This window comes from Halorubrum hochsteinianum, from assembly GCF_023702125.1.
In the GTDB taxonomy this organism is placed as follows: domain Archaea; phylum Halobacteriota; class Halobacteria; order Halobacteriales; family Haloferacaceae; genus Halorubrum; species Halorubrum hochsteinianum.
The window spans coordinates 2779317-2833979 of sequence record NZ_CP098415.1; the positions used below are offsets into that span (position 1 = coordinate 2779317).

Here is a 54663-nt window from a genome sequence, read left to right on the forward strand (position 1 = left end):
TACACGCTGACGACGCTCGGCGAGGCGACGGACCACGACGACGAGGTCGGCGGGATGGGCACGTCCCTGATCGTCGGCACCCACGAGACGGAGGTCTGGGAGAACGACTACGACCGGTTCCTCGTCACGCCCCGCGGCGGGCGAGACGTCGACGACTTCTGACAATGAGTGACACAACCTGCGGAGCGACGGACGGATCGAACTCGAACAGCGACGACAGCGAGACCGAGGCCGCGACCGACGGCGGTGCGGCGGCTGAGGCGGCGAGTGGCTCGTCGTCCGGGTGCGGCGCGAGCGACGAGTCGAGCGGTTCGTCGTGCGGTGCCTCGAAGTCCGCGGCGACGGACGAGAAGGTCGGATCGACCGCCGACGACTTCGACGCCGAGCCGGGGCGGCTGGTCGCCGTCGGACTCGGTCCCGGGCAGCCCGAGGGGATGACTCAGCGGGCCCGAGCGACGCTCTTGGAGGCGGACCACATCGTCGGGTACACGACGTACATCGACCTGATCCCGGAGGAGGTCACCGAGGCCGCCGACGAGCTGTACGACACGCCGATGTGCGGCGAGGTCTCGCGGACCGAGGAGGCGGTCGACCGGGCGCTCGCCGGCAACGACGTCGCCATCGTCGGCTCCGGCGACCCGAACGTGTACGCGCTCGGCGGGCTCGCCTTGGAGATCGTCGAGTCGAAGGGGGCGACGGCGTCGGCGCTCGACTTCGAGGTCGTCCCGGGCGTCCCGGCCGCGCAGTCGTGCGCGGCCCGCGTCGGCGCGCCGCTCGTCAACGACTCGGTGTCGGTCTCGCTCTCGGACCACCTCACGCCGATGGCGGAGATCGAGTCGCGGCTCCGCGCGGTCGCGGCGGAGGGGTTCACGGTCGCGATATACAACCCGTGGAGCCGGAAGCGACGCGAGAACTTCGAGACGGCCTGCGAGATCCTCCTCGAACACCGGCCTGCCGACACGCCCGTCGGAGTCGTCCACGGGGCCGGCCGCGACGACGAGACCGTCGAGATCGTCGAGCTCGGCGAGCTGAAGTCGCTCGGCGAGACCGACCTCGTCGACATGACGACCACGCTGCTCGTCGGCAACGAGGAGACGTACGTCTGGGACGGCCGGATGATCACCCCGCGCGGCTACGAGAGCAAGTATGACTACTGAGGAGGTCGCCGACGCGACGACCGCGGCCGACACCGATGGGGAGTCGACCGCGTACCGCGTCTCAGTCGACCTGAACGCCTGCGACGGCGTGTTCGCCTGCCTCGTCCGCGACGACCGGTTCGTCGAGGCCGACGGGGGGCTCGTCGGCTTCGACCCCGCGGACGCCGCGGCCCCGATCGAGCGCGACGCCGACGAGGTCGCCGCGACGTTCCGCGACGGGCGCATCGACGAGGCGCGGGCGGGCGCGGCGGCCTGTCCGCTGGACGCGATCTCCGTCGAGGAACGCGAGGGGGAGCCATGAGCACGGTCGAGACGACGCCCGACGACATGCTCGCTCGTCACCCGGAGACGGCCTACTTCTGGGGCCACGTCGCCGGCGGCGGCCGCGTGACCGAGCAGGGGGTCGAGATCGTGGTCTCCGACGGGAACGCCGCGCGGCGGCTGTCCGCGATCGCCGGCGGCGGGACCGTCGACCACCAGATCGCGGAACGGGAGTTCGCTCACGACACGGCGGTCACCCGTCAGTCCGACGAGTACACCGTCCAGGTCATCGATCCGACGCTGGCCGCGAACGCCGCCGCGGCGCTCGGACTGCCGGTGGGATCGGACCCCGGCGGGTACCGGTTCGACGCCCTCCGCGACCACCGCCGAGAGCTCCTTCGCGGGCTGTTGGAGGCGTGCGGCGTCGTCTGCTTCCGCGAGTCGAGCGCCGCGGTCGGCGTCTCCTTCGTTCACGACGACGCCCGGCTGCTGGAGCGGATCCGGACGGCACTCGACGCCGAAGGGTTCGATGCCGGAGAGCCGCGGCCGGCCTCGTCGGGCGGGCACTGGTTCGGCGTCGCCGACGGCGACACGGCCGCGTTCGCCGAGTGGGTGTACGAGGGGGCCGGCGACAGCGGGCTGTTCGCGACGAGCCGCCGGCGAAAGACGCTCCGGAGCGTCGAGCGGGCCGCGGGCCTCGACGTCGGGAGCCTCATCGAACCGACCGACGCGGACGGGGGCGAGCCGTGAGCCGAGCGGCGGACGCGGTCGGAATCGGCAGCGAGGAGACCGCGCTGCTCGTCGGCCACGGCTCTCGGCGGGACAAGTCGAACGAGGCGGTGCGCGAACTCGCGGCCGGTCTGGAGGACCGCCTCGGGGTCTCGACCGACGCCGCGTTCCTCGAACTCGCGGAGCCGTCGATCCCCGACGCGATCGGGGCGCTCGCGCACAGTTCGTCGCGGATAACGATGGTGCCGCTGTCGCTTTTCGCGGCCGGGCACGTCAAGAACGACCTCCCGCTCGCCGTGAAGCGAGCGCGGAGCGAACACCCGGGCGTCACCTTCCACGCGGGCGCGCACCTCGGCATCCACCCGGCGATACTCGACCTGCTCGACGACCGGGCTCGGGACGTGGAGGCCGAGTTGGGGGTCGACCGCGAGGACGACGACGTCGTCGTCGTGGTCTGCGCGCGCGGCTCCTCGGACCCGGACTCGAACGCCGACGTACACAAACTCGCCAGACTCCTGTACGAGGGCCGCTCGTTCGACCGGGTCGAGGCCGGGTTCATCGGCGTCACGGAACCGCTCTTGGACGAGGTGCTCCACGACGTCGCCAAGACGCGACCGGACGCGATCGTCGTGCTGCCGTACATGCTCGGCGACGGCGTCCTGACCGGCCGGATCCGCGACGGTGCCGCGGAGTTCGACGCCGAGTACCCGTACGTGGACGCCGCGGCCGGGGACCCGCTCGGAACGGACAGCCGCCTGCTGGACGTCCTCTCCGACCGGTGGCAGGAGGCGCGGACCGACTCGGTCGACATGTCGTGTGACACGTGTAAGTACAAGGTCGAGCTCGACGGGTACGAGGAGGACGAGGGCGGCGCGCGCGCGATGCTCCGCGCGCTGACCCACCAGCAGGCGCACGAGGACCGCGACGACGTCGCCGACGAACCGCACGCCCACGACGCGCCCGAGACCCACCTCGCCGTCTGTACGAACCAGACGTGCGCGGCGGGCGGCTCGCCCGCCGTCTTGGAGTCCCTTCGACAGGCCGCACGAGACGCGGACGCCGACGTTCACGTCACGCGGTCGTCGTGTTTCGACCAGTGCGGCGACGGTCCGATCGTCGCGCAGTACCCCGACGGCGTCTGGTACGGGGCCTGTGACGACGAAGACGCCGACCGGATCGTCTCCGCCGTCGAGCGGGACCGAATCGTCAGCGACCTCGTTCACCAAACGCTGTGAGACAACCCTACCACGATACACAATGAGCTGTGACGAAATCGAAGCCCTACGACTCGGCCTGATGAACGCGCTCGGAACCAGCGACGACGCCGTCCGACGCCACGCGGAGCAGGAGCTCGGCGACGCGCTGGACGGCGACACGCCGATCGCCGCCCTCGCGGCGGCGGAGTCTCTGACCGAACTCCGACGCCACTTGGACGCCGCGCTCGTCGACTTGGAGGAGGAAGTCGCCGCCCTCGACGCGGACGACCCGGAGTACGGGTACGCCCGCGGGCGTCTCGTCGCGGTCCGCGACGCCGAGCGGTCGCTGGCTCGGCTCGCCGACGCCGGCGAGTCGCTGCTCGACGACCTCGGCGACGCGCACCACACGCTACACGAGGTGTTCCCCGTCGAGGAGTGATCGGAGGACGCACCGCTGCGCGTTAGACGGACGCGGGGTCCGTCGCACGCGCGGTGAAGTCCCCACGCGCTGCGTGCGACCACCGACTTCGGGCGATGCCGACCGAGCTCGCGCTTTTCGGGTTATCCCGTGTACGACTCGATGAGGGAGCGAAGCTCGTCTTCGCTCTGAAGACCGACGATCTCCTCGACCTGTTCGCCGCCGGCGAACAGGACGAGCGTCGGGACGCCCCGGACGCCGTAGGCGGTAGCGAGCTGCTGATTAGCGTCGACGTCGACCTTGGCGACGGCCGCGTCGGTATCCGCGGCCAAGTTCTCGACGACCGGTTCGAGCATCTGGCAGGGGCCACACCAGTCGGCGTAGAAGTCGGTGAGGACGACATCGCTCTCGGCGACGACCTCGTCGAGTTCCGCTTCGCCGTCGACGTAGAGCGGCTCGTTCGCAGGCACGCTGCCGGCGTCGGCTGTAGTGTCAGTTGCCATCAGCCGTCTCTAGGTTCCGGCAACGGATAATAGTTTTGTGTATAAAACACAATATCACGCAATCCAATCTCGGACGCAGTATCCGAGTGCGCGACTGCGCGAGCAGTCGGGAGACCGCCGCTGTCCCGATCCGTCCGACTGAAGAAGAGAGGTTAGCTCTCCGCGGGGGGGGCCGGAGTGTCGGACTGCTCGTACTTGGTTTCGAACTCCTGGATGAGCTGGCCCATCTTCGCGTACCAGTCGTTGAGCATCCGCTGCATGTCGTCGGTGATCTTCGACGGGTCCGTCGGCGAGTACACGTGGTAGTAGCCGCCCTGGTCGTAGTTGATCTGCTCCTTCTCGATGAAGCCCGTCTGGAGCAGGCGCTGGACGGCCCGATACGCGGTCGAGCGCTCTCGATCCACGCGCTCCGCGAGTTCGTCGACGGTCAGCGGTTCCTCCGCCCCGACGAGCGCCCGGAAGCACTCCCTGTCGAGCTCCTTGAGCCCGTGGAAACACTCCAGTAACCCCTCACACTCCATGTCTTGACGGAGCTGTTCGGCCATCGAATCTGGCATTGTAATCGATCGAAGGTAGGTCCGCGGCGGTTAAAAGACTTTTGTACAGATTGTACAATTTTGTGGCGGGCCGAGTGCGTGCGGAAGAACGGTACGAGGGCGGGTGTTCGGCCCGAGAAACGGTCTCGTAGCGTAAATCGGCGCGGCTCGGGCGTCGGACCGGCGGTACGGCGATCAGTCTACGGCCGCGGTCGCCTGACGACGGGTCTTACGGAGCGACGCGACGGTCGTGTAGAGGATCGCGAAGGCGACGACGACCGCGGCCCCGATGACGAGCACCAGCCCGAGCAGTTCGAGCGTCGAGTTCCCGAGGAAGGAACCGACCTCGCCGATACCCACCGCGACGGAACCGATCAACAGCATTCCCCCGAAGTAGACCTTGATTCCGTCGGCGTCGACGACGGCGGTCGCGGCGGAACCGACGCGAGCACCGAGCGCGCTCCCGAACAGCAGCGGAGCGACGATGCCGAGGTTCACGCCGCCGCCCTGTCCGTAGAGGTAGCTCCCGAGGCCGCCGGAGAAGACGATCTCGAAGAGGTCGGTACCGACGGCGACGGGCACCGGGACGCCGATCGCGTAGATCATCGCCGGCATCCGGATGAACCCGCCACCGACGCCCAGGAAGCCGGACAGCAGGCCGGTCGCGAAGGCGACGGTCGTGATGACCCACGCGGAGACGCGGACGTCGCCGCGGAGCGTCACCATCGGCGGAATCCGGACCGTCCGCTGGATCGTCTTCGCAACTTCGGGAATCTCGTACTCGCTGAGGTCCTTATCGGCTGCCTCGTGGTCGATGTCGCCACCGCCGTCGCCCCTCAGGGCGTCGCGGGTGACCATCGCGCCGACGCCGCCGAGTAGAACGACGTAGGCGACGCTGATGACGCCACCAGCGAGCCCCAGAGACTCGAGGTAGTAGACGCTGGCGCGCCCGACCTCGATACCGATTGTCGTCCCGGTTATCATGATGACGCCGAGCTTGTAGTCGACCTGCCCGAGGTCGTGGTGTTTCAGGGTCGCGATGACGGCCGTCCCGAAGACGAACGCCATCCCGCTGCCGACCGCGACGGGAGCCGGGTAATCCAGCATCAGCAGGGCGGGGGTGACGAGGAACGACCCGCCCATGCCGAAGAACCCGAACAGGACGCCGACGACGAGGCCGAACCCGACGAACAGTGCCAGCATCTCGGGGCTCGTCCCCGCGATCCCGAGCCCGTCGGGAAGACTACTGAGCACTCGCTTCACCTCCGATCAGGAGTCTCATGAGATAGGGACCGAAGACCCGTTCGAGACCTCCGTACCCCACGTACAGCGCGATCGCTTCCAGTAGGATCGCGCCGATGAGCAGGGCCGTCTCCGGGTCCCACGCAGGGATCTCTAGTCCTGCCATCGGTTCTCTCTCCCGCTGTCGAACTCGGTAATTCGCTGTTGGCACATTTCTGCTCGATCTCCACTACCTCCCTCGTGCCTATAACGGTTTTGGGATTATTATACAATACTATATCCCAGTAACCTCGGGCGGAGTACCGATAACTTAGGAGAAACGTATGGTGCTCCACCACCGCCGGAACCGACCGGAGTCCGAGCGCGAGCGGCACCGCCGCGTTCCCCCAAACCGTGTTATCCGTGCTCAGCGAAGGTGTCGGCATGAGAGCGCTCTGCGCGACCGACCTTTCGGCCGCCAGTAAGGCCGCGATCGAGAACGAGGCCTGTCTCCGGTGTCTGCGCCGTGTCGGCGTCGACACGATTCATCTCGTGACAGTCGTTCCGGCGAACGTCCACTCCGGGATGCCCGGCGTGAACTTCGAGGAGCGACGTCGACGGGGACTAGACCGGTATCGAGCGGTGATCGAGAACGCCGGGTTCGACGTCGAGGCCCACGTCGTCCGCGGAACCCCGTATCGACGCATCAACGGCATCGCTGAGACCGTTCACGCCGATCTGTCCGTCGTTAGCTCGCGGGGGCAGAGCCCGTTAGAGAACCGGATCATCGGCTCGACCGCCCGCAACCTCGCCCGGACGACCGTCGTTCCGCTGTTGGTCAACCGCGTCGAGCGGGCGACGGCCGAGCCCGAGGTCCTCCGGGAACGCCTCTTCCGGCGCGTTCTCTTCGCGACGGACTTCTCGGAGAACGCGGACCGGGCGTTCGACGCGTTCTCGTACCTCCGTCACGCCACCGAGGAGGCGACGCTCGTTCACGTTCGGTCGCCGAAAGACACTGACGTCGACGCCGGTGCCAGTCCGCGGGAGCGGTTGGCCGAGCACGCGAACACGCTGGAGAACTGGGGTATCGAGACGCAGCTCGAGGTCCGGCACGGCGACCCCGCCGACGAGGTCCTCGCCGTCGAAGCGGAGGTGACGCCGTCGACGGTCCTCGTCGGATCGAAGGGGCGAAGCCGTGTTCGACGGCTCCTGTTGGGCAGCGTCTCCGAGGAGATCGTCGCACGGGCGACGGGAAACGTCCTCTTGGTTCCGCCGCCCCGGGCGGTCTGAGAACGTTCGACGGGTGTTCGACGCTCTCCCGGAGACGAGCGTTGTCGTCATCCGAAAGCCACCACACAAGCCGGCTGGTGGGCCACGAAACGAACCCCGCCCCGGGCCGGTCGTTCGTCCGTGGGTACTGTTCCGGGATCGGATGCCGCGGGCGCAGGGGGTTCGTTGGTACCGAAATCGGGGATCCCTCCCGCATCTAACCGGACTCTCCCGCACCTGACGCGGACATCAGGCCGGCGGTCACGTGGAACCCGGCCGCCGTATCGTGGTTGTCGCTCGCGTCCGGAGGCGTCGCGTTCGGTACCGGATTACAACAGGACGGCACCCGCGGCGTATGCGAGCGCGAACGAGAGGACGAACGACCCGGTCCACGCGCCGAGTGTCACGCCGATCTTTCGCGCGTCGACGGCGTCTCGACCGCCGATCGCCGCCCCGCTCCCGATGATCGCGCTGACGACGATCTCGTTGAACGAGACGGGAACGCCGAGCAGGACGGCAAGCTGTGCGATCAGGAACGACGGGACGAGCGCCGAGATGGCGCGCCGCGGCCCCAGCGACGAGTAGTCCTGCGCGAGCGACTTGATCATCCGGGGAGCCCCCATCCAAGACCCCGCGAGCATCCCGAGGCCGCCGCCGACCAGCACCGCGACCGTCGACACCGTCTCGATCTCCCCGAGAAGCGGGATCAGCGGTCCGACCGCGAGGCCGACCTGGCTGCCGCCCGCGGAGAACGCGACGAGCGAACCGAGCGCCAGCAGCACGCGCTGGAGGCCCCCGCGTCGGTCGCGGCCGACGTCCCACCGGACCACGGCGGCGACCGCCGCGGCCGCACCGACGGTAACGAACACGGCCGACGCGGTCCCGTCGGCGGCCAGAACTCGCTGTCCGGTTTCTCGGACGGTCCCCGCCGCGCCCCTCCCACCGAGGAAACTGAACTCGATGTTCACGAGGACGGCCGCGACGAGGCCGACGAGAACGGGCACACTGAACCGTTCGGGAACGTCCGGCCGGGGGAGGACGCTCGCGCTGGCGTACGCGATTCCCCCGCCGACGAACGGCGTCAGCACCCAGACGGCCGCGATCTGCCGGTACTTCGACCAGACCGGCGTCCCGCCGAGCGCGAGGCCGACGCCGATGACAGCACCGGTCACGGTGAACGCGGTCGCGATCGGATACCCCGTCACGATGCCGACCGCCATCAGCCCCGCGCCCAACACCAGCACGAGGATGACGCCGGCGACGGGCATGCTCATTCCGCCGACGAGTCCGCTTCCGACGGCCTCCGAGACGTTTCCGCCCTGTGTAACGGCACCGGCGAATCCGAAGATTCCGACCAAGAGGGCGGCTCGCATCGTCCCGATGGCGTTAGCGCCGACGGCGGGCGCGAACGGAGTCGCACCGCTCGACCCGGCACCGATGACCCACGCCATGAACAGGCTGGCAAGCGCTGCCCCGATGAAGAGGGCGATGAGAGCGGGGTCCATTGAGAGGGGGAGAAGTCAGTCCCCGCTCGCCGGGACGGTGTCGCGTGCCCGACTGTGGCTGCGCCAGTAGCCCTGCGCGTACGCGCCGAGGAACATCCCGGCGAGCGCCCAGAGGATAGTGATGTTGCCGACGCCGAGGCTCGCGTACGCCGCCCCCGGACAGATGCCGGAGAGCCCCCAGCCGACGCCGAAGACGGCACCGCCGACGAGGACGTTCCGGTCGAACGGCTTCAGCCGCCGCTCGTAGGGGGTGCCGGTGAGCGGCGCGGCGTCCCGAATCCGGGGGAGCAGCGCGAACGCCACGCCGGAGACGATCGCGGCACCGAACATCACGAACGGCAGGCCGAGGTCGTCGAACTGGAGGAAGTTCAACACGACCTCCGGGCGAGCCATGTGGCTGAACCCGAGCCCGAACCCGAATATCAGCCCGCCGACGAATATCAGCGGCTTGAACAGCGGATGTCGGTCCGCCACTACGGGCTCACCCCCAGCGCGGCGACAACCTGTGCCGTCCCGATCGCCACCGTTAGGAACGTCAGCACGCCGACGAGCGAGGTCTTCGACGCCGAGCCGACCCCGCAGACGCCGTGACCGGACGTACAGCCCTTGCCGATCCGGGTGCCGATCCCGACGAGGATCCCGCCGGAGAACAGCCGCCACGGCTGGACGTCGGTGGTCCAGAGCGTCACGCCGGCGACCTCGTACAGCCGCCCGGTCGTCCCGGGCTCGTACAGCGAGGTCGTCACCGCGCCGGACTGGACCGTCGCCGCGAACGCGAGCGCCCCCAAGACGATGCCGGCCGTGAACACGAGCCGCCAGTCCCGCGAGCCGACGTACCGCTGAAACCGGGACTGGCCGGAGACGTACGACAGCGTCGACTCGAGGAACGTGCTCGCCCCGGCGGGGATACCGGTCCCGACGTAGATGACGACGGTGCCGAGGCCGACGAGTAGCCCACCGACGGCATATCGGCTGATCCCGTTGGGGAACAGCTCGGCGACAGCCTGAAGCAGTACTGGGTCAGCGACCATTTGCGTCGTCAGTCACCCGCGAGCGACTCCTGGCTCGCCGCGCAGTTGTTGGGGCCGAGTTCGAGGGTGAACGCCTCCTCGTCGTCGACGGCGTTCTGCCCGAGGTTCGTCGCGATGATCTCCTCGTAGTTGGCCGGCCGCGGCGGCATGTCCGAGAGGATCAGGTCGACGAAGTCGTCCTCGGCCATCGTGAGCGCGTCCATCTCCTCGACCAGCGCTCCGATGGGCGCGGTGTAGGTGCCGTCGGCGGCGGGCTCCGCGGCGTCGCTGAAGTGCGCGCCGCCGACCAGGGTGTCGTCGGGGAGCGTGAGGATGCGCTCCCGGAGGGACTCGTAGAGCATGCGCGCGGCGTCCGGCGCGCCGTCGTCGCCCTCCTCCAAGTCGGGGCGGGCGACGCTCTCGACGAACAGCCCGTCGCCGGTCGCGAGCAGGCCGTCGTCGACGAGGTACGAGGTCATCCCGGTCGTGTGGCCGGGCGTGTGGACGGCCTCGATGGTGGCGTTTCCGACCCGGAAGGCGTCGCCGTCCGCGGCCGTGGTCAGCTCGTCGGCGTAGGTGACGCCGCGGTCGACGGCGGCCTCGGGGATGACGCCCTCGACGCCTTCCGCGTCGAGGTCGCGAACGCCCGAGACGTGGTCGGCGTGGACGTGGGTGTCCAGCGCGTACCGAAGGTCGACACCGAGGTCGTCGGCGTCCGCGAGGTAGCGGTCGGTGAACGCCCGCAGCGGGTCGATGATCGCGGCCTCGCCGTCGTCGTAGAGGAGGTAGCCGAGACAGCCCGAGGAGGGGCGCTGGTACTGGAGGAGCGTGCCCGCGCCGTCGTAGTCGGTGACTTCGACGGTCTCGTAGATGCTCGCCCAGCCGTTCATGCCGTCCTCGAGGTGGTCGACCTCGTACCCGCGTTCCGCGAGCGTGCCCGCGACGTACTCGCTGGCTCCGCCCTTCGCACACAGGACGGTCACCTCGCGGTCGTCGGGAATCCGGGCGAGGACGTCCCCGTCGATGTCGTCCTCGAGGAACTCGAAGTACGGCACGTTGATCGACGTGACGTTCTCGCCGTCGATGCGCCACTCCTCGTAGTCCGACGACATGCGTGCGTCGAGGAGGGTGACATCCTCGACGGCGTCGATACGGTCCTTCAGCGTTTCCGGCTCGACCGACGCGACTTCGACGTCAGGAGTCGGGAAGTCATCAGCGTCCATGTTGTACAACCACTTCTACCGGCCGGATGTACAAAAGGATTCCCATAGTATTCCCCCAAACAAACAATACTACTAGATAGAGAATGTACCAGAGACGCCATTTCATGCCGTTTTAATGGTATCAAGAGCGTTGTACGAGGTCTCTATTCCACATAGGAGTTTGTAGTAAGCACAAGAACCGACAATCTTTTACTCGGTTGGTGGGTATTGTGCGACAGCTCCAATACAGACGGAGCAGACAACCAATGAGTGCTGAATACGACATCGCGGAGACGCTCGACGTGAAGGGTGCATCGTGTCCCATGCCTGTGGTGAAGACGAAAGGCGCGGTCGACGACCTCGCCGCCGGTGAGATCCTCGAGGTGCTGGCGACGGACTCCGGCAGCATGAGCGACATCGACGGCTGGGCGGCCGGTACTGCGGGCGTCGAGCTCGTCGAGCAGGAGGAAGGCGACGACGTGTACAGACACTACGTGCGCAAGACGGAGTGACGATGAGCACGGACACGCCCGACGCGCCGACCGACGACGCTCCCTCGCGTGCGGAGCTGGCCGCCCGCGTCGACGAGCTGGAGGACGCGCTCGCGGAGGCCACCGGTGACGACGGCAAGAAGATGAGCATCATCGCGACGAAGGGGACGCTGGACATGGCGTATCCCCCGCTCATCCTCGCCAGCACCGCCGCCGCGTTCGGCTACGAGGTGACCGTCTTCCACACGTTCTGGGGGCTCGACATCCTCCACGAGGAGCGCTCGAAGAACCTCAAGCTCAGCTCCGTCGGCAACCCCAACATGCCCGTGCCGAACGCCGTCGCGGCGCTCCCGGGCATGGACCGCGTGACGACGAAGATGATGGAAAAGAAGATCGCGGACAACGACACCGCCTCTATCGAGGAGCTGCTGGAGACGAGCCTCGACATGGGCGTGGAGTTCCAGGCCTGTCAGATGACCATCGACCTGATGGACTACGACGAGGACGACTTCTACGACGGCGTCACCACGGGCGTCGGCGCGGCGACGGCCCTCCAAGACATGGCCGACGCCGACATCCAGCTCCTGGTCTGACCTCCGTTGAACGGACTCGAGAATCAGATTTTCCCGGGTCGTCGAGGCCGTCGCAGAGGCGGGGGAGGTCGAGCCGGTCACGCTCGATCCGCGCTGGTCGAGGTCGTCGACCCGAATACGGTAGAAACGTCGGTCTAGGGTTCGACGGCGTCTGACCCCGAGACTCGAATCGGGTGTCGCGGTCGCGACGTCCTCGTCGACGACAACAGTCCCGTGTCGTCCGACTGAAGCAGACGAAACGTCCCTCCGGTAGCGGTACCTCAGACGGACCCTCCAGCAGCGGCTTTCGGTTTCAACGAGTAGGCCGGAGAGACTGTCGTAGGGGGAGAGGAACGGTGATTGCGTCAGTTCCACTCCGAGTCGAGTGCGTCCAGCAGCCGCTCGGTCTCTGCGCGAGTGTTAACGGCGTGGACCGATGCGCGGACGGCGTTCGGCGTCGGCAGGGCCCGAACGACGATCCCCTCCGACGCAAGTCGGTCGACCGTCTCTCCGGGGTCGTCCACGTCGATGGTCACGAGTCCGGACTCGGGGGCCGCTGGGCTGAGAAGCCGGTCGTCGGGAATTCCGTCGGTCAGCCGGCCGGCCAATTCCCGGATCCGGGCAGCGATGCGGTCGACTCCGACTTCGTCTACCGCCTCGATTGCTTCCGCTAGGGCGACGTGCGGGGCCGGGTTGGCCGAGCCGACCTCGAATCGTCGGGCACCGGCCGCAAACTCGTAGGGATCCGCGGTCGGCGTCTCGACGCTTCGGTACCCGACCGTCGCGGGTCGCAGGGAGTCGGCAGCCGTCCGGTCGACGTAGAGGAAGCCGCCGCCCCACAGCCCCAGCAGCCACTTGTGCCCGGCCGCCGCGACGGCGTCCGCCCCCCACTCGCCGACATCGAGGGGAAGCTGTCCCGGCACCTGTACGGCGTCGACGAGCGCGAACGCGCCGGCCTCGTGAGCGATGTCCACGAGGTCGGCGACGGGCAACCGGGTGCCGTGCGTCCAGGTCACGGCGCTGAAACAGGCCAGGCGCGCGTCGGCGACCGCCTCGGCGAAGGCGTCTCGGTCGACGCGGCCGTCCTCCGTCTCGACGACGCGAACCTCGACGCCCTCCCGTTGGAGGCGTTGCCACGGGAGCGTTCCGGCCGGGTGTTCGAGATCGGTCCGCACGACCGTGTCGCCGGGCTCCCAGTCGACGGCGGTCGCGACGGCGTTGACGCCCGCGGTCGTGCTCTCCGTGAGCGCGATCTCGTCGGCGTCCGCACCGACGAAGGCGGCGACGCGCTCCCGCACGCGGTCATAGGTGTCGAACGCCACCTCGTACGGGTCGTTTCGCGTGCTCGCTTCGTACTCGTGTGAGCGGACGAACTCGTCAGCAGCCTCAACGACGTACCGCGGGCTCGGCCCGTGGGCACCGAAATTCAGGTAGACGTCCTCGTGTAGGGCGGGCGTGTCGGCGCGAAGTTCTCTCGGGGTCATCTCGTTGTCGGTGAGTTAGTCTCGATACCGGGCGATTAGTTCGCGAAGGGCCCGTTCGTTCTGGCCGCCTCGGAGCTGTTTCACTGGTTGCCCGTCGACGAACAGGACGAACGTGGGCGCGCTCTGGGCACCGAACTCGATGGCGGTCTCGAGATTGGATTCGATGTCGATCGTCAGGACCGTCGCGTCGGCGTCTTCGGCGAGCGTTTCGAGGACCGGCTTCATCCGTGTACAGGTGCCGCACCACTCCGTGTAGAACTCGGCGAGTACGACGCCGCTGTCTTCGACGACTGTTTCGAGATCGGCGTCGTCCAGCGAAATCACGCGGCCTATCTCCGCTGTTCGTGTTGCCATTACAGAATCTTACGCTTCTGGTAGTTATTAGTCTTGGGATCTCTACACAATATAGAAGAGGAGTGAGTTGACTCCCGTGGGTATCGAGTGGGAGGGCGTGAAACGGACATCGGCCGCTAACGCGACTCCGCGCCGGAGTGCTCGCGGCCGATGGCGCTCGCGAGCGCCAACAGGTAGCCCAGTCCGTACTGGACGTCTGAATCCCGTAATCCGCGGAGCAGACCGACGGGACCGACCTGCTCGGGGGTGTTCCGCTCCGCCTCCCCGACGCTCTCTAGGAGCGTCTCAATGCCGTCGCGAGTGTCGTCGTCCGCGGCCGTCTGCGCGACTTCGCCGACGGCGGCACCGGTGCCGGCCAGCGACGCGACCATCTCGTCGTCGAGCGCCGCCGTTGCCAGCGATCCGACCCCCGCGAGTTCGGCAAGTTCGTCGAGTGCGCCGCTCCGCTGGAGCGTGACCAGCGTGTCGAGGGCCTCGCGCAGTTCGTCGCCGTTCTCCCCGACCGCTTCGGCCAGCGCCACGGTCTCGTCGGTCGCCAGTCCGTCGGCGGACTCGGCGAGCGTCGACCCCGTTGCCGAGAGCTCGCGGACCATCTCGTCGTCGAGCGCGCTCTCGCCCAGCGAGATCACGTCCAGTAGCTCGTTGACTGCGTCGAGGTGTTCAACGAACTCGGCGACGGCTTCGGGGTTCTCTTCGATCGCTACCTCCAGCTCGGACTGGTCGGGATTCTGCTGTTCGGACATGATCAGAGCAGACCTCGTGCGGTCAGCCAGTACGACTCGTTGTACGCCAGCTTCGACCAGTGGAGTTTCTCCGAGGGCGGTGCCGGCGACGGCGGCTTCTCGTAGTCGAACTCCACGAACGACGCCGCGTCCATCCCCGTCTCGATGAAGCACAGCGTCTTCCCGTCGTAGGTCGCCGTCGCCGGGCGGCCGCGGATCTTACTGGCGAGCCGTTGGCCCACAACGCCCGCCTGATAGTGCGCGACGCTGCCCGCGTTCGGGACGCCGGTGTCGGCGGTGTCGCCGAGCGCGTAGACGTTCTCGGCGGCCTCGGCCTCCAGCGTGTGCCTGTCGACGTCGACCCAGCCGTCGTCGCCGAGTCCCGCCTCTTCGATGAGGTCGACGCCGGCGTGGGGCGGGATCGTCACGAGGAGATCGTACTCGAGTTCGGTCCCCTCCATCGACGTGATAGTCTCCGTCTCGGGGTCGATCGCCTCGGCGTTGAAGAACGTCTCCGTCCGGATGTCCCGCTCCTCCATGAGGGGGCGGGCCCACTCGGCGATGTGGGGGTTGCCGTGGACACGCTGGATCGGATACGTGTACGTGATATCGACGTCTTCCCGGAGGCCGCGCTCGCGGAGCCAGTCGTCGGCCATGAAGACGAATTCAAGCGGGGCGGCCGGACACATGTGGGGCGTCCCGATGACGCTCAACACGAGGTCGCCGTCGGTGAACGCCAGCAGCTCGTCGCGCAGGTCGGTCGCGCCCGACTCGCTGTAGTAGTCGTGACCGGCCTCCGCGAGGCCCGGAATTCGGTCGGGCTCCAGCGTCGACCCGGTCGCCAGCACGAGGTGGTCGTAGCTGACTGGCGGCGAGTTCCCGCGGAACCGGAGCCGCCGGGCCTCGGTGTCGATGTCGGAGACGCGGTCGATCCGGAGGTCGATCGCGTCGTCGACGAGGTCGTCGAGCGCGCGACGGCCGTCGTCGGGTTCGCGCTGGCCGAACGGCACGTACAGCCAGACCGGCTTATAGACGTGGTCGGGGTCGTCGTTGACTAGCGTGACGCGGACGTCGCCGGCGTCGAGTTCGGGTTCGAGTCGGTCGGCGAGGTCGTTCGCGAGGACGGTCCCCCCGGTCCCGCCGCCGACGATAACGACGTGCTCGGTCATGCTTTCTCCACGTAGAACGCGTTGTGGTCGTCGATCTCTTCGACCGCGAGCAGTTCGTTACCGGCCTCCTCGGCCCACTCGGGAACGTCGGTGAGCGACTGGTCGGTGTCGCTCAGCAGTCGGATCACGTCCCCCGACTCGGCGCTTCGAATCCTTCCGATGAGGTCCATGAGCGGGCCGGGACACGCTGCGCCTCTGGCGTCGACGGTGTCGTCGGGCTCGATATCAGTCATAGGGGGCTCACGGGAGGCAGTTGGAACGGCCCGGTATTAGTATTGTGCCAAGATTCCAAGATTAAGGAATTCTACAGGGGCCGAGTGGCCGGCCGAGGAACGGTCTCGAAATCGGAGAGGAGGAGCGGTCACCGATCGAATACGAGCCCGTAATGGTACGGCGGCAACTCGACCAGCCGGTCGAGCGTGAACGGTGCGGCCGAAAGTACAACGTCTTCGGTTTCGCCCGGCGGCGACCGAAGGGCCGTCGGGGGCCCCCGAGGTTCGGTTCCGACAGTCGTCGTTTCACGCGGGCGGTCGTGCCAGTTGACGATGATCAGGCTGCCGCCGGGTTCGATCGCCCGGAACGCCTGTTCGACGAATCCCGACTGGTCCTCAACGCCGTGGAAGGTGTTCGCCACAACGAGCGTACTGACTGGGTCGGGGAGGACATCGGTCAGATTCCGGGCGTCACCGTGAACCGGTACGACGTTGTCGATGCCCTGCCGGTCGGCAAGACCGTCGAGTTCATCGAGTAATGACGCATCCAAGTCGACAGCGTACACGGACTCGGATTCCGCAATCCGAGCGGCCGGAAGCGCAAAGTAGCCGCTTCCACAGCCGACTTCAGCGACTGACTCGCCCGACTCGACACCGAGTTTCCGGAGCGTCGCGCCGGGCGTCGGCCAGAGTCTGCTCCACCAGTCCCAGTCAGGTTGACCGGTGTTCTGAAAGCGTGCCATTCCGACTAGGATCCCGACGTGTCCACTCCCAACAGGCGATACAGGAGACAGACTCGGACGAGCGCAGTCCCGACGAGAACGAGACCCAGCAGCGTCAGAACCGCGCCGACCGTCGTCCCGAGGCCGAGGAGGCCACCGAGTGTCGCCAGTCCGACCGCCGCCGAACCCAGCCCGAGACCGATCCGAATTCGTCTGTCTGCCGCACCGATATTGTTTTTCATACCCACAATTATACTATACTACTACGTAAGTCTTTCCCGACGACTTCTCCCGTCGCACAGGCAGTCCGGCACGACCGCCCGCTTGGAGGCGTTACTGCTCAAGCTGGGACTGCCACCGCGTTGGTAGCTGAGCGTAGACGACGGCGTTGTCGACGAGTACGTCCACCGGAACGTACTCATCCGGGGCGTGGACAGTGTCGGTTCCGAGTGCGAACTCGACGGTCGGGATCCCCGCGTTCCGGAACTTCTTGGCGTCGCCACCGCCCGTAGCGCTCCGTCTGAAGACGCGATTTCCCGTGACTTCTTCCGCGGTCGACGCGACGGCTTCGACGAGCGGGCTGGTGGGAACCTCGGCCGTCCCAACGCTCCAAGAGATGTCGGCGACTGTGATACCGTCACAGTCGGCAACGCACTCGCGAATTTCAGCGAGCACATCGGGCGTATGGACGCCTGCGGTCAGTCGCACGTCAACTTCGGCGTGCGCGGACTGCGGGACGGTGTTTATCGCGTCCCCGCCCTCGAGGACACCGAGATTGATCGAGGGGTACCGGAACAGCTCTCGAGCGGTGGCCTCACCCATCGAGGGGGCGTAGTACTCGACCGACTCCTCGACGATCGGTGCCACGTCAGCGTCGATTTCGAGCCGCCGGGTGCCGAACCGTTCGCGCACCGTCTTGACGGCGTCGTAGAGCCGGTCGATGGCGTTGACGCCGAGTACCGGCCGGGAGCCGTGGGCCCCCTCACCGCCCGCTTCGAGCGTCAGCCAGATGCTGCCCCGGTCCGCGATCGTGACGGAGTGACGGCCCTCCTCGCAGGTCGGCTCGCCTATCACGCACGCGTCAGCGTCGAGCTTTCCAGCGTCCAGTACCGCCGGCAGGCCGGCGTCACCACCGACCTCCTCGTCGCTCACGAACGCGAATCGGAGGTCGACGGGCGGCTCCGTGTCGGTGGCTACGAAGGCCTGAACCGCGAACAGCATCGACGCAACGGCACCCTTCATGTCGGTTGCGCCGCGGCCGTAGACGCGCTCGTCGACGCGCTCGCCGAGCGGAGCGCGGGACCACGCCTCGGCGTCGAAAGGCACCGTGTCGAGGTGGCCGTTATACAGCAGCGTGTGATCAGAGCCACCCGGGAGCCGAACGAGCAGATTCGGCTTCGTTGGGTCGGCCGCGAACCGCTCCACTTCGACCGGGAGCGGGTCGAGGAACTGTTCGATTTCGGCGACGATGTCACGCGTGTCGCCGGGCGGATTCGACGTGTCAACCGCGAGGAGATCGAGGGCGAAATCGACCAGATCCTCACGGTGCGCTCGCGCGTACTCGGCCGGCGTCGCGTCGCTCATCGGTCCGCTGACTCCCTCCTTGCGGGGCGGAAAGCGGAACGAGACACGAGCGAACGCTCACGGTCTCCCCGCCCCGCGAGGTCGACCGTGAACCCCTCCTCTGCCGGCTGTGGCAGCTGGACGGCCGTGTGATCCCCCACGAGAATACGCTCGGGCGGTCGAGACGCCCCGTCGCGCCCCGGGTCTTCACCTGCTGGTGTGGCCACCATGGACGAAGATAGGATAGCAGGGCGATTAAAGTTGTTCCCACATCCCACAATACTCTATCGGAAGCGGCTGGACTAGAAGGTAACATCCATACAAACACGTCTTACGAAAGACCTCTAAGAAATGTCTGTGTTAAAACTCCAATATAGCACATGAGTGGGGCTCCCGATTGACTTGATACGGATCGGCCCGGACGACGTCGGCGAAGGGCGACCCTCAGAATGGGCCACGAGGACGCAGCCGAACGCGTCCGAGCGTGTTCGCGGACGCCGGCGGCGTCACGGTCGGGTTCTCGGTCCCCAGGCTGCTCAGCAAAACTGTCGGCGCTGGTCGCGATCCACCGGTTCAGCGACGTGCGATCGCGCGCACCCCTGACGCATTGTTTATACACGACGTACCGGTGTCTCGCGAATGCGATCCGTTCGAAGAACGAACGGGCGCTACAGGATTTGAACCTCGGTCGGAGCGAAGCACCTCCCAGCTTCAAATCCTCCGGCCCAGTTTCGACTCCTCACTTCGTTCGTCGTCAGAAACATGGGCGCTACAGGATTTGAACCCGTGGCAACTTGGTCCGAAGCCAAGCACTCTGTCCAAACTGAGCTAAGCGCCCGTGCCTCAGGTTACTTCCGAGACCGTGTTAAGTCCCGCGATTCGAAATCGGGGCCGCGTACTCGGCCGGGGAACGCTCCCGTCTCACCGGGCGGTAAATTAGCGGATGTGACACGTCGGGGCCCGCCGGCGGCGTTCGGTCTCGCTCTCGCGACCGGATCCGACGGTTCAACCGTTTCGGGGACGCACGCAGGCGCGATGCGGGCTTACGCGTGGCGATCAAAAAGAATATTATTCGGAGCGGGCATGTTTCGGTAGTAGATGTGTCCTGGTCGCACGGCCTCACAGCCGAACGAGCGGCTCGCGCCGACGTCGTCGCCCCCGAGGTGCGTCCATGTATGAGCTGACGCCGCATTTCGACGCCGAGGTCGAACCCGGGACCAACATCCTGTTGACCGGTCCGCCGCTGAGCGGGAAGCGGTCCATCATGATGGACGTCCTCGCCGCGGGCACCGACCGCGACGAGGGGGCCATCGTGGTCACCACGAAGGACGGTGCCGACCGGGTGCTCCGCGACTACGAGAAGCGGACGCCCTACGAGGGCAAGCCCGTCGCGGTCGTCGACTGCGTCACGCGCCAGCAGGGCGGCGAGATCGTCGAGTCCGACCGTATCAAGTACGCCTCCTCGCCGGTCGACATGACCGGCATCGGGATCAAGCTCTCGGAGTTCCTCCAGGCGTTCGGCGACCGGGGCATCGAGCAGAACCGCGTGATGGTCCACTCGCTGTCGACGCTTTTGATGTACTCGGACCTCCAGACCGTGTTCCGGTTCCTCCACGTGTTCACGGGACGCGTCCAGAGCGTCGACGGACTGGGCCTGTACAGCATCGACTCGACGGCCCACGACGACCAGGCGATGAACACGCTCAAACAGCTGTTCGACGGGATCATCACGGTCACCGAGGACGGCGAACCGGAGATCCGGCTCGCCTGACCGGCCAGTGGCCGTCGAGGGTCTCACCGCCGAGCGTCTCGCCGCTGAGGTTCTCGTCGCCGAGGTTCTCGTCGCCGGGGATGCGTTTAATCGGGTCGCGCTCGAAGCGCCGCGTATGCTCATCACCGACGACGAGGGGCTCGACCGACTGCTCGACGCGGAGACGATCGCCGTCGTCGGCTGTTCGACGACGCCCGGGAAGGCCGCTCACGACGTGCCCGAATACCTCCAAGACCGCGGCTACCGCGTGATCCCGGTGAACCCCTACGCGGACGAAGTACTCGGCGAGCCGGCGTACGACTCCCTCGGCGAGATCGAGGAGGCGATCGATCTCGTCGACGTGTTCCGTCCGAGCGAGGAGGTGCCGGAGATACTCGACGCCGTCCGCGAGCGACACGGGTCACGCGGTGACGCGGGCGCGGCGTGGCTCCAGCTCGGGATCAGTCACGACGAGGCGGCCGCGGACGCGGCGGCCGACGGGATCGACGTGGTCCAAGACCGGTGTATCAAGGTCGAACACGGGCGACTGCGGGGGTAACCGGGCTCAGACGACGCCGCGCCGACGATCGCCCCGCTACCCCTCCCACTCCTCGAAGCTCCGGTAGACGCCCTTCGAGAGGTAGCGCTCGGAGGAGTCGCAGAAGATAGTGACGACGGCGTCGTGCGGGGCGTCGATCTCGCCGTCGCGGATGTCGCGGGCGACGCGCTTCGCGGCGAGGGAGTTCGCGGCCGCCGAGGAGGCGACGAGCTGCCCCTCCTCGGCCGCGAGCCGTCCCATCTCCTCGTGGACCTCGCGGTCGTCGATCGCCTGGACCTCGTCGACGAGGGCGGGCTCGAACAGCTCGTTCGTGTCGATGTCGTGGGTGCCGATCCCCTCGGTCTTGTACTCCTCGTGGTCGACGTCCTCGCCGAAGAACTCGCGGTACGCCGAGCCGGCCGGCTCGACCGCGGTGACGTGCGTGTCCGCGTCCGCCTCCCGGAAGTACCGGGCCATACCCATCAGCGTCCCGGCGGTACCGCAGCCGGCGACGACCGCGCCCACCTCGCCGTCGAGCGCCTCGTCGATCTCGGGGGCGGTCGTCTCGTAGTGCGCCTCGGCGTTGAGCGGGTTCGAGAACTGCTGGGGGACGACGGCGTCGTCGAGCTCCTCCGCGATCTCGTGGGCGCGCTCGATCGCGAGCTCCATCCCCTCCTTGCTCGGGGTGTTCACGACCTCCGCGCCGAGCGCGCGCATGAGCTGCTGTTTCTCCACCGAGAAGCGCTCGGGAACGACGAAGATCGCGTTCAGGCCGAGTTGGCCCGCCGCGACCGCGATCCCGATGCCGGTGTTACCGGCGGTCGGCTCGATCACGGTGCCGCCCTCGCCGACGTCGCCGCGTTCCAGCATCCGTTCGAGCATGTACTTGCCGATGCGGTCCTTGATGCTCGCGCCGGGGTTGAACGTCTCCAGCTTGGCGTACACCGGCACCTCGTCGGGCGAGTCGTGGACGCGGACGAGCGGCGTCTCGCCGACGGTCTCCAACACCGACGAGAGGGGCTCGGCGTGCGTGGTCATAGTCCGGCAAAGGTTGCCGCGGGATTTGTGTGTTGCCATCGCTCCGTCCGGATCCGCGGCTCCGGGGCGGCGGCGTGGCTTGCCGGGAGCCGGTCGGCGAGCGTGTGACGGGGCGGCCGCAGCGCGGCTACGACGGACGCACCACGGGGCGGCCGCAGCCCGGCTACGACGGACGCACCACGGGGCGGCCGCAGACGGGGGCGCGACGGCGGCCGCCGGGGCCGCCCGCGTGTGCGAACGCGCGCCGCGGATCGAACACACTTATGACGGTCGTCCGGCTCCGACACTGTATGAGCGAGACCGATGCGGAGGCCGAGGTGACGGTCGTCCTGCCGGACGGATCAGAGCTGACCGTTCCGGCGGGGTCGACAGTCGAGGACGTCGCCTTCGAGATCGGCCCCGGGCTCGGTCGCGACACCGTCGCGGGGAAGATCGACGGCGAGCTCGTCGAGAAGTACGCCGCGGTCCACGACGGCGCGCGGATCGAGATCGTCACCGACCAGTCCGACGAGTACCTCACGGTGTTGCGCCACTCCGCGGCCCACGTGTTCGCGCAGGCGCTTCAGCGGCTCCGCCCCGAGGCGACGCTGACGATCGGCCCCGCGACCGACGAGGGGTTCTACTACGACGTGACCGACGTCGACCTCGACGAGGACGATCTGGCCGCCATCGAGGACGAGATGGACGAGATCATCGCGGCCGACTACGACATCGAGCGCGAGGTCCGGTCGCGCGAGGCGGCGAAGGAGACCTACGCCGACAACGAGTACAAACGGCAGATCTTAGACGAGGAGGCCGACGGCGAGGAGGTCACGTTCTACGTCCAGGACGGCTGGGAGGACCTCTGTCAGGGCCCGCACGTGGAGTCGACCGGCGAGGTCGGCGCGGCGACGCTGCTCGAGGTATCGGCCGCCTACTGGCGCGGCGACGAGGAGAACGACTCGCTGACGCGGGTGTACGGGACCGCCTTCGCGAGCGAGTCCGACCTGGAGGAGTACCTCGAACTGCGCGAGCAGGCCCAGGAGCGCGACCACCGGAAGATCGGACAGGAGATGAACCTCTTCTCGATCCCGACGGTGACCGGGCCGGGGCTCCCGCTGTACCACCCGCCGGGCAAGACCGTGCTCCGGGAGCTCTCCGACTTCGCGAACGAGCTCAACCGCGACCACGGCTACGAGGAGGTCGAGACGCCCCACGTGTTCCGGACGGAGCTGTGGAAGCAGTCGGGCCACTACGAGAACTACAAGGACGACATGTTCCTCCTCGACGTGAACGACGAGGAGTACGGCCTGAAGCCGATGAACTGCCCGGGCCACGCGACCATCTTCGACCAGCAGTCGTGGTCGTACCGCGACCTCCCGCAGCGCTACTTCGAGAACGGGAAGGTGTACCGGAAAGAGCAGCGCGGCGAGCTGTCGGGACTGTCGCGCGTCTGGTCGTTCACCATCGACGACGGTCACCTGTTCGTCCGGCCGGACCAGATCCGTCAGGAGATCGAGTCGGTGATCGAGATGATCTTCGAGGTCGTCGAGACGCTCGATCTGGAGGTCGAGGTCGCGCTGGCGACCCGGCCCGACAAGTCGGTCGGCGGCGACGAGATCTGGGAGTCCGCCGAGGAGCAGCTCCGCGACGTGCTGGAGTCCGGCGGCTACGACTACGACGTCGAGCCCGGCGACGGTGCCTTCTACGGCCCGAAGATCGACTTCGGCTTCGAGGACGCGCTCGGTCGCGTCTGGGACGGGCCGACGGTCCAGCTCGACTTCAACATGCCCGAGCGGTTCGACCTCACCTACACGGGCGAGGACAACGAGGACCACCAGCCCGTGATGATCCACCGGGCGCTGTACGGCAGCTACGAGCGCTTCTTCATGGTCCTGATCGAGCACTTCGACGGGAACTTCCCGCTGTGGCTCGCGCCCGAGCAGGTCCGGATCCTCCCCGTCTCCGACGAGACGCTCGGCTACGCGCACCGCGTGAAGAACGCCCTCGAAGACGAGGGGTTCCGCGTCGAGGTGGAGGACCGCGACTGGACGGTCGGCCGCAAGATCCGCGCGGGCCACGACGACCGGCTCCCCTACATGGTCATCGTCGGCGACGACGAGCAGGAGGCGGGGACCGTCTCCGTCCGCGACCGCTTCGAGAACCAGCGCGGCGACGTCGACCTCGACGACTTCGTCGACCACCTCGTCGAGGAGCGCGCGGAGAAGCGGACGGAGCCGGACTTCGTCGACGCCGAGTGACTCCGGCCTCCGGGCTCGTCGGGTGAAGGGTAGGATCGCTCCGCGGCGGGGCGATCACTCGTCGGCGAACTCGACGCCCTCGAACTCGAATCGCGCCCCGCCGTCCCGTCCGTCCGTCACCGACACCGTCCAATCGTGGGCGGCCGCGATCTCCGCGACGATGCTCAGCCCGAAGCCGGTGCCCTCGTCGCTCGTCGTGAACCCGGTCTCGAACACCTCCTCGCGCTGCGCCTCGGGGATCCCGGGGCCGTCGTCCGCCACGGCGAAGCCGACCGCGTCCGGGAGCGATTCGACCCGCACCGTCACGTCCGACCCGCCGTGGTCGATCGAGTTGCGGAACAGGTTTTCGAGGAGCTGTCGCAGCCGCGACTCGTCGGCGCGGATCCCGGTCCGGTCGAGTTCGATCGAGAGCTCGGCGTCGGCCGTCTCGGCGGTCGACCACGCGTTCCGAGCGGTCTCGGCGAGGTCGACGTCGACGAACTCCTCGACCTGAACGCCGTCCCGGGCCAGGGTGAGGAGGTCGTCGATCAGGGTCTTCATCCGCGTCAGCGACCGCTCGATCGGCGCGATCCGCTCGCTGTCGGACTCCGCGGCGAGCAGGTCGAGATGCCCCATCGCCGTGTTCAGCGGGTTCCGGAGGTCGTGGCTCACGACGCTCGCGAACTCGTCGAGCCGGTCTCGCTCGCGTTCGAGCCGCGCCGCCGCGCGCTGTCGCTCCAGTTCGTAGCTCACCCACCGCGTCAGCAGTTCGACGAACGTCCGCTGCGTGTCGGTGAACGGCTTGCCGCGGGGCGTCGTGGCGGCGAAACAGAGCGTGCCGTACCGCTCGCCGTCCACCTCGACTCTCCCGCCGATGTACGTCTCCAGTCCGAACGTCTCGTAGGCCGGGTCGCCGGCCCATCCCTCCTCGGACGCGTTGACGACGGTCAACAGGTCGTCTCGCTCGATCGTTCGCTTACAGTACGCCTCGTCGAGCGGACAGGACTTTCCGGGCTGTAGCAGGGGGTGTTCGGCGTGGGACACCTCGACGTGTTGGGTCCCGTCCTCGATCCGCGTGAGGAACCCGTTCGGCACGTCGAGGTACTCGCAGCCGAGCGTCAGTATCGCCTCGACCTTCTCTTCGAAGGAGCGCTCGTGGTCCGACGAGACCGCGTAGAGCCGCTGGATCGCGCGGAGGCTCTCCCGCTGTCGCCGCTCCAGTTCGCGCTGCTCGGTGACGTCGCGCAGGTACACGGAGAGGCCGCTCTCGGAGGGAAAGACGCGCGCCTCGAACCAGGTGTCCAGCGGCTCGTAGTACGAGTCGAACGAGACCGGCTCCTGCGTCTCCATGGCGCGGTGGTACTGGTCGTAGAACTCCGTCTCGGTGGAGCCGGGTATCGAGTCCCAGATGTTACGCCCCTCGACCGACTCCCCCGGACCGACAGCGCCGTCGCTCATCGCGGACCGCAGGATCCGGCGGCCCTGCTCGTTCGAGTAGGCGACCGTCCAGTCCGCGTCGAGGGCGAAGAACCCGTCCGCCATCCGGTCGAGGACGGCTTGGAGGTCCTGATCTGACGCCGATGCGCGCGGGTGGCCGGACATGCGTGCCAGTACGTGACGATCCGGTTTAGTTGGCCCGGATCGGCGTTTAGCCGGCTCGGACCGACGTTCGGTCGACCGGATCGGCGCTCGGGACTCCGGTGACGCGGGCGGTTCCGTCGGGTTTTTTGACGGCGGTCGCCGGAATTGGACGCATGTCAAATCGGCACGCCGAGCCCGACGCCGCGGAGCGACCCCCCGACGTCGGGGAGCTGACGCCGCCGGATCGCACACTGATGGGCCCCGGTCCGAGCGACGTACACCCGCGCGTCCTCAAGGCGATGAGCACCCCGCTCGTCGGCCACCTCGACCCCTCGTTCGTCGAGATCATGGACGAGGTTCAGGAGCTGTTGCGGTACACGTTCCGGACGGACAACCGGTGGACGATCCCCGTCTCGGGGACCGGTTCGGCGTCGATGGAGGCCGCGATCGGCAACCTCGTCGAGCCGGGCGACACGATGTTGGTCCCGACGAACGGCTACTTCGGCGGGCGGATGAAGTCGATGGCCGAGCGCGCGGGCGGCGACGTGGTCGAGGTGGACGCGCCGTGGGGCGAACCGCTCGACCCGGTCGACGTGGAGCGCGCCTTCGACGAGCACCAGCCGGACGTGTTCGGCTTCGTCCACGCGGAGACCTCCACGGGCGTCCGCCAGCCGGACGTCCCCGAACTGACCGACATCGCGCACGCCCACGACGCGTTCGTGATCGCCGACTGCGTCACGTCGCTGGGCGGCGTCGAACTGCGCGTCGACGACTGGGGGGTCGACGTCGCCTACTCCGGGCCGCAGAAGTGCCTCTCGTGTCCGCCGGGCGCGAGTCCGCTCACGCTCAACGACCGCGCGATGAACAAGATCCTCGACCGCGACGAGCGGCCCCGGTCGTGGTACCTCGACCTCTCACTTTTGGAGGGGTACTGGGGCGACGACCGCTCGTACCACCACACCGCGCCGATCACGAACGTCTACGCGCTGCGCGAGGCGCTCCGCCTCGTCGCCGAGGAGGGGATCGAGGAGCGCTGGGCGCGCCACCGCGAGGTCGCCGGCGAGCTGAGGGCCGGCCTCCAAGAGCTGGGCCTCGAAATGAACGCGGCCGACGAGTACTGGCTCCCGAGCCTGAACGCTGTCCGCGTCCCCGACGGGATCGACGACGGGGCCGTCATCGAGCACCTCCTCGCGGAGTACGACTTAGAGATCGCGTCCGGACTGGGCGATCTGGAAGGCGATATCTGGCGGATCGGCTGTATGGGCCACTCCGCCCGCCCCAAGAACGTCGAGTACGTCCTCGCTGCGCTGGAGGACGCGCTGGCGGCTCAGGGATACGAGGCGTAGCCGCTGTCGACGACCGCGCGGAGATCACTTCTCGACGACGGCAGCCCCCCGGTTCCGGCCGACGAGGTACGACCCGTACAGCAGCACGCCGACCCCGACGAGGAACCCGCCACCCGCCTCGCCGAAGAGTTCGAGTATCGCGAGTCCGATGATCGATGTCTGTACCCCGAGGAGTCCGTCGTCGGAGGGCATGGTCGGACGTGTGTGCTGTGCGACGTAAATCGATCGCTCACCACGCCGTCAGCGCCGCGCGACCGTGGTCGTGGACGAGGATCGCGAGGAACGCGAGCACGCCGGTGACCGCGAACGCGCCGCCGACGTAGAAGACCGACGCCATGCTCACCTCGACCATCAGCCAGCCGGCGATCAGGGGACCGGCGACGGAGCCGGGTCGCCAGACCAGTTCGCGGATGCCGAAACTGGAGGCGACGCCGCCGTCGTCGGTCCCCTCGTCGGCGAACAGCGCCATGCTCGCCGGCTCGCGGAAGGAGTCGGCGACGCCGAGCAGCCCGGAGAAGGCGACGAGCGGGAGGTACGCCGGCGGCAGGTCGCCGAGGAACGGAAGCGTGACCCCGGCTCCGATCGCGGTCCCGATCGCCTCCGAGAGGGGGATCCCCATCGCGACCAGTCCGTACGCGCCCCCGCCGGCGAAGACGAACAGCGACCGCCCGTAGGCGTCGGAGAGCCGCCCGGTGAACAGCTGTCCGACCATGTTCGTCGCCTTCTCGGCGGTGACGGTGACGCCGATGGCGATCCCGGTGATACCGAGTCCGCCCGTGGCCATCTCCGTGCTGGCGTAGATCGGGACCCACGTCCGCACCATCGTCACGGCGAAGGCGTACTGGGCGCGGAAGCTGGTCATCGTGAGGATCCGTCGGTTCACGGCGAGATCGGAGAACGGGAACCCCTCGATCCGGGTGTCGTCGTCGTCGAGGAACAGCCACGTGACGACCCACGCGGCGACCATCAGCAGCGCGATGAGCGTGAAGATGGGATCGAAGCCGACCGCGTCGTATATGCCTCCGGCCGACAGCGACCCGAGGATCGAGGCCGCGAAGGAGGCGGCGTTCGCCTTCCCGATCTTGTCGGCGCGCGTCCCCACGTCGGCGATCTGGCCGACCAGCGACAGCGTCATCAGCCCCGCGCCGGTGACCACCAAGCCCTGTAGCGCGCGGACGAGGATGAACGAGCCGGAGGAGTCGACGAGCGGGAACAGCGCGTACACCCCGGCCCCGACCGCGAGGACGCCCAGCAGGACGGTCCGCTTGTCGAACCGGTCGCCGGCCCACGCCAGCGGGACCACGGCGACGGTCTGCGCGAGGGTGAACCCCGTGGTGTACATCCCGATGACGAACCCGGCCGAGACCGTGACGCCGAGCACGGTCGTCGCCTGCGGGTCGAGCGTGTTGATGTACGTCCCGAGCAGCGTGATCAGCGTGATGAAGCCGAACCCCTCGGCGAAGCGCGTGAGGTAGAGGGCCCAGAACTGCGTGCGGCGGTCGGCGTTGCTCACACGCGGATGCGGTCGGACGATTCAAAAGGGGTTACGGTTCGAGCGGCGACCCATGCCGCCCGAGTCCATTTCGGTCCGCCCGATCCAGACCGATCCGTGGGAGACGACGCCTGTGACCGGGAGTTCCGTCCGGCGTGCGACCCCGCGGTCGCGCGCACCGACGAGGAGTGCCCCGAGTGCGGCGCGCCGATAGAGCCCGGAGCGACGCAGCGGAAGCGGTGACGGCCCGGCCCCGGGGCGCTCGTCGGGCAGCGAGTCCGCGGCTCACTCCGTGAGCGGGAGCACGACCCCGAACACGAACGGCGCGAGCAGCATCACGAGGACGCCGAACAGCTCGGCGTCGACGAACAGCGCCTGCTCCCACTCGGGGATCGGTCCGCCCGTCGATCGGAGGTAGAGGTCGCCGAGCAGTCCGAACGCGAAAAGCACCGCCCCGACCGCGAACGTCCGTTTCGTCGCGCGCGAGTAGTCGATGTCGCCGTAGCGTCCCGTCATACCGGACGGCTTGGTCGTCGCGGACACAAATACCTCTCGGACGTGACAAGCGGGTCGGACGGGCGACCGCTCGGCGGTCGGCGGACTCTCTCTCGATTCCCGCCCTGCCGGAACCCCTCCGTTTTCAGGCGTGAGCCGCGACCGTCAGAACGTGACCGCGAACGCGACGTTCGACTTCGACCTGCTGGCGCGCCTGACCGACGCTCCCGGCCCCGTCGGCCACGAGGACCGCGTGCGCGACATCGTGCGCGACGAACTCCCTGCCGTCGACGCCGTGCGGACGGACGCGATGGGGAACGTCGTCGCGACCGTCGATGGGAGCGCGGACCCCGACTACGAGGTGCTCGTCGCCGCGCACATGGACGAGATCGGGCTGATCGTGAGCGGCGTCGACGACGACGGCTTCCTGTCCGTGGAGCCGCTCGGGGGCTGGAACCCGGACGCGCTCCGCGGACACCCGGTCACCGTCCACGCCCGCGAGGGCGACTACGACGGGGTGGTGGGAATCAACGCCGCGCACACGGCCGCCGAGGAGGCCCCCGAGGACTGGACGCTCGACGATGCCCACGTGTTCACCGGGCTCGACCCCGAGGAGGCCACCGAGGCGTTCGGCGTCGGCGACGTCGTGACCTTCGACAGCGACCTCCGCGAGCTGGGCGAGTGCGTCTCCGGCTCCGCGCTGGACGACCGGGCGGGCGTCTACGTGCTCTTGGAGGCCGCGCGGCTCGCCGACCCGGACGTGACCGTCCACTACGCCGCGACGGTACAGGAGGAGGTCGGACTGCGGGGGGCAGCCGCCCTCGGCGTCGACGTCGATCCGGACCTCGTCGTCGCGCTCGACGGGACGCTCGAACAGTCGTACCCGGGCGTCGACCCGTCGAACGCGATCTCGACGCTCGGGGACGGCGTCGGGATCAAGCGGAAGGACGCGAGCGTCATCGCGACGCCCGCGGTCGTGGACCGCCTCGAATCGGTCGCGGAAAACCGCGACGTTCCGTTCCAGCGCGAGGTGTCGTGGAACATCGGAACCGACACCGCGGTGCTCCAGAACGCCGGCGGCGCGCGACCCGTCGGCGCGCTCTCGATCCCGGTCCGGTACCATCACTCCGCCGTCGAGACGGCCGACGCGCGCGACATCGAGGCCGCCGTCGACCTGCTCACGGCGTTCCTCGACAGCGAGGAGGGAACGGACTACGGGCCGGAGTGACGGGGAAGTCGGTCGAAACGTTCGCGGGCGCGACTACGGAGTGAACCCGAGTCGTGAGACGCGAGCCGGGTACAATTGTGAACTACGAGAAGGTGGTCGCTCGCTTCGCTCGGGCTGCGACTTCTCTACTTCAAATCGCTTCCGTCCGGTTCCCTCACCGCATCGCTGTCGCTCTGCGGTTCAGTGTACGGGCCGGGCGCGATTTGAACACGCGACCGACGGATTAAGAGTCCGTCGCTCTCCCTAACTGAGCTACCGGCCCTCACGAGTTCGTATCGGTGTCACGGTAAAAGGCCTTTTCATTCGACACCGGCGGGGCGAATCGCGGGGACGCGTCCCGACGAGGGCGGTGATCGAGTCCGTCGAGCGCTGGGGGAACGGTTATCAACACCCGGGGAGTATATCTGCCGTATGTCAGACAACCGAATCAGCGATCGGATCGACCGGCGGACGCTCCTCCGCGGGGCGGCGGCGGCGGGAATCGTCGGCGTCGCGGGCTGCTCAGGCAACGGCGGGGACGGCGGCGACGGCGGGGACGGCGGCGACACGGACGTCATCCGCTGGCACGCCGGCGGCACGGGCGGGACGTACTTCCCGCTGTCCGGCGAGTTCGAGGGGATAATCGAGGACACCACCGACTTCCCCGTTGAGGTCTCCTCGACGGGCGCGTCCGTCGAGAACGTCGGCAGCCTCGGCAACGGCGACGCCGACTTCGCGCTGATCCAGAACGACATCGCCTACTTCGCCCGAAACGGCGAGGGGCTCGACGCCTTCGAGGGCGAGCCGGTCGAGAACCTCCGCGGCGTCGCGACGCTGTACCCGGAGACCATTCACGTCCTGATCAACCCCGACGCGGACGTCAGTTCGCTCTCGGACCTCGAGGGGATGCGCGTCAACACCGGCGACCTCGGCAGCGGGACGCAGGTGAACGCGCTCCAGATCCTCGAGTCGGCCGCGGGGCTCACCCCCGACGACTTCGACGAGCAGAACACCGACTTCACGCAGGCGTCCAACCAGCTCCGCGACGGCGACGTGGACGCGGCGTTCGTCGTCGGCGGCTGGCCCGTCGGCGCGGTCGAGGAGCTGGCGACGACCACCGACGTCCGGATCCTCAACCTGTCCGACGAGGAGCGGCAGGCCGCCCGCGACGACGCCTCGTGGTTCGCGGACGACACGATCCCCGGCGGCACCTACGACGGGATCGACGAGGACGTCGACACCGTCTCCGTCCAGGCGATGATCGCGACTCGGTCGGAGTTCTCCGCCGACACCGTCGAGGCGGTCACGGAGGCCATCTTCGAGAACCTCGACCAGCTGTCGATCAAGACGGACTTCATCAGCGCCGACTCGGCGCAGGACGGCATGTCGGTCGATCTACACGAGGGCGCGGCGCGCTACTTCGAGTAGCGTGAGGTTCGGATCGCGGGTCCCGGTCGAGGGGAGGACGGTCGCGGTCGCGGCCGTCGCGGTCGGCTCCGTCCTCGCCGTCCTCGCGATCGCGACCGGCGTCGGCCTCGGCGGGGCGGTGGACGCCGTCGCCGGGGAGCCGACGCTCGTCGTGACCGACGAGAACGGCACGGAGCTGCTGGCCGAACCCGTCGGCGAGGAGACGGAGATCGCGATCGAGTACACGCACAGCGTCGAGAAGACGCCGGTGTCCGACGTGTACGTCGCCGACGACGGGGCGCTCGTCATGACGCGAATGGAGTTCAGCTCGTTCGGAGCCGGGCTCCCGTCGCAGGCCGACGTGACGGAGCGGGACGGTCGGTACGTGTTCGATCCCCCGGCCACCAGGTACGAGACGCTTCACCTGAAGACGGGATCGGTCGCCGACCACGACCTCGTCGTCGGCGACGAGCGGTACGACGTCGCGGCGATGAGCGGCTACGGCGCGGTCGAGCTGACGGTCGAACGGCGGTAACGCCCGTCCGCGGCGCGCGAGGGTTTCAGACGAATACGGCGCGCGAGGGGTTTCGCCGACTGCGTGCGGACTGCTGTCATCCGACACGCCGGGGTTCGGACGGCGGCCGCGATCCGAACATCCTTGGTTCGGGGCGGACCTGCGACAACCCGGAGGACACCACAACCGTGACCACGAACACATCGAACTCGATCGAACCGGACCCCGAGGGGAGCGAGGCGGCAGACGACGTCTTCGAAGAGATCGACGACCGCCGGTCGCTGACCGGGGCCTCGCTCGTCGCGGTCGCGGTCGTGGGGATCCTCTTCTCGGCGTTCCAACTGTGGCTCGGCGCGCGCGGATTCGTGTTCGAGTTCGCGATCCCCGGCTTCGGAACGGTACAGATCGCGTCGCTCGCGTCGCTTCAGATCCGGGCGATCCACGTCAACTTCGCGCTCGTGATGGCGTTCCTCCTGTTCCCCGGATCGACGGGAACCGGGGCGATCACCCGCCGGATCGAGTCGCTTCCCGCGGTGGCCCGGAACCGGTTCGGCGACTCGCCGGTCACGCGGGCCGCGGAGGCGGTCCGCAGCGCGGTCTGGTGGGCCTTCGTCGACGAGGAGTCGACGCGGATCACGCCCTCCGATATCGCGCTGATCCTCCTCTCGACGTTCCCCAGCGCGTACTACTTCACGCAGTACGACGAGATTACCGACGTCATCCGGGTGCGCGGACTCGGCGGTGCCGGGACGCTCGGCGAGGTCGTCCCGTCGCTCGCGGCCCTCGAACTTGGCTTCCTCGCCGACTACAGCCTCGCGTACCTGATGGGCGTGCTCGCAATCCTGCTGGTGTTGGAGGCGACGCGCCGGGCGCTCGGGCTCCTCTTGACGCTGCTCGTGAGCCTCTTCCTACTGTACGCCAAGTACGGCTACCTCCTGCCGCGCGACCTGCCGGTGGCGCAGACGTTCGCCACCTCGCAGCTCCGCTGGAACCAGATCGTCCAGAACCTCTGGTACACCGTCGAGGGGATCCTCGGCGTACCGGTCGGTGTCTCCGTCCGGTTCATCTACATCTTCATCCTCTTCGGGGCGTTCTTGGAGATGTCCGGGGCCGGCAAGTGGTTCATCGACCTGGCGTACTCGATCACGGGCACCCGGAAGGGCGGCCCGGCGAAGGCGAGCGTCGTCGCCTCCGGGTTCATGGGAATGCTCTCCGGGTCGTCGGTCGCGAACACCGTGACGACGGGCGCGCTGACGATCCCGCTGATGAAACGCTCCGGCTACTCGCCGGAGTTCTCGGGTGCCGTCGAGTCGTCGGTCTCCTCCGGCGGCCAGATCCTGCCGCCGGTGATGGGCGCGGCCGCGTTCCTCATCGTCGAGTACACCGGGACGCCGTTCCGCGACGTGGTGATCGCGGCGACCCTGCCGGCCGTCGCCTTCTTCTTCGGGATGTGGGTGATGGTCCACTTCGAGGCGGCCAAACGCGGGATCGGCGGGCTGACCCGGTCCGAACTGCTCGATCTGGGGCCGCACATGCGGCGCGGCTGGTTCTACCTCGTTCCGCTCGGACTCCTCCTGTACTACCTCGTGATCGCCCGGCTCTCCGTGGGCCGCGCCGGGTGGCTCACGATCGTCGCGACCGTCGCGCTCATCGCGATGGTCGCCGCCTACAACGAGCGGACCGGTCCCGCCCTCGTCGGGGGGATCCTCGCCGGCTACGCGCTGTTCGCCGTCTCGCTGTTCTACGCGGGTGGCACGCCGATAGACCTGCTGTACGGGGCCGAGACCGCCGAGTACGGCCTGACCGGCGCGCTCCGCGCGGCGGCACCGTCGCTCCCGACCGTGGTCGCGGCGATCAGCTTCGCGTTCCTGCTCGCGGACCCGCGCGGGGACGCGCCGCTGCTTGACCTTGACGACGACGTGACCGAGGCGGGGGCCTGGTTCGACGAGCGCGTCGGCGTCGACGTCGCGGGGTCGCGGGCGGGCCAGTTCGGCTCGTTCATCCTGAAGTCGATGGACTCCGGCGCGAAGACGGCGACCATCGTGGTCGTCGCGGTCGCCGCCGCGGGCGTCATCCCCGGCGTGATCGGCATCACCGGCCTCGGCGGGAGCCTCCGCGCGCTCATCATCAGCGTGAGCGGCGGGTCGCTCGTGCTCCTGTTGATCCTCGCGGGCCTCGCGGCCGTGATCGTCGGGATGGGGATGCCGACGACCGTGATGTACATCATCATCGTCGTGCTGCTCGGGCCCGTCCTGCCGGAGTTCGGGATCGCGATCCTAGCCGTCCACCTGTTCGTCCTCTACCTCGGGCTGATGGCCGACGTGACGCCGCCCGTGATGGTCGCCGCGTACGCCGCGGCGGGGATCGCGAAGTCCGACCCCTTCGAGACCGGTAAGCAGGCGTTCCTGCTGTCGCTGAACAAGATCCTCGTGCCGTTCGCGTTCGTGTTCTCGCCGGGGATCCTCCTGCTTCGCACGACCGACGGGCAGGGCTCGATACTGACCGGGGCCGACGTCGCGGACCTCGGCTTCTTCCTGCCCGAGGTCGTCGCGCCGATACTCGCGGTGTTCGCCGGGGTGTACGCGCTCGGCGTCGCGATCATCGGGTTCTACCACGCCGACGTGCGGTACGGGGCGCGGCTCTCGCTCGTCGCCGCCGCGGTGCTTTTGTCCGTCCCCGGCATGGTGCTGCTCCCGGCCAGCGCCGCGCTCGGACTCCTCGGCGTCGACGCGGGGCTCTACTCGGTCACGAACGAACTCGTCGCCCGCGGCGTGGGGGCGGCGATCCTCGTGGTCGGACTGATTCGGAACCGGCGGCGCGCAGGCGGGGAGTCGGGCGACCGGCCGGTCGCGGGCGACTCGCCCGACGCCGCGTCGCAGTAACCCCTCTCGGTTCCCCTCGCCCCGGCTCACGGAGAGCGCACTCGTTAAGTGTCGTGCCGCGGAAATCACTCCAATGAGTAGTGGGGCATCCGGATCCGCGCGGACCCGGTACGCCATCCTCGGCTGTGGGAGCGTCGGTCACGCCGTCGCGGAGGAACTGACCGAGCGCGGGAAGGACGTCCTCATTCTCGACCGCGACGAGAGCCGGGTCGAAGCGCTCCGCGATCAGGACCTCAACGCGCGCGTCCAGGACATCGCCGACGCCGACGTGGTCGACGAGATCGGCGACCGCGACATCGTGTTGATCTTGGCGAGCGACGTGGAGGCGAACAAGGCGGCCGTCTCGGCGGTCCGCGAGACCGGCGGCGACCACTACGTCGTCGTCCGCGCCTCCGACCCCGTCAGCGAGGACGAACTCCGCGAGCGCGGCGCGGACGTCGTCATCAACCCCTCGACCGTGATCGCCGACAGCGCGCTCCAGTCGCTGGAGACGGGGGAGCTGGAGTACATGGCCCGCCAGCTCGCGGAGATAATCGAGACCGGCGGCGACCGGATGGCGATCCTCACGCACGACAACCCCGAACCCGACTCGATCGCCTCCGCCACCGCGCTCCAGGCGATCGCCGAGGCGTTCGGCGTCGAGGCCGACATCGTCTACTCCGGCGACGTCGGCCATCAGGAGAACCGGGCGTTCGTCAACCTGCTCGGGATCGACCTGCTTGCGCGCTCGGAGGCCCCGGACCTGTCCGAGTACGGGACGGTCGCGGCCGTCGACCTCGCGAAGTCGGCCGACGAGGGCTTCGACTTCGACGTCGAGATCGACATCTACCTCGACCACCTGGAGGCGGAGGTGCCGTTCGACGCCCGGTTCGTCGACGTGCGGACCAACGTCTCCTCGACGTCGACGATCCTCACGAAGTACCTCCAGGAGTTCGACCAGTCGCCCTCGGAGGCGGTCGCGACCGCGCTGCTGTACGGGATCCGCGCCGAGACGCTCGACTTCAAGCGGGACACGACGCCCGCGGACCTGACCGCGGCCGCGTACCTCCACCCGTTCGCGAACCACGACACGCTCGAACAGGTGGAGTCGCCGTCGATGAGCCCGGAGACGCTGGACGTGCTCGCCGAGGCGATCCAGAACCGCGAGGTCCAGGGGAGCCACCTCTTCTCGACGGCGGGGTTCATCCGCGACCGCGAGGCGCTCGCGCAGGCCGCCCAACACCTCCTCAACTTGGAGGGGATCACGACCACCGCGGTGCTGGGGATCGCCGACGAGAAGATCTTCCTCGCCGCCCGCTCGAAGGACATCCGGCTGAACATCGGCAACGTCCTGGACGAGGCGTTCTCCGAGATGGGCGACGCCGCCGGTCACTCGACGCAGGGGTCGCTCGAAATCCCGCTCGGCATCTTCACCGGCATCGAGGCGAGCGGCGAGAACCGCGACACGCTCCTCCACCTCACGGAGGAGGCGGTCCGCCGGAAGCTGTTCGACGCGCTGGGCGTCGAGGGCGGGAGCGGCGACGGGTCGAACGGCTCCTGACCCCGCCCGCGGCTGCGCCGCGTCCGGCGGGGGCGTTTTCAGGCTCGCCACCGTAGATTCGACCGTCACGTCGTATGTACGTCCCCGACGACCCGCCGGCGACCTGTCCCGCCTGCGGCGACCCGTACGACTCCGTCTCGCGACACGCGGACGGGTTCGTCGCGAACCTCCTGGACAACGAGCGCTACCAGCGGGTGTGTTTCACGGCCGTGAGCGACGCGGGCGACCCCGCCCTGGACTGTTACCACCACACCCATGAGCAGGCGGGCACCGACTGAGAGGGCCGTGACGGTCCGCGGAGACGGCCCGCGGTCCGCGGGGGGACGCCCCACAGTCCGCGGAGTCGCGCCGCGTTCAGAAGCCGTCGCCCTCGGTGATCGAGGTGTGCGAGCCGATCAGCGCGCCCGAGAGGTCGACGCCCTCCAGCGTCGCGCCCGTGTCTATCACGGAGTTCCGGATCTCCGAGTCGCTGATCGTCGCGTCCTCGAAGACGACGGTGCGGTCGAGCGTCGAGTCGGTCACCGTCGCGCCCGACATGACGTGGACCACGTCGCCGAGGTCGCTGCCCTCGACGGTCGCGTCGTCGGCGACGAGCGTCCCGCCGTCTAAGGCGTACTCGACCGCGTCGAGGTAGCTCTCCGCGGTGCCGATGTCGAACCACGCGCCGTCGAAGGTGTAGGCGTGGACGGCCCCGCGCCGCTGGAGCCACTGGAGGAACCAGCCCGGCTCGTCCGGGTTGTTGTCGTTTTCGAGGTACGTCGTGAGCTTCGGGAGCGTCTCGGCCGGGAAGGCGTAGCAGGCGATGGAGACGAGCGTCGACTGCGGGTCGGCGGGCTTCTCCTGGAAGTCGATCACCTCGTCGCCGTCCAGTTGGACGAGGCCGTACGACTTCGCGCGCTCGCGGTCGCCCACGTCGTAGGCGGCCAGCGTCGGCGTCCCCTTGTCCTCGAAGAAGTCGGCGAAGTCGCCGAGATCGAAGCTGATCATGTTGTCGCCGGCGACGACGACCAGGTCGTCGTCGACCCCCTCGCGCTCGACGAGCTGTTCGAGCGCGCCCACGACGCCGAACTTCTCGTCCTCCTCGACGGTCTCCTCGACCGAGAGCGTCGGCTTCTCGAAGGGACTCTCGTCGAGGTAGTCGGCGAACGTGTCGGCGAAGCGCTCGTTCGTCGAGACGAACACCTCGTCGACGCGGTCGTCGGCCTCCAAGTCCTCGAATATCTCGTCGATGACGGTGTTTTCCCCGACGGGGAGGAACATCTTCGGCCGGTGTTCGGTGATCGGCCAGAGTCTGGTCGCGTAGCCGCCCGCGAGTACGACTGCCTTCATACGCTTTCCGTCTCCCCCCGGTGACATACCTCTTGTGCCGCGCCGCCTCCCGTCTCGGTCGACGCGCGGTCCGGGTCGACGGGTCCCGATTCCGGCGGCCGGACCGTGGCGACCCCGGACGGTTTTAGCCGCCGCGCCGCGAACGCCCGACTATGGAGACGACCCGCCAGCGGATCGCCGACGCGCTCCGCGAGGGGCCGCGGACCGCGAGCGACCTCGCGGCGACGCTGTCGCTCCCGAGGCCGACGATATACGAGCACCTCGAACACGTCTCGCGGTCGGTCGCCGACGCCGGAGGGGCCGACGCGGACGGCGACGGCGACGAGGAGTTCCTCGTCGCGCCGCCGACCTGTCGCGAGTGCGGGTTCGACGGCTTCGACGACCCCGTCAACGAGCCGTCGCGGTGTCCCGAGTGTAGGTGCGAGCGGATCGAGGAGCCGGCGTTCGTAATCCGCTAACGCGGGTCGAGGCCGGTCCGTCGCTTACAGTTCGTCTAGCAGCGTCGCGGCCGCGTCGGCAGACGAGCCGGGGCCGCGAGCCGTGATCAGGTCGCCGTCGACCGTGACGCTCGTGTCGGCGTCGAGTTCGGCGTCGAAGTCGGCCCCGGCGAGGACGACCTCGTCTTCGACCCAGTACGGGAGCTTCCGGCCGTCGGGGAGGACCTCGTGGTCGTCGACGATGTCCTCCTCCCACTCGTTCGGGAAGCCGGTGATAGAGCGGCCCTCGACGAGGGGCGTCCCGTCGGCCTCGCGGGTGAACGCGAGGATGCCGACCGCGTGACAGACGACGAGCGCGACGCTCTCCTCGCCCGCGACCGCGTCGAGCAGTAGCTGACGGGCGTGTCGGTCCTGGTTCACGTCCCAGACGGTGCCGTGGCCGCCGGGGAAGACGACGGCGTCGTGGCCCTCGGCGTCGACCGTCGCGATCGATTCCGGATCGTTGAGTCCCGGATGGCTCTCGTCGACCTCGCGGAGCTCCGCGACCCGGTCCTCACCGCCCGCGGCCTCCGGGTCGAGCGAGCGCTCGTCGACGACCGGCGGCGACCCGGACGGCGTCGCGACGGTCACGTCGACGCCCTCGTTCTCCAGCGTCGTCAGCGGCTCGATACACTCCTCGGCCCAGTAGCCTTCCTCGCTCACGACGAACAGCGCGCTTGTCATGTGTGCCCCGCAGTTCGCGACCCGGTCGGAAAAGACGCCCGTGGCCGGCAGCGACGCGGGGGGACGTGTGGTTTATAAGTGGAGCTGCGGTGCGGTGGCGTCGCCGGCGGCAGCGCCGGCGGCTGTAAGAGGCGCGTCGCGCCTCTCTGCGCGCCTCCGAGCGCCCGACAGGGCGCGAGGAGCGTCGCGCGAGGGAGTCGACCGGTCGGAGCGAAGCGGAGACCGGTCGACGAGGCTGGGGAGGCCTGAGGTGCTGTGCGGCTGCGGGGCGGGACTCGAAGGGCCAGTCGCGAAGCGGTCAGACGCTCGCTGTGCTCCTCGTCACTCGCTTCGCTCGTTCCCGCGGTGCTTACGTCGCCTCTGACCGCTTCGCGACTGGCCCTTCGGCGGCCTCGGTCACAATATCAATTTCATCGCAGCGAGCGACCGAGACTTCAGTACTCACCGAAAAGCTACACTCCGACTCGGCAGTATCGACTTACTCGTCGCCCTGCGCGTCGACGATCACGACCTCGCCGTCCTCGACGGTGACGTTGATCAGCGTCTTCACGTTGTAGTCGGTGTCGTCGAGCTCGTTGGGTCCGGCCTTCTTGATCACGGCGACGACGTCGACGACCTCCGCGCCGACCTCGTCGGTGAGCGCGTCGAGGATGGCCTTCATCGTGCCGCCCGTCGAGAGCACGTCGTCTAAGACGAGCACGCGGTCGCCCTCCTCCACGTCGTTGATGTACATCTCCGACTCGGAGTAGCCCGTCTCCTGGAACAGCGGGACCTCGCCGTCGAGGCCGTACTGGCGCTTGCGGATGACGACCAGCGGGATGTCGGTCATCAGGGAGAGCGCGGTGGAGATGTGGATCCCCATCGCGGCGGGCGTGACGATCTTGTCGACGTTCTCCAGCTCCGCCTTCCGGATGATCCGGATGACGATCTCCCGGAGCAGCTCCGGTTCGAGCATGGGAACGCCGTCGCTGATCGGGTGGACGAAGTACTGGTACTCGCCTTTCTCGATGATCGGCGCGTCGAGGAGCGACTGCCGCAACTGGTCCATGTCGCGGGTACTCGGGCGGATTAATAAAGCGTGGCGGTTGCCGGATCGCGGTGTGAGGCGATCGCACGGAGCACAGTACTCGAACGGTCAATATAACTCGGCGATCGACACGGACGCCCCCGAAGCCCCGGGCGCTCGGCCGTACGTAACTGGATACAACCCGGTGACCGACACAGACGCCTCTAAAGCCCCGGACGCTCGGCTGTACGCTGCTGTGAGTGCTTATAAACTATTGACCGACGCGACCACCACCGAAGCCCCGGGCGCGAGGCAGACGCACGCTCGCTGCGGTCCTCACTCAGTCGCTGTCGCTCCTTCGTTACGGTCCTTGCGTCGCCTGCGTCTGCCCCGCGCCCGCCCCTTCGAGTCCCGCCCCGCACAGCCTCACACCTCCCCAGCCTCGCGGTTCGCGCTCTCCGAGCGCTCACCGCGTCCCTCGCGCGTGCTGGCTCGCGGCCTGTCGGCCGCTCGCAGGCACGCGCCACCGCGCAAGAAACGAGTTACAGTCTTACTCGAACTCCGGCTCGCGCTTCTCCAAGAACGCCTCCATCCCCTCGCGCTGGTCGTGCGTGCCGAACAGGCCGGCCCACGACCGTCGTTCGAGGGCGAGTCCGGTTGCCGCCGACCCCTCGCCGGCCGCGTTCAGCGCCTCCTTCGCGGCCCGGAGCGCGGTCGCCGGCTTCGCGGCCAGCTCGCCCGCCAGCTCGTCGAGCCGGTCGTCGAACGCGTCGTCGGCGACGACCTCGCCGACGAAGCCGACCTCGGCCGCCTCCGCGGCGTCGATCCGCTCGCCGAGGAAGATCAGCCGACGGGCGACCTCGTCGCCGACGAGCGCGGGGAGCCGCTGCGTGCCGCCCCAGCCGGGGATGATGCCCAGATCGATTTCGGTCTGTCCGAGCACCGCGCTCTCGGCCGCGACCCGGAGGTCGCAGGCGAGCGCGAGTTCGCAGCCGCCGCCGAAGGCGTACCCGTCGATCGCGGCGACCGTCGGCGCGGGGAACGTCTCGATCGCGTCCGCGACGCGGTGGCCGAGCTCGGCGTACGCCTGCGCCTCGGGCGTCGAGAGGTCGACCATGTGGGAGATGTCCGCGCCCGCGACGAACGCGTCGTCGCCCGCGCCGGCGATCACGAGGACCCGCGCGTCGCGGTCGGCTGCCTCGTCGACCGCGTCCTCGATCGCTTCGAGCGTCTCGACGGTGAGCGCGTTGAGCTGTTCGGGTCGGTCGACGGTGATCGTCGCGACGCCGCGGTCGTCGACGTCGAACGTGATTGGCTCGCTGCTCATACGCGCCCCGTCGGAGGGCAGGATGAAAACGGTTCGGCAGGCGGATCCGGCGTTGGGCAGGCGGATCCGATCCCGTCGTCGCCCGTCCCGGCCACGCTCAGACCTCTTCGCGGCTGTCGATCCCGGTGTAGATGAACCACGCCGTCGTGTACACGCCGACGAACAGCAGGTAGCCGACGACGAGACCGCCGAGCTGTCGGCTGGCGAGGCCGCCGGGAAGCGTCCGCGAGAGGATTCCGAGCGCGATGACGAAGACGAGCAGCGAGAACAGGCCGGAGAGGGCGTACACGCCGAGGTCCGAGGTGAGACGATCGCGCACGCCTCCAGCAACGGTGTCCCGTTACATACTCCCATCGGTTGCGGGCCGAGCGGGGCCGAGCGAACGCGACGCCCCCGGCCCCGTCGGCGCGCGAACGGGCAGATCGCTTAACTCTCCGAGAATCCTGTCGGATGACATGGGACACACTCGACGCGAACTCCTCGTGGCGGGCGGGATCGCGGGGGCCGCCGCCGCGTCCGGCTGCCTCGGGCGGGCCGGCGGGACGAACGGTGAGGGCGGGACCGACGCGTCGACTCCGGCGGCCGACACGCCCGTCGACGACCCGGCGAACGCGGGCTACGCGGAGGTGTACGACGCGGTCGCGCCGTCCGTCGCGCGGGTCCAGACCTACGTCGAGAGCCGCGAGACGGTCTTCGGTCCCGCGGAGGGCGGGGAGGCCGGACAGGGATCCGGCTTCCGCTACGACGACCGCCACCTCGTCACGAACGACCACGTCATCGGCGACCCGGACACGGTCAGGGTACAGGGCGCGGACGACGGCTGGCTGGACGCGAGCGTCGTCGGACGCGACCCGTACAGCGACCTCGCGGTCCTCGAACTCGACGGCGACCTCCCCGGCGACCCCCTCCCGGTGGCGACGGACCTCCCCGAGATCGGCACGGAGGTGCTCGTCGTCGGCGCGCCCCTGGGACTGGAGGGGTCGGCGACGCAGGGGATCGTCAGCGGCCGGAACCGGACGATCCCCGCCTCGTCGACCGCGCGGGGGCGCTTCTCGATCGCGGACGCGATCCAGACGGACGCCGCCCTGAACCCCGGCAACAGCGGCGGCCCGATCGTCACCCTCGACGGGACCGTCGTCGGCGTCGCAACCGCGACCCGGGGCGAGAATCTCGGATTCGGCGTCTCGGCGCGGCTGGTGAACGAGGTCGTGCCGGAACTTATCGCCTCAGGGAGCTACGAGCACTCCTACCTCGGCGTGGGCGTCCGGGAGGTCGACCCCCTGCTGGCGGCGGGAAACGACCTCCCCGAGGCGCGCGGCGTGTACGTCACGGAGGTCGTCGACGGCGGCCCCGCCGACGGCGTCCTCCGCGGTGCGAGCGGCGAGACTACCGTCGAGGGCGCGACCGTCCCGACCGGCGGCGACACCATCGTTTCGCTCGACGACACCGAGGTGGCCGAGAACGCCGACCTCTCGCAGTACCTCGCCTTGGAGACCCGGCCGGGAGACACGGTCTCGGTCGGGATCGTCCGCGACGGGAGCGAGGAGACGGTGGACGTGACGCTCGGCGAGCGGCCGGAGCCGTGACCGGCGGGTGACGCCGGCGGTCGGAGCGGTGTGCGGGATCGGGACCGGGTCCGCGGCCGGCGCGGTTGCGCGGATTGCAACCCATATATGCCCCCGGCCACACGTATCGGTATGAACGGGAACCGGTTCGGCCGACTCTTCCAGCTGACGACCTACGGCGAGAGCCACGGCGACGCGATGGGCGTCACCGTCTCCGGCGTGCCCGCCGGCGTCGAGCTCGACGAGGAGGCCATTCAGGCGCAGCTCGACCGGCGCAAGCCGGGCCAGTCGATGATCACCACCTCCCGGGGCGAGCCAGACGAGGTCGTCGTCAACTCCGGCGTCCAGGACGGCTACACCACCGGCACGCCGATCGGCATGGTGATTCAGAACAAGGACGCGCGCTCGGGGAAGTACGAGCCGTACGTCACCGCGCCGCGCCCCTCGCACGGCGACTACACCTACTCCGCGAAGTTCGGCACGCGCAACTGGGGCGGCGGCGGGCGCTCCTCGGCGCGCGAGACGGTGAACTGGGTCGCGGCGGGCGCGGTCGCCGAGCAGGTCCTCGACGCCTCCGACCACGACGTCGAGATCAAAGCGCACGTCAACCGCATCGGCGACGTGGAGGCCGACGACGTGCCGTTCGAGCAGATCCTCGAACGCTCGGAGGAGAACGACGTGCGCTGCGCCGACCCCGAGGCCGCCGCCGAGATGCAGGAGCTGATCGAGGAGTACCAAGAGCGGGGCGACTCCATCGGCGGCTCCATCTACTTCGAGTGCCGCGGCGTCCCGCGCGGACTCGGTTCCCCGCGGTTCGACAGCTTCCCCGCCCGGCTCGGGCAGGCGATGTTCTCGATTCCGGCGACGACCGGCGTCGAGTACGGGCTGGGGAAAGACGCGACCGACGTCGCCGGCAGCGAGCGCAACGAGGACTGGACGTTCGACGACGGCGAGTCGTTCGACCACGTCGAGAGCGACGAGGGCGATCCCGTCCCCGTCGGCAACGACCACGGCGGGCTTCAGGGCGGCATCACCACCGGCGAGCCGATCTACGGCGAGGCGACGTGGCACGCGCCGACCTCGATCCCGAAGAAGCAGCGCTCGGCCGACTGGGAGACGGGCGAGGAGAAGGAGGTTCAGGTCGTCGGCCGCCACGACCCGGTCCTCCCGCCGCGAGCGGTCCCCGTCGTCGAGGCGATGCTGTACTGTACGGTCCTCGATTTCATGCTCCTGGCCGGCCGAATCAACCCCGACCGGGTCGACGGGAACCCGGGGCGGTACGACACCGACTACCACCCGAGCAGCCCGGACAACGAGTAGGCGTTCCGACGTCTCTCCGTCGGAAATCGGCTCTCACACCGTTACGACGGCGTCGACGACGACGAGCAGCACGAACCCGACGAGGAACGCCGCGGTCGCGGCGTCGGCGTGGCTGTGGCCGTGCGAAGAGGGGATCAGTTCGCGGAACACGACCGCGAGCATCGCCCCCGCCGCGAAGCCGGAAGCGACGGGGAACAGCCCGGTCGAGAGGCCGACGAGCCAGAACCCGAAGGCGGACGCGACGACCTGCGGGACGAACCCGGAGAGCGCGGTGTACCAGAGCACGCGGGCGCTCGACATCCCCGTCTCGGCCATCGGCACCGCGAACGCGAACCCGTCGGGGACGTTCTGGAGTCCGATCACGATCGCGAGCACCAGCGCGACCTCGTCCAGCCCGGACGCGAACGCGACGCCGATCGCCAGCCCCTCGGGCGCGTTGTGGAGGGTGATCGCCCCGCCGATCAGCAGCGCCTTCCGGAGCGTCGACTCGCGCTCGGCGTCCGCGGTTTCGCTCTCGGTCGCCTCGCCGTCGGCGGCGGTCCCCTCCGCGCCCTCGGTCGTCTCCGCCGCGCTCGCCGCCGCGCCGTCGGTCGCGTCCGCGACCGGATCGGCAGCGGGGAATTCCATCGCCACAGCGTCCGCACCGGTGGCACCCCCTTCGGGGATCCACTCCCGGTACTGCGCGTGGAGGTGCGGAATGAGGTAGTTGCCGCCGAGCAGGGCGAACCCGCCGACGAACAGTCCGCTCATCACCGCCGTCAGGGACCCCGACTCCAGTCCGGGTATCACGAGGCCGAACACGCTGGCGGCGATCATCAGCCCGGCGGCGAGTCCGAGCGCGGCGTCGTAGGTGCGGTGCGTCACTCGCGCCCGGAAGAAGACGGGGACCGCACCGAGGGCGGTGACGAGGCCGGCGGCGCTCGTCACGGCCAGCATCGTCGTGAACGTCGTCATGGGATCCGCATCCCCGCACGGGGGGATAAAAGGGCCGACCCGGGTCGGTCACGCCGCGACGATCCGCCGGAGGTCGGCACCGTACGCGACGAGTCCGACCGCGAGCGTCGCGAGCGCGCCGACGGGGAGGACCGCCAGCCAGCCGGCGGTCGCGCCGACGCCGAAGCGCACGCCCAGCCCCGCTCCGACCCACAGGGTCGCGGCCGCCGCGAGCGCCAGCAGCCCGCCCGTCACCCGCCGGTCCTCGCGCCCGAACGCGACCCCGACCGTGGCGCTGGCGGCCGCGATCAGGTGGAATCCGACCGCGAGCGGCCACGCTCGGATCGACGGCGGCAGCGTCGCGAACGGCCGCGGCTGGTCGAGGAAGTACGCCCACACCGGATATCCGGTGACTCCGGACGCCCCGTCCCCGCCGAGCGTCACGAACCCCCAGAGGCTCACCAGCGTCGCGTCGCCCTCGCCGGGGACGACGGCCATCGGGACCGCGAGCAGTCCGACGACGAGGAGCCACTCGACGCGACTGCTGGTCGATCCGGAACGGGAATCGGAGGACGACGACTCCGCGCTCGATCCCCCGACGGGGTCCGGTCTCTCCATACGAGCGGTTCGAGGCCCGGAAGTAAGTATGGTCGGGGCCCGGAGCCGAACGCGTCGATCCCCCGACCGCCGTCAGGCGTAACCCGCCGCCGCCCGTACCGCGCGTGTGAACACCGACGACGGCGGTCACTACGACGCGGCGGTCGACGCGCTGGCGGACCGGGAGTACGAGCGCGCGGGGAACCGCTACACCCGCGGCGGGCGGCGCGTCCTCGCCGACCCGCGACCGGAGGTCGGTCCCTTCGAACCCGACGAGAAGGGATGGGTCGGACAGGGGCTCCAGCAGCTGCTCGCGGCCGCGGTCGCGTACCGCGTCGCGGGCGCGGACGGCCGAGCGACCCAGCGCGCGGTCGAGGGAATCGCCGCGAGCCGCGACTTCGAGACGGTCCTAGAGCGACCGGGGCAGGCGGCCTGCCTCGCGGAGTTCGTCGCCGACTTCCGGGTCGCGGGCGGCCTCGACGGGGCCGCGGCGGCGTACGACGCCGCGGCCGAGCGCTACGAGGCCGCGGGCGACGACGTCGACTCGCCGCAGGCGCTTGCGACGACGCCGCTGTTCGAGGCGGCGGCCGCGACGATAAAGCAGGTCGCCCGCGGGCAGGCGGACGGCGAGATCGCGATCAAGTGGGAGGACCTCCACGGGAGCGACCCCGACCGCCCGGACGCGTTCCTCGCGCACCGCGCTCGCTTCAAGAAACAGCGGTTCGCGGGACTGGTCGAGCGCGCGGTCGACGACGGTCACCTCGCCGCGCCCCGCGGGACGACGGAGTACAACAACGAGGGACACGAGTGCCCGAACTGCGGGTCGAACCACGTGAACTGGGCGGGCACCGGAATCCTCTGTCTGCGGTGTTCGACGCCGACCGAGAGCATTTAACGCCCGGAGTCGAACCCGTCGGCCGAACCCCGATGTCGCCCTCCATCCCCTCGCTCGGGAGCGCCAACCGGTCCGCGTCCGACGACGCTGCCGCCGGCTCCGCCCCCGGAGCCTCGGACGGATCCGGCGCGCTCGGCTCCGACCGCGGGCTCCGGATCCGGATGCTCGTCGCGACCGCGCTGGTGGTCGCGCTCCCGTTCGCGTTCGTGTACGCGTTCGTCTTCCTGATCAACGCGGTCGGCCTGCCCCTGCTGGAGTGGGCGGCCGAGCGCCCCTACACCGGCGAGGTGTACGTCGATCCCGTCTTCCTCGCGGTCGTCGTCCTCGGCGGCCTCGCGGTCCAGTACCGGTACGGCCCGCGGACCGTGCTCCGGTCGGTCGGCGCGCGACGCGTCTCGCCCGACGAGTACCCCGAACTCCACGCCGCGGTGACGCGGCTGGCCGCGCAGGCCGGCGTGCCCGACCCCGACGTGGCGGTCAAACGCACGGACCTCCCGAACGCGTTCGCGGTCGGGACGCCGGGCGACGGCACCGTCGTCGTCACGACCGGACTCCTCGGCCGGCTCGACGACGCGGAGCTCGACGCCGTGCTCGCCCACGAGCTGTCCCATCTGGCGAACCGCGACGCGAGCCTGATGACGGTCGCCTGGGTGCTGCCGACGGTCACCCACTACGTCGCCATGCTCGCCTTCTACGTCCTCTACGGCCTGGTCAAGTTCCTCCGGTTCGGCGGTGGCGGGGGCGGCGGCGACCGCGACGGTCGGGCCCTCGCGGTCGGCCTCGTCGTGATCACCGTCAGCGCGCTCCTGACGCTCACCGTCTCCGCGATGTTCTGGTTCGGGAGCGTCCTGATCCACCGCGTGCTCTCGCGGTACCGCGAGTACGCGGCCGACCGCGGGGCCGCGGAGATCACCGGCTCGCCCGCCGCGCTGGCGAGCGCGCTCCGGACCGTCGACGAGGCCATGCCCGGGGTGCCGGACCGGGACCTCCGGGAGCTCGACGGCGGCGCGGAGGCGCTGTACCTCGCGCCGCTGGAGGCCCGGGCGTTCGGCGACAAGGAGCTCGTGAGCACGGACGTGTTCCCGGAGACGCATCCCCCGACCCGGGAGCGGATCGCGCGGCTCCGCGAGCTGGCGGGTGAGTCGGCGTGACGGGCGACGGCGACCCCGCGAACACGCCGCCTCGAAGGCGGTTCCTCGCGGGCGCGGCGACCGCGCTCGCGGCGACGACCGCCGGCTGCGGCTACGTCCCGGGCGGCGGCGACCTGACGTGGCGGGAACCGCTTCGCGTCGGGAGCCTCGCGTTCGATTCCGACAGGTGGCACCTGGCCACCGACGACCGACTGGTGGTGGTCGAGAACCAGTCGGGACGCACCTACGACTGGGAGGACGAGGAGTGGGGCGAGGTCGAGAACGCCGCCGTCTCGGTCCTCGAACCCGACGGGACGGTCCGGAGCGCCGGCGAGACCGAGCGGCAGGCCGTCGGCTCGCCCGCGGTCGGCGGCGGGGCCGTCTTCGTCCCCGTCGAGCGCGGGCGCGTGACGGCGGTCGACCTGTCGCGCGACGAGTCCGCCGGCGGATCGCCGGCGGAGGGGGGAACGACGGGCGGGGGTGCGACGGACGGCCCGGACGACGACGCGGTCCGGTGGCGGGTGGATTTCGCGTCGGTGTCCGGGGGCGGGGAGAGCGAGACGAGCGGGCCGGCCCTCGGCGGCGTCCGCGCGAGCGGCGCGCTCGCCGTCGCGGTCGGGTCGCGCGGTATCGCGGCCGTCGACGCGGAGACGGGCGATCGCGCGTTCGCGGTCTCGGACCTGTGGACCGACGGGAGCGGCCGGGAACCCGCCGACCTGACGCTGCGCGTCGCGGTCGACGGCGAGACCGTGTGGGCACTCGTCCCCGGGATCGCGGCGGCGACCGGAGACGGGAACGCCGACGCGGCGATCGTCGGATACGACCGGGGAGGGAATCGTCGCGCCGAGCGCGCCGTCGACGCCGGCCACGAGTGGATCGCGGTCGTCGACGGGACCGTCGTGGCCGGTGCCCCGGGCGCGTCGATGAGCGGGTACGACCCGGACCTCGATCGCCGGTTCACACTCGACGTGCGCGCACCGAACGCCCGTTCGACCGCCGTTCAGGCCGGTCGGGGGCGGCTCTACTACTCGCGCGGACGGACGGTCGCTTCGGTCGACGTCGCACGGGGCGAGGTCGCGTTCGAGCAGTCGGACCTACCGCAAGGGAATCTCGCCGTCGACGAGCGCGGGGCGTACGTCGCGGGGATCGGAAGAGAGCGCGACGCCGGCACGGAGGCTCGGATGGCCGCCGTCGGCGTCGGCGGGGCGGTGCGGTGGGAGGCACCGTTCCCGGACGGGGTCGAGCCGAGGGAGCTGTACGCGTTCGGCGGGCGACTGGTCGCCCTCGACGGCGACACGGCGTACGGGTTCCGCGCGGTTCCGGGCGACCGGTGGTCGCCGCTCGGGTAGGAAGCGATGGGTCGCGGACCCGACCGGGGCGCGTCAGCCCAGCAGGCTCTCGCCGTCGAACTCGGCGTCGACGTCGACGTCCATGAGGTCGAGGACCGTCGGCGTCACGTCGAAGAGGTTCGCGTCGGTCAGGTCGAGGTCGGGCTCGGTCGCGTACAGCAGCGAGTTCTCGAACTTGTGCATCCCGTTGCGGGGGCCCTCGGTGAAGACGGCCTCCTTGCCGCCGAAGCCGGACTTGAGGTCGAACCCGTCGGCGGGGATGACGACCAGATCCGGCGCGATCCCGTCGTGGTCGCCGTCGAAGACGGTCTCGCCTTTGACGATCCGCCGGCACACCTGCCGGCCGTCGGGTCCGGTGAGCGATTCGAGGTCCTCGATGAGTTCCTCGCGCGTCTCCTCGTACTCGTCTTCGGGGACGACGCCGTTCGGCTCGCGGCCTTCGAGGTTGAGGTAGAAGCGGCCGGGGATGAGCGAGTACGCGCGGGTCTCGTCGTCGACGTCGGCGAGCGAGTCGTGGTCGTCGTCCTCGTAGGAGAGCCAGCCCTCGTCGGCGAGGAACTGGTTACAGTTCACCTCGTGGGTCAGCTCCGTGAATCCGTGGTCGGAGGCGACGATCAGGGTGGTGTCGTCGTCGAGCGCGTCGCGTATCTCGCCGAGGTAGTCGTCGAGCGTGCGGTAGAACTCGAGGAACTCCTCTTTGTACTCGCCGTCGTTGACGTAGTCGCCGAACAGGAAGTGGTTCACCCGGTCGGTGCTCATGAAGACGCCGAAGAAGAGGTCCCAGTCGTCCTCGGCGAGGTAGTGGGAGAACGCCTCGTAGCGGGCGTCCAGCGTCGCGTGCGCGTTCTCGATGAACGCCGTCTTGTCGTCGTCGTGGCCGAGTTTGGCGTTGACGTCGATCCGGTAGTCGAAGCCGTCGAGCGTCTCCCGGACCGACTCGTCGCTCGCGGCCGCCTCCAGGTCGGGCGAGAGGAACCCGGAGACCATCCGCTGGACCCGCGTCGACGGCGGGAACGTGACGGGGACGTTGAGGACGGTCGCGTCGCGGCCGGCGTCGGTGACGCGGTCCCACAGCCGGGTCGCCTTCACGTGGCGACCGAGCGGGACGTACGTCTCGTAGGAGTCGACCTCGCGGTCCTGAAAGCCGTACACGCCCGTCTCGCCGGGGTTCACGCCGGTCGTGAGGCTCGGCCAGCACGCGCTCGACTCGGGCGGCACGATGCTCTCCAACCGCCCGCCGGTGCCGGTCTCGGCGATGTCGGTCAGGTTCTCGAAGACGTCGGGGTGGTCCTCGACGAGGTCGAGCGGTACGCCGTCGATCCCGAGGAAGACGACGCGCCCGGCGTCGTCGCCGCGGAGCCGATCGAACAGGCCCATGGGCGGTCGTTCCGCGGCGGCGGTCATATCCCTTGTGTTCCGGCGAATTCCGCCGTCTGCTCGGTGTGCCGGCGAGTGGGGCGGATTCAGAAGGCCTATTGGCCCTGACGGCGACAGTTCCGGCGTATGAGCGACGACTTCCCGGCGAGCGTCGACGTCGATTACACCGACGGGGAAGGGGAGGACCCCGACGACTACCCGTCGATCCAGCACAAAATCGAGAAGGCGGTCGAGGTCACCCGCCGCGGGCTCGAACAGTACGACAACCCCGCGGTGATGTGGACGGGCGGGAAGGACTCCACGCTGACGCTGTACTTCATCAACCAGGTCGCCGAGGAGTACGGCTACGAGAAGCCGACCGCGGTGTTCATCGACCACTTCCAGCACTTCGACTCGATCACCGACTTCGTCGAGTACTGGGCCGACGAGTGGGAGATCGAGCTGGTGTACGCCCGCAACGACGACGTGGGGGCGTACGTCGAGGAGCACGGGCTCGAACCCGGCGACGACATCCCGGTCGACGCGCTGTCTGAGCACAACCAGCACCACATTCGGGAGATCCTCGAATACGAGGAGGACACCTTCCCGTTCCTGCTCGACACCTACGTCGGGAACCACCTGCTGAAGACGGTCGCCTTGAACGACGCCCTCGAAGCGTACGACATCGACGGCGTCATCTCCGGCGTCCGCTGGGACGAACAGGAGGCCCGCGCCGACGAGACGTTCTTCTCGCCGCGTCACGACCCCGATCTGTTCCCGCCGCACGACCGCATCCAGCCCATCCTCCAGTTCGCCGAGGCCGACGTGTGGGAGGCGTTCTGGAACTTCGTCGTGCCGGACAGCGTCGCGGCGTTCCCCGACGAGGGGTACGTCCCGCAGGCCGACGACGACCTCCCCGAGGGCGTCACGCAGGAGGACGTCCCCATCTCGCCGAAGTACTTCGCCGGCTTCCGCTCGCTCGGCAGCGAGGTCTCCACGGACAAGACGACCGAAGAGCCCGCGTGGCTCCAGGACCTCGAAGGGACGACCGAGCGCGCCGGCCGCGCCCAGGACAAAGAAGACTTGATGGAGCGGCTGCGCGACCTCGGCTACATGTAACCGCGCGACCGGGTCGAGGTCTCTCGGAGGTTGAGCTTTTTCCGGAACCGTTCGGCCGTCGGTACGTCGCCGCACGATAACGACCGTTTTCGTTCGCTCGTGTTCATAGAATTGTTACAACCATACATTTTTGTCTGCGCCCCACGTGATCTCGAATAGTCAGCGAGGTCGTTTCGGACCGATCGACGGACGGCTGACCGACTGCCCGAGAGATGACAGCGCTAACCCTCGTCATACGAGACCAAGTGTGTCGCCGCCGTAACCGCCAGCATCGCGAACCGCTTAGGCCAAAGCGATGATCCGCGCACTCCTCACCGGAATCAAGGAGAATCTCATCTACGTCGTCGTCACCTCGCTGGTCGCCGGGCTGGCCTTCGGCCAGGTCGCGGGATCGGGGACGAAGGCGGTTTTCCGGGCCGCGGTCGTCCCGATCCTGTTCCTGATGATCTACCCGATGATTGTCAACATCGATCTCCGGGAAGTGATCAACGTCCGCGACCACGCCGGTCCAGTGGGGTTGAGCCTGCTGATCAACTTCGGGGCGGCGCCGCTGTTCGCGGTCGCCCTGTCGCGGGGGTTCTTCGGCGGCGACGTCGAGTACGCCGTCGGACTGTACTTCATCGCGCTCATCCCGACTTCGGGGATGACCGCGGCGTGGACCGGCCTCGCCGACGGCGACCTCGAGTCGGCGCTGGTCGCGATGGCGGTCAATCTGCTAGCGGCGATCGTGATCCTCCCGGCGTACCTGTCGGTGCTCGTGCCCGCCGACATCGGCTTCGACCCCTCGGCGCTGTACCGACAGCTCGCGCAGGTGGTGGTCGTCCCGATGGTCGCCGGGACGGCCACTCGATGGCTGTTGCTCCGGCGGTATTCCGCGGCGGGGTTCAAGCGCCTGAAACCGTTGTTCGGCGGACTGTCGTCGTTCGGCGTGATGCTGATCGTGTTCGTCGCGATGACGATGCGGTCCGGTCAGATCCTCGCGGATCCGATCGCGTCGGCGGTGACGGTCGTCCCGCTGGCGGTGTTTTACGCGGCGGTCCTCGGCGTCGCCGCGATCGCGGGACGGACGCTGCTCGACCCGAGCCGCGGCGTCGCGCTCGTGTACGCGACCAGCATGCGAAACCTGTCGATCGCGCTGGCGATCGTCGTCGCTGCGGACGCGGTGCCTGCCGGCGCGGTGCTGCCGATCGCGCTGGCGTACGTCATCCAGCCGCCGCTCGGCGCGGTCTACATGCACTACCGGAGAGACATCGTCGATGAGGGGCTGTCGCTCCGCGAGGCGGTCGGACGGATCGGCTCGGGGTGAGGGCCAGAATTCATAAGTTAGTATAGTGAGTATTGTACAATACAATGTCTGATGTCGCGATCATCGGCGGCGGACCGACGGGACTGAACGCGGCCATCTATACGGCCCGCGCGGACAGGCGAACGCTCGTGTTCGACGACGGGGGCGGGACGACCCGCGACGTGGACACGATGGAGAACGTCTACGGGTTTCCGGGGGGTGTTACCGGCCCGGAACTCGTCGATCTGGGCCGGGAACACGCGCAAAAATACGGCGCCGAAATCGTCGAGGAGGAAGTCGTTCGGATCGAACCCGACGACGATCGGTACCGCGTGGAGACGACGGTCGACGAGTACACCGTCGACGGCGTGATCATCGCGACGGGCGCGAACTACGAGCGGCCGGCCATCGCGGACGTCGAGCCGTACGAGGGTCACGGGGTCTCCTACTGCGTCGAGTGCGACGCGTACTTCTACCGCGACAGCCCCGTCGCGGTCGTGGGGACCGACAACTACGCCGCGACGGAGGCGCTGATGCTGCTCGACTACACCGACGACGTCCGGATCCTCACCAACGGGTCCCCGTTCGAGGCCGACGAGGAGCTCAGGGAGCGAGTCGCCGAGGCGGAGATTCCGGTCGTCACCGACGACCTCGACCGGCTCGTCGGCGACGAGACCCTCGAATCCGTGGTGACCCGGGACGGCGACGAGATCCCGGTCGACGGGCTGTTCGTCGCGTTAGGCACCGCCGGGGGCACGGACCTCGCGGAGATGCTCGGCGTCCCCGTCGACGGCGACGACGTGGTCACCGATTCCGACCAGTCGACCCCGGTCGACCGGGTGTACGCGGCGGGCGACGTCACCGGCGGTCACCAGCAGATCGCGACCTCCATCGGCGAGGGCGCCCGCGCGGCGATCAACCTGCTCGAGGAGCTCCGCGGCGCGGACTACATCGACTACAAGAAGCTGGACTCGCAGCCGGCCTGAGAAGCTCGCTCGCCGAGTGTCGTCCGAGCCCCCTCGGGTCGGTGGCTCCGGCTGTACGCAGGGGACGGGGGCGCAGAACCGACGGTCGGTTCAGCGCTCGCTCTCCGCCGCGTCGCCGGCCGACGCGGTGAAGCCGACCTCGCGGAGTCGCTCCGCGAGCGGGAGCCCGATGCCCGAGGCCGGGGTCAACACGCCCCCGTCGAACGGGGAGTCAACCTCGTCGCGAGCCAGACACACCGCGGACTCGCCGAGCATCCGCGCGGTCGCGCCGTAGCCGGGGTCGCGGTCGGCACCGAACTCGGCCTCGACCGTGAAGGACCCGTCCGCGGCGGTGCCGCGTCCGAGGACCCGGATCCGAAAGTGACCGTTCTCGGCCTCCTCCCTGGTCGGCCCCTCGCCGGGGTCCGGGAAGGCGTACCGGCGGAGCGCCGAGCGCACCGGCCCGACGGACATGGCGGCGGTGAACGCGCCCAGCCCGCCGGCGACGAGTCCGGCGGCGGCCGCGCCCCCGAGGCCCTCCCCGGTCGGGACGACCTCGGTACACCGGAACTCGCGGCCCCACGGGTAGCCGAGCAGCGCGTTGCTCCGGCGCACCACGCGCTCGTTCACCGCCGCCATCGGCGACGGGGCCGTCCAGCCGCCGCGCAGCGGGTCCGTCCGCGGCCACCGCTGCGCGCCCGGATCGACGCCGCTCCGCTCGCCGCTCGGGGCCAGCGAGTAGGGGTTCCGGAGCGTCTCCCGGGCGAGCGGGTCGGTCGCGGCCGCCTCGAACAACTCGCCGAAGCTCGCCAGCGTGCCGCCGCTGACGCCCCCGCTGCCGCCTTCGAGGTAGATCCGCACCGTCTCGCAGGGCTCGTCGAACGCCTCCGACGCGAACGACTGGACGAGCAGCGTCCCGATGTCGGCGGGCACGGAGTCGAACCCGCAGCCGTGGACGATCCGGGCACCGGCGTCGACCGCCGCCTCGTGGAACCGGTCGACCATCTCGCGGGTCCAGTTCA

The 54663-nt window shown here is 69.0% G+C and carries 59 protein-coding genes and 2 tRNA genes (2 of these 61 running past the window's edge); 29 read left to right on the forward strand and 32 right to left on the reverse strand.

Annotated features, from left to right (window positions below; all coding sequences use genetic code 11):
- The 6 genes in view from NAF06_RS14005 to NAF06_RS14030 are tightly spaced (at most 22 nt apart) and all read left to right on the forward strand, a layout consistent with a single transcriptional unit that may run on beyond the window.
- Positions 1–162, forward strand: the 3' end of a protein-coding gene (locus NAF06_RS14005; RefSeq protein ID WP_008586715.1) for a precorrin-3B C(17)-methyltransferase. Its footprint begins 810 nt before the window's first position; the window shows 162 of its 972 coding nt (coding positions 811–972); the start codon falls outside the window, past its left edge; the stop codon is at positions 160–162.
- A 2-nt stretch (positions 163–164) separates the two neighbouring features.
- Positions 165–1157 (forward strand): precorrin-3B C(17)-methyltransferase, encoded by a 993-nt coding sequence (cobJ, locus tag NAF06_RS14010; protein WP_008586713.1) that lies wholly within the window; start codon positions 165–167, stop codon positions 1155–1157.
- Positions 1147–1458, forward strand: a complete 312-nt coding sequence (locus NAF06_RS14015) for a ferredoxin (RefSeq protein WP_008586711.1) — start codon at positions 1147–1149, stop codon at positions 1456–1458. The genes cobJ and NAF06_RS14015 overlap by 11 nt, the downstream gene beginning before the upstream one ends.
- Positions 1455–2168, forward strand: coding sequence for a hypothetical protein (locus NAF06_RS14020; RefSeq protein WP_008586709.1), 714 nt, complete (start codon positions 1455–1457; stop codon positions 2166–2168). Before NAF06_RS14015 ends, NAF06_RS14020 begins: the two co-directional genes overlap by 4 nt.
- A complete protein-coding gene (locus NAF06_RS14025) occupies positions 2165–3382 on the forward strand; it encodes a CbiX/SirB N-terminal domain-containing protein (RefSeq protein ID WP_008586706.1) in 1218 nt (405 codons plus the stop codon). The genes NAF06_RS14020 and NAF06_RS14025 overlap by 4 nt, the downstream gene beginning before the upstream one ends.
- A 22-nt stretch (positions 3383–3404) precedes the next feature.
- Positions 3405–3782, forward strand: coding sequence for a DUF3209 family protein (locus tag NAF06_RS14030; RefSeq protein WP_008586704.1), 378 nt, complete (start codon positions 3405–3407; stop codon positions 3780–3782).
- Positions 3783–3904: 122 nt separating this feature from the next.
- Here the strand turns inward: NAF06_RS14030 and trxA are convergent, their stop codons facing one another.
- The 4 genes from trxA to NAF06_RS14050 all read right to left on the reverse strand — a co-directional run bounded on the left by trxA (position 3905) and on the right by NAF06_RS14050 (position 6208).
- Positions 3905–4264, reverse strand: coding sequence for a thioredoxin (trxA, locus tag NAF06_RS14035; RefSeq protein WP_049908876.1), 360 nt, complete (start codon positions 4262–4264; stop codon positions 3905–3907).
- Between the two features lie 152 nt (positions 4265–4416).
- Entirely contained in the window at positions 4417–4821 is a 405-nt protein-coding gene (locus NAF06_RS14040; RefSeq protein WP_008586699.1) for a helix-turn-helix domain-containing protein, read from the reverse strand.
- A gap of 174 nt (positions 4822–4995) precedes the next feature.
- Complete coding sequence (locus NAF06_RS14045; RefSeq protein WP_008586697.1) at positions 4996–6054, reverse strand: sulfite exporter TauE/SafE family protein; 1059 nt, start codon at positions 6052–6054, stop codon at positions 4996–4998.
- Positions 6044–6208, reverse strand: coding sequence for a DUF7512 family protein (locus NAF06_RS14050; RefSeq protein ID WP_008586696.1), 165 nt, complete (start codon positions 6206–6208; stop codon positions 6044–6046). Before NAF06_RS14050 ends, NAF06_RS14045 begins: the two co-directional genes overlap by 11 nt.
- A 257-nt stretch (positions 6209–6465) precedes the next feature.
- Between NAF06_RS14050 and NAF06_RS14055 the strand changes: the two genes are divergently transcribed.
- Positions 6466–7311, forward strand: a complete 846-nt coding sequence (locus NAF06_RS14055; RefSeq protein ID WP_008586693.1) for a universal stress protein — start codon at positions 6466–6468, stop codon at positions 7309–7311.
- Positions 7312–7619: 308 nt separating this feature from the next.
- Here NAF06_RS14055 and NAF06_RS14060 read toward each other — a convergent pair whose 3' ends face one another.
- The 4 genes from NAF06_RS14060 to NAF06_RS14075 are packed head-to-tail and all read right to left on the reverse strand — an operon-like array spanning position 7620 to position 11028.
- A complete protein-coding gene (locus NAF06_RS14060) occupies positions 7620–8795 on the reverse strand; it encodes an inorganic phosphate transporter (protein WP_049908875.1) in 1176 nt (391 codons plus the stop codon).
- Between the two features lie 15 nt (positions 8796–8810).
- Positions 8811–9269, reverse strand: coding sequence for a YeeE/YedE family protein (locus tag NAF06_RS14065; RefSeq protein WP_008586689.1), 459 nt, complete (start codon positions 9267–9269; stop codon positions 8811–8813).
- A complete protein-coding gene (locus NAF06_RS14070; RefSeq protein WP_008586687.1) occupies positions 9269–9826 on the reverse strand; it encodes a YeeE/YedE family protein in 558 nt (185 codons plus the stop codon). Before NAF06_RS14070 ends, NAF06_RS14065 begins: the two co-directional genes overlap by 1 nt.
- Positions 9827–9834: 8 nt before the next feature.
- Positions 9835–11028, reverse strand: a complete 1194-nt coding sequence (locus NAF06_RS14075; RefSeq protein ID WP_008586684.1) for an MBL fold metallo-hydrolase — start codon at positions 11026–11028, stop codon at positions 9835–9837.
- Positions 11029–11273: 245 nt separating this feature from the next.
- Here NAF06_RS14075 and NAF06_RS14080 point away from each other — a divergent pair, with 245 nt between their 5' ends.
- Positions 11274–11519, forward strand: coding sequence for a sulfurtransferase TusA family protein (locus tag NAF06_RS14080; RefSeq protein ID WP_008586683.1), 246 nt, complete (start codon positions 11274–11276; stop codon positions 11517–11519).
- Between the two features lie 2 nt (positions 11520–11521).
- Positions 11522–12091 carry a DsrE/DsrF/DrsH-like family protein gene (locus NAF06_RS14085; RefSeq protein ID WP_008586680.1) on the forward strand — a complete coding sequence of 190 codons (570 nt, stop codon included), beginning with the start codon at positions 11522–11524 and terminating at the stop codon, positions 12089–12091.
- Positions 12092–12435: 344 nt separating this feature from the next.
- Here the strand turns inward: NAF06_RS14085 and NAF06_RS14090 are convergent, their stop codons facing one another.
- From NAF06_RS14090 to NAF06_RS14130, 9 genes are all read right to left on the reverse strand, one after another.
- Entirely contained in the window at positions 12436–13554 is a 1119-nt protein-coding gene (locus tag NAF06_RS14090) for an aminotransferase class V-fold PLP-dependent enzyme (RefSeq protein ID WP_008586678.1), read from the reverse strand.
- A gap of 15 nt (positions 13555–13569) precedes the next feature.
- Positions 13570–13908 (reverse strand): thioredoxin family protein, encoded by a 339-nt coding sequence (locus NAF06_RS14095; protein WP_100243526.1) that lies wholly within the window; start codon positions 13906–13908, stop codon positions 13570–13572.
- A gap of 116 nt (positions 13909–14024) precedes the next feature.
- Entirely contained in the window at positions 14025–14651 is a 627-nt protein-coding gene (locus tag NAF06_RS14100) for a helical membrane plugin domain-containing protein (RefSeq protein WP_008586674.1), read from the reverse strand.
- Between the two features lie 2 nt (positions 14652–14653).
- The gene (locus NAF06_RS14105) at positions 14654–15799 is read right to left on the reverse strand and encodes an NAD(P)/FAD-dependent oxidoreductase (protein WP_008586672.1); all 1146 of its coding nucleotides are present in this window, start codon (positions 15797–15799) and stop codon (positions 14654–14656) included.
- Positions 15796–16032 (reverse strand): sulfurtransferase TusA family protein, encoded by a 237-nt coding sequence (locus NAF06_RS14110; protein ID WP_049908874.1) that lies wholly within the window; start codon positions 16030–16032, stop codon positions 15796–15798. Before NAF06_RS14110 ends, NAF06_RS14105 begins: the two co-directional genes overlap by 4 nt.
- A 128-nt stretch (positions 16033–16160) precedes the next feature.
- Positions 16161–16754 (reverse strand): class I SAM-dependent methyltransferase, encoded by a 594-nt coding sequence (locus NAF06_RS14115; RefSeq protein WP_008586667.1) that lies wholly within the window; start codon positions 16752–16754, stop codon positions 16161–16163.
- Between the two features lie 5 nt (positions 16755–16759).
- Positions 16760–16981 carry a YgaP-like transmembrane domain gene (locus NAF06_RS14120; RefSeq protein ID WP_008586665.1) on the reverse strand — a complete coding sequence of 74 codons (222 nt, stop codon included), beginning with the start codon at positions 16979–16981 and terminating at the stop codon, positions 16760–16762.
- 85 nt (positions 16982–17066) lie between these two features.
- Positions 17067–18317, reverse strand: a complete 1251-nt coding sequence (locus NAF06_RS14125) for a M20 family metallopeptidase (RefSeq protein ID WP_008586662.1) — start codon at positions 18315–18317, stop codon at positions 17067–17069.
- Positions 18318–19059: 742 nt separating this feature from the next.
- A tRNA-Arg gene (locus tag NAF06_RS14130) sits at positions 19060–19134 on the reverse strand.
- A 333-nt stretch (positions 19135–19467) separates the two neighbouring features.
- On the opposite strand from NAF06_RS14130, the gene NAF06_RS14135 reads away from it, so the two are divergent.
- A complete protein-coding gene (locus NAF06_RS14135) occupies positions 19468–20067 on the forward strand; it encodes an RAD55 family ATPase (protein ID WP_008586660.1) in 600 nt (199 codons plus the stop codon).
- Positions 20068–20182: 115 nt separating this feature from the next.
- Positions 20183–20605, forward strand: a complete 423-nt coding sequence (locus NAF06_RS14140; protein WP_049908872.1) for a CoA-binding protein — start codon at positions 20183–20185, stop codon at positions 20603–20605.
- Between the two features lie 36 nt (positions 20606–20641).
- Here NAF06_RS14140 and NAF06_RS14145 read toward each other — a convergent pair whose 3' ends face one another.
- The gene (locus NAF06_RS14145) at positions 20642–21622 is read right to left on the reverse strand and encodes a PLP-dependent cysteine synthase family protein (protein WP_008586656.1); all 981 of its coding nucleotides are present in this window, start codon (positions 21620–21622) and stop codon (positions 20642–20644) included.
- A gap of 263 nt (positions 21623–21885) precedes the next feature.
- Between NAF06_RS14145 and thrS the strand changes: the two genes are divergently transcribed.
- Positions 21886–23862, forward strand: coding sequence for a threonine--tRNA ligase (thrS, locus tag NAF06_RS14150; protein ID WP_008586653.1), 1977 nt, complete (start codon positions 21886–21888; stop codon positions 23860–23862).
- A 54-nt stretch (positions 23863–23916) separates the two neighbouring features.
- Here the strand turns inward: thrS and NAF06_RS14155 are convergent, their stop codons facing one another.
- Positions 23917–25443: a sensor histidine kinase gene (locus tag NAF06_RS14155; protein WP_008586650.1), complete on the reverse strand. Its 1527-nt coding sequence runs from the start codon at positions 25441–25443 to the stop codon at positions 23917–23919.
- Between the two features lie 152 nt (positions 25444–25595).
- Between NAF06_RS14155 and NAF06_RS14160 the strand changes: the two genes are divergently transcribed.
- Complete coding sequence (locus NAF06_RS14160) at positions 25596–26768, forward strand: pyridoxal-phosphate-dependent aminotransferase family protein (protein ID WP_008586648.1); 1173 nt, start codon at positions 25596–25598, stop codon at positions 26766–26768.
- Positions 26769–26792: 24 nt separating this feature from the next.
- Here NAF06_RS14160 and NAF06_RS14165 read toward each other — a convergent pair whose 3' ends face one another.
- On the reverse strand, positions 26793–26960 hold the full coding sequence (locus NAF06_RS14165; RefSeq protein WP_160162882.1) for a hypothetical protein: 168 nt from the start codon (positions 26958–26960) through the stop codon (positions 26793–26795).
- A 37-nt stretch (positions 26961–26997) separates the two neighbouring features.
- On the reverse strand, positions 26998–28281 hold the full coding sequence (locus NAF06_RS14170) for an MFS transporter (RefSeq protein ID WP_008586645.1): 1284 nt from the start codon (positions 28279–28281) through the stop codon (positions 26998–27000).
- Between the two features lie 96 nt (positions 28282–28377).
- Here NAF06_RS14170 and NAF06_RS15500 point away from each other — a divergent pair, with 96 nt between their 5' ends.
- Positions 28378–28503 (forward strand): hypothetical protein, encoded by a 126-nt coding sequence (locus tag NAF06_RS15500; protein WP_256470643.1) that lies wholly within the window; start codon positions 28378–28380, stop codon positions 28501–28503.
- A gap of 42 nt (positions 28504–28545) precedes the next feature.
- On the opposite strand, the gene NAF06_RS14175 is transcribed toward NAF06_RS15500, so the two are convergent.
- Positions 28546–28776: a DUF7860 family protein gene (locus tag NAF06_RS14175; protein WP_008586644.1), complete on the reverse strand. Its 231-nt coding sequence runs from the start codon at positions 28774–28776 to the stop codon at positions 28546–28548.
- Positions 28777–28927: 151 nt separating this feature from the next.
- Here NAF06_RS14175 and NAF06_RS14180 point away from each other — a divergent pair, with 151 nt between their 5' ends.
- A complete protein-coding gene (locus NAF06_RS14180) occupies positions 28928–29983 on the forward strand; it encodes a M42 family metallopeptidase (RefSeq protein ID WP_049908870.1) in 1056 nt (351 codons plus the stop codon).
- 188 nt (positions 29984–30171) lie between these two features.
- Here NAF06_RS14180 and NAF06_RS14185 read toward each other — a convergent pair.
- Positions 30172–30245 (reverse strand) — tRNA-Lys (locus NAF06_RS14185).
- Between the two features lie 149 nt (positions 30246–30394).
- On the opposite strand from NAF06_RS14185, the gene NAF06_RS14190 reads away from it, so the two are divergent.
- The 5 genes from NAF06_RS14190 to NAF06_RS14210 all read left to right on the forward strand — a co-directional run bounded on the left by NAF06_RS14190 (position 30395) and on the right by NAF06_RS14210 (position 36583).
- Positions 30395–31390 carry a TAXI family TRAP transporter solute-binding subunit gene (locus tag NAF06_RS14190; RefSeq protein ID WP_008586640.1) on the forward strand — a complete coding sequence of 332 codons (996 nt, stop codon included), beginning with the start codon at positions 30395–30397 and terminating at the stop codon, positions 31388–31390.
- Position 31391: 1 nt separating this feature from the next.
- Positions 31392–31904 carry a DUF1850 domain-containing protein gene (locus NAF06_RS14195; protein WP_008586638.1) on the forward strand — a complete coding sequence of 171 codons (513 nt, stop codon included), beginning with the start codon at positions 31392–31394 and terminating at the stop codon, positions 31902–31904.
- Positions 31905–32071: 167 nt separating this feature from the next.
- On the forward strand, positions 32072–34765 hold the full coding sequence (locus tag NAF06_RS14200) for a TRAP transporter permease (RefSeq protein WP_008586635.1): 2694 nt from the start codon (positions 32072–32074) through the stop codon (positions 34763–34765).
- Positions 34766–34838: 73 nt separating this feature from the next.
- Positions 34839–36305, forward strand: a complete 1467-nt coding sequence (locus tag NAF06_RS14205; protein ID WP_008586633.1) for a DHH family phosphoesterase — start codon at positions 34839–34841, stop codon at positions 36303–36305.
- A gap of 74 nt (positions 36306–36379) precedes the next feature.
- Positions 36380–36583, forward strand: coding sequence for a DUF8145 family protein (locus NAF06_RS14210; RefSeq protein ID WP_008586631.1), 204 nt, complete (start codon positions 36380–36382; stop codon positions 36581–36583).
- A gap of 76 nt (positions 36584–36659) precedes the next feature.
- On the opposite strand, the gene NAF06_RS14215 is transcribed toward NAF06_RS14210, so the two are convergent.
- Complete coding sequence (locus NAF06_RS14215; RefSeq protein ID WP_008586629.1) at positions 36660–37634, reverse strand: nucleotidyltransferase family protein; 975 nt, start codon at positions 37632–37634, stop codon at positions 36660–36662.
- Positions 37635–37786: 152 nt separating this feature from the next.
- On the opposite strand from NAF06_RS14215, the gene NAF06_RS14220 reads away from it, so the two are divergent.
- On the forward strand, positions 37787–38092 hold the full coding sequence (locus tag NAF06_RS14220; RefSeq protein ID WP_008586627.1) for a transcriptional regulator: 306 nt from the start codon (positions 37787–37789) through the stop codon (positions 38090–38092).
- A gap of 24 nt (positions 38093–38116) precedes the next feature.
- On the opposite strand, the gene NAF06_RS14225 is transcribed toward NAF06_RS14220, so the two are convergent.
- The 4 genes from NAF06_RS14225 to NAF06_RS14240 all read right to left on the reverse strand — a co-directional run bounded on the left by NAF06_RS14225 (position 38117) and on the right by NAF06_RS14240 (position 41446).
- Positions 38117–38794, reverse strand: coding sequence for a DJ-1/PfpI family protein (locus tag NAF06_RS14225; protein ID WP_008586625.1), 678 nt, complete (start codon positions 38792–38794; stop codon positions 38117–38119).
- A 478-nt stretch (positions 38795–39272) separates the two neighbouring features.
- Complete coding sequence (gene hpt, locus NAF06_RS14230; protein ID WP_006628363.1) at positions 39273–39842, reverse strand: hypoxanthine/guanine phosphoribosyltransferase; 570 nt, start codon at positions 39840–39842, stop codon at positions 39273–39275.
- A 508-nt stretch (positions 39843–40350) separates the two neighbouring features.
- Entirely contained in the window at positions 40351–41127 is a 777-nt protein-coding gene (locus NAF06_RS14235) for an enoyl-CoA hydratase/isomerase family protein (protein WP_008586623.1), read from the reverse strand.
- Positions 41128–41224: 97 nt separating this feature from the next.
- On the reverse strand, positions 41225–41446 hold the full coding sequence (locus NAF06_RS14240) for a hypothetical protein (RefSeq protein WP_006628365.1): 222 nt from the start codon (positions 41444–41446) through the stop codon (positions 41225–41227).
- 136 nt (positions 41447–41582) lie between these two features.
- On the opposite strand from NAF06_RS14240, the gene NAF06_RS14245 reads away from it, so the two are divergent.
- A complete protein-coding gene (locus tag NAF06_RS14245) occupies positions 41583–42713 on the forward strand; it encodes a S1C family serine protease (protein ID WP_008586620.1) in 1131 nt (376 codons plus the stop codon).
- 111 nt (positions 42714–42824) lie between these two features.
- On the forward strand, positions 42825–44012 hold the full coding sequence (gene aroC, locus NAF06_RS14250) for a chorismate synthase (protein ID WP_008586617.1): 1188 nt from the start codon (positions 42825–42827) through the stop codon (positions 44010–44012).
- 33 nt (positions 44013–44045) lie between these two features.
- Here aroC and NAF06_RS14255 read toward each other — a convergent pair whose 3' ends face one another.
- The gene (locus NAF06_RS14255; protein WP_008586615.1) at positions 44046–44966 is read right to left on the reverse strand and encodes a ZIP family metal transporter; all 921 of its coding nucleotides are present in this window, start codon (positions 44964–44966) and stop codon (positions 44046–44048) included.
- Positions 44967–45014: 48 nt separating this feature from the next.
- Positions 45015–45563: a TIGR04206 family protein gene (locus tag NAF06_RS14260; RefSeq protein WP_008586613.1), complete on the reverse strand. Its 549-nt coding sequence runs from the start codon at positions 45561–45563 to the stop codon at positions 45015–45017.
- Between the two features lie 106 nt (positions 45564–45669).
- Here NAF06_RS14260 and NAF06_RS14265 point away from each other — a divergent pair, with 106 nt between their 5' ends.
- The 3 genes from NAF06_RS14265 to NAF06_RS14275 are packed head-to-tail and all read left to right on the forward strand — an operon-like array spanning position 45670 to position 48916.
- Positions 45670–46437: a hypothetical protein gene (locus tag NAF06_RS14265; protein WP_008586612.1), complete on the forward strand. Its 768-nt coding sequence runs from the start codon at positions 45670–45672 to the stop codon at positions 46435–46437.
- Between the two features lie 32 nt (positions 46438–46469).
- Entirely contained in the window at positions 46470–47588 is a 1119-nt protein-coding gene (locus NAF06_RS14270; RefSeq protein WP_008586610.1) for a M48 family metalloprotease, read from the forward strand.
- A complete protein-coding gene (locus tag NAF06_RS14275; RefSeq protein ID WP_008586607.1) occupies positions 47585–48916 on the forward strand; it encodes a PQQ-binding-like beta-propeller repeat protein in 1332 nt (443 codons plus the stop codon). Before NAF06_RS14270 ends, NAF06_RS14275 begins: the two co-directional genes overlap by 4 nt.
- Positions 48917–48949: 33 nt before the next feature.
- Here NAF06_RS14275 and NAF06_RS14280 read toward each other — a convergent pair whose 3' ends face one another.
- Positions 48950–50293: an alkaline phosphatase family protein gene (locus NAF06_RS14280; protein ID WP_008586604.1), complete on the reverse strand. Its 1344-nt coding sequence runs from the start codon at positions 50291–50293 to the stop codon at positions 48950–48952.
- 126 nt (positions 50294–50419) lie between these two features.
- Here NAF06_RS14280 and NAF06_RS14285 point away from each other — a divergent pair, with 126 nt between their 5' ends.
- The 3 genes from NAF06_RS14285 (at position 50420) to NAF06_RS14295 (ending at position 53662) form a co-directional block, all read left to right on the forward strand.
- The gene (locus NAF06_RS14285) at positions 50420–51391 is read left to right on the forward strand and encodes a phosphoadenosine phosphosulfate reductase family protein (protein ID WP_008586603.1); all 972 of its coding nucleotides are present in this window, start codon (positions 50420–50422) and stop codon (positions 51389–51391) included.
- 295 nt (positions 51392–51686) lie between these two features.
- On the forward strand, positions 51687–52697 hold the full coding sequence (locus tag NAF06_RS14290; protein WP_008586601.1) for an arsenic resistance protein: 1011 nt from the start codon (positions 51687–51689) through the stop codon (positions 52695–52697).
- 44 nt (positions 52698–52741) lie between these two features.
- Positions 52742–53662, forward strand: a complete 921-nt coding sequence (locus tag NAF06_RS14295) for an NAD(P)/FAD-dependent oxidoreductase (RefSeq protein WP_008586598.1) — start codon at positions 52742–52744, stop codon at positions 53660–53662.
- Positions 53663–53752: 90 nt separating this feature from the next.
- Here the strand turns inward: NAF06_RS14295 and NAF06_RS14300 are convergent, their stop codons facing one another.
- Positions 53753–54663, reverse strand: the 3' portion of a protein-coding gene (locus NAF06_RS14300) for a saccharopine dehydrogenase family protein (protein WP_008586596.1). 358 nt of this gene lie beyond the right edge of the window; 911 of the gene's 1269 nt are visible here — the last part of the coding sequence; its start codon lies beyond the right edge, outside the window; its stop codon occupies positions 53753–53755.

Coding starts and splice junctions, on each gene's coding strand:
- cobJ (WP_008586713.1), top strand. CDS start 165: ATGAGTGACACAACCTGCGGAGCGACGGACGGATCGAACTCGAACAGC.
- NAF06_RS14015 (WP_008586711.1), top strand. CDS start 1,147: ATGACTACTGAGGAGGTCGCCGACGCGACGACCGCGGCCGACACCGAT.
- NAF06_RS14020 (WP_008586709.1), top strand. CDS start 1,455: ATGAGCACGGTCGAGACGACGCCCGACGACATGCTCGCTCGTCACCCG.
- NAF06_RS14030 (WP_008586704.1), top strand. CDS start 3,405: ATGAGCTGTGACGAAATCGAAGCCCTACGACTCGGCCTGATGAACGCG.
- trxA (WP_049908876.1), bottom strand. CDS start 4,264: ATGGCAACTGACACTACAGCCGACGCCGGCAGCGTGCCTGCGAACGAG.
- NAF06_RS14040 (WP_008586699.1), bottom strand. CDS start 4,821: ATGCCAGATTCGATGGCCGAACAGCTCCGTCAAGACATGGAGTGTGAG.
- NAF06_RS14050 (WP_008586696.1), bottom strand. CDS start 6,208: ATGGCAGGACTAGAGATCCCTGCGTGGGACCCGGAGACGGCCCTGCTC.
- NAF06_RS14055 (WP_008586693.1), top strand. CDS start 6,466: ATGAGAGCGCTCTGCGCGACCGACCTTTCGGCCGCCAGTAAGGCCGCG.
- NAF06_RS14060 (WP_049908875.1), bottom strand. CDS start 8,795: ATGGACCCCGCTCTCATCGCCCTCTTCATCGGGGCAGCGCTTGCCAGC.
- NAF06_RS14070 (WP_008586687.1), bottom strand. CDS start 9,826: ATGGTCGCTGACCCAGTACTGCTTCAGGCTGTCGCCGAGCTGTTCCCC.
- NAF06_RS14075 (WP_008586684.1), bottom strand. CDS start 11,028: ATGGACGCTGATGACTTCCCGACTCCTGACGTCGAAGTCGCGTCGGTC.
- NAF06_RS14080 (WP_008586683.1), top strand. CDS start 11,274: ATGAGTGCTGAATACGACATCGCGGAGACGCTCGACGTGAAGGGTGCA.
- NAF06_RS14085 (WP_008586680.1), top strand. CDS start 11,522: ATGAGCACGGACACGCCCGACGCGCCGACCGACGACGCTCCCTCGCGT.
- NAF06_RS14090 (WP_008586678.1), bottom strand. CDS start 13,554: ATGACCCCGAGAGAACTTCGCGCCGACACGCCCGCCCTACACGAGGAC.
- NAF06_RS14095 (WP_100243526.1), bottom strand. CDS start 13,908: ATGGCAACACGAACAGCGGAGATAGGCCGCGTGATTTCGCTGGACGAC.
- NAF06_RS14100 (WP_008586674.1), bottom strand. CDS start 14,651: ATGTCCGAACAGCAGAATCCCGACCAGTCCGAGCTGGAGGTAGCGATC.
- NAF06_RS14105 (WP_008586672.1), bottom strand. CDS start 15,799: ATGACCGAGCACGTCGTTATCGTCGGCGGCGGGACCGGGGGGACCGTC.
- NAF06_RS14110 (WP_049908874.1), bottom strand. CDS start 16,032: ATGACTGATATCGAGCCCGACGACACCGTCGACGCCAGAGGCGCAGCG.
- NAF06_RS14115 (WP_008586667.1), bottom strand. CDS start 16,754: ATGGCACGCTTTCAGAACACCGGTCAACCTGACTGGGACTGGTGGAGC.
- NAF06_RS14125 (WP_008586662.1), bottom strand. CDS start 18,317: ATGAGCGACGCGACGCCGGCCGAGTACGCGCGAGCGCACCGTGAGGAT.
- NAF06_RS14135 (WP_008586660.1), top strand. CDS start 19,468: ATGTATGAGCTGACGCCGCATTTCGACGCCGAGGTCGAACCCGGGACC.
- NAF06_RS14140 (WP_049908872.1), top strand. CDS start 20,183: ATGCTCATCACCGACGACGAGGGGCTCGACCGACTGCTCGACGCGGAG.
- NAF06_RS14145 (WP_008586656.1), bottom strand. CDS start 21,622: ATGACCACGCACGCCGAGCCCCTCTCGTCGGTGTTGGAGACCGTCGGC.
- thrS (WP_008586653.1), top strand. CDS start 21,886: ATGACGGTCGTCCGGCTCCGACACTGTATGAGCGAGACCGATGCGGAG.
- NAF06_RS14155 (WP_008586650.1), bottom strand. CDS start 25,443: ATGTCCGGCCACCCGCGCGCATCGGCGTCAGATCAGGACCTCCAAGCC.
- NAF06_RS14160 (WP_008586648.1), top strand. CDS start 25,596: ATGTCAAATCGGCACGCCGAGCCCGACGCCGCGGAGCGACCCCCCGAC.
- NAF06_RS14165 (WP_160162882.1), bottom strand. CDS start 26,960: ATGCCCTCCGACGACGGACTCCTCGGGGTACAGACATCGATCATCGGA.
- NAF06_RS14175 (WP_008586644.1), bottom strand. CDS start 28,776: ATGACGGGACGCTACGGCGACATCGACTACTCGCGCGCGACGAAACGG.
- NAF06_RS14190 (WP_008586640.1), top strand. CDS start 30,395: ATGTCAGACAACCGAATCAGCGATCGGATCGACCGGCGGACGCTCCTC.
- NAF06_RS14205 (WP_008586633.1), top strand. CDS start 34,839: ATGAGTAGTGGGGCATCCGGATCCGCGCGGACCCGGTACGCCATCCTC.
- NAF06_RS14210 (WP_008586631.1), top strand. CDS start 36,380: ATGTACGTCCCCGACGACCCGCCGGCGACCTGTCCCGCCTGCGGCGAC.
- NAF06_RS14215 (WP_008586629.1), bottom strand. CDS start 37,634: ATGAAGGCAGTCGTACTCGCGGGCGGCTACGCGACCAGACTCTGGCCG.
- NAF06_RS14220 (WP_008586627.1), top strand. CDS start 37,787: ATGGAGACGACCCGCCAGCGGATCGCCGACGCGCTCCGCGAGGGGCCG.
- NAF06_RS14225 (WP_008586625.1), bottom strand. CDS start 38,794: ATGACAAGCGCGCTGTTCGTCGTGAGCGAGGAAGGCTACTGGGCCGAG.
- hpt (WP_006628363.1), bottom strand. CDS start 39,842: ATGGACCAGTTGCGGCAGTCGCTCCTCGACGCGCCGATCATCGAGAAA.
- NAF06_RS14235 (WP_008586623.1), bottom strand. CDS start 41,127: ATGAGCAGCGAGCCAATCACGTTCGACGTCGACGACCGCGGCGTCGCG.
- NAF06_RS14245 (WP_008586620.1), top strand. CDS start 41,583: ATGGGACACACTCGACGCGAACTCCTCGTGGCGGGCGGGATCGCGGGG.
- aroC (WP_008586617.1), top strand. CDS start 42,825: ATGAACGGGAACCGGTTCGGCCGACTCTTCCAGCTGACGACCTACGGC.
- NAF06_RS14255 (WP_008586615.1), bottom strand. CDS start 44,966: ATGACGACGTTCACGACGATGCTGGCCGTGACGAGCGCCGCCGGCCTC.
- NAF06_RS14260 (WP_008586613.1), bottom strand. CDS start 45,563: ATGGAGAGACCGGACCCCGTCGGGGGATCGAGCGCGGAGTCGTCGTCC.
- NAF06_RS14270 (WP_008586610.1), top strand. CDS start 46,470: ATGTCGCCCTCCATCCCCTCGCTCGGGAGCGCCAACCGGTCCGCGTCC.
- NAF06_RS14280 (WP_008586604.1), bottom strand. CDS start 50,293: ATGGGCCTGTTCGATCGGCTCCGCGGCGACGACGCCGGGCGCGTCGTC.
- NAF06_RS14285 (WP_008586603.1), top strand. CDS start 50,420: ATGAGCGACGACTTCCCGGCGAGCGTCGACGTCGATTACACCGACGGG.
- NAF06_RS14290 (WP_008586601.1), top strand. CDS start 51,687: ATGATCCGCGCACTCCTCACCGGAATCAAGGAGAATCTCATCTACGTC.
- NAF06_RS14295 (WP_008586598.1), top strand. CDS start 52,742: ATGTCTGATGTCGCGATCATCGGCGGCGGACCGACGGGACTGAACGCG.